Annotated in this window: 40 protein-coding genes and 2 tRNA genes; 30 read left to right on the top strand and 12 right to left on the bottom strand. The window is 69.9% G+C overall.

Annotation, left to right across the window (positions count from 1 at the left end):
- Window positions 1-248: 248 nt before the first annotated feature.
- The 15 genes from ABT130_RS32110 to ABT130_RS32040 all read left to right on the top strand — a co-directional run bounded on the left by ABT130_RS32110 (window position 249) and on the right by ABT130_RS32040 (window position 19,096).
- Complete coding sequence (locus ABT130_RS32110) at window positions 249-1,280, top strand: rod shape-determining protein (protein WP_350961715.1); 1,032 nt, start codon at window positions 249-251, stop codon at window positions 1,278-1,280.
- A complete protein-coding gene (mreC, locus tag ABT130_RS32105) occupies window positions 1,280-2,188 on the top strand; it encodes a rod shape-determining protein MreC (protein WP_350928832.1) in 909 nt (302 codons plus the stop codon). Before ABT130_RS32110 ends, mreC begins: the two co-directional genes overlap by 1 nt.
- Window positions 2,189-2,192: 4 nt before the next feature.
- A complete protein-coding gene (mreD, locus tag ABT130_RS32100) occupies window positions 2,193-2,720 on the top strand; it encodes a rod shape-determining protein MreD (RefSeq protein ID WP_350961712.1) in 528 nt (175 codons plus the stop codon).
- A gap of 48 nt (window positions 2,721-2,768) precedes the next feature.
- A complete protein-coding gene (gene mrdA / locus ABT130_RS32095) occupies window positions 2,769-4,832 on the top strand; it encodes a penicillin-binding protein 2 (RefSeq protein ID WP_350961709.1) in 2,064 nt (687 codons plus the stop codon).
- Window positions 4,833-4,911: 79 nt separating this feature from the next.
- Complete coding sequence (gene rodA / locus ABT130_RS32090) at window positions 4,912-6,075, top strand: rod shape-determining protein RodA (RefSeq protein ID WP_350928838.1); 1,164 nt, start codon at window positions 4,912-4,914, stop codon at window positions 6,073-6,075.
- Between the two features lie 55 nt (window positions 6,076-6,130).
- Window positions 6,131-8,041 (top strand): TIGR03960 family B12-binding radical SAM protein, encoded by a 1,911-nt coding sequence (locus tag ABT130_RS32085; RefSeq protein ID WP_350961706.1) that lies wholly within the window; start codon window positions 6,131-6,133, stop codon window positions 8,039-8,041.
- A gap of 104 nt (window positions 8,042-8,145) precedes the next feature.
- The gene (locus ABT130_RS32080) at window positions 8,146-8,925 is read left to right on the top strand and encodes a TIGR03936 family radical SAM-associated protein (RefSeq protein WP_350961703.1); all 780 of its coding nucleotides are present in this window, start codon (window positions 8,146-8,148) and stop codon (window positions 8,923-8,925) included.
- Window positions 8,926-9,022: 97 nt separating this feature from the next.
- Entirely contained in the window at window positions 9,023-11,791 is a 2,769-nt protein-coding gene (locus tag ABT130_RS32075) for an Rne/Rng family ribonuclease (RefSeq protein ID WP_350961701.1), read from the top strand.
- 333 nt (window positions 11,792-12,124) lie between these two features.
- Window positions 12,125-12,427, top strand: coding sequence for a 50S ribosomal protein L21 (rplU, locus tag ABT130_RS32070; protein ID WP_030924785.1), 303 nt, complete (start codon window positions 12,125-12,127; stop codon window positions 12,425-12,427).
- 19 nt (window positions 12,428-12,446) lie between these two features.
- Complete coding sequence (gene rpmA, locus ABT130_RS32065; protein ID WP_030924780.1) at window positions 12,447-12,704, top strand: 50S ribosomal protein L27; 258 nt, start codon at window positions 12,447-12,449, stop codon at window positions 12,702-12,704.
- Window positions 12,705-12,809: 105 nt separating this feature from the next.
- On the top strand, window positions 12,810-14,162 hold the full coding sequence (gene obgE, locus ABT130_RS32060; RefSeq protein WP_350928847.1) for a GTPase ObgE: 1,353 nt from the start codon (window positions 12,810-12,812) through the stop codon (window positions 14,160-14,162).
- Between the two features lie 48 nt (window positions 14,163-14,210).
- A complete protein-coding gene (proB, locus tag ABT130_RS32055) occupies window positions 14,211-15,335 on the top strand; it encodes a glutamate 5-kinase (protein ID WP_350928850.1) in 1,125 nt (374 codons plus the stop codon).
- Between the two features lie 18 nt (window positions 15,336-15,353).
- Window positions 15,354-16,643 (top strand): glutamate-5-semialdehyde dehydrogenase, encoded by a 1,290-nt coding sequence (locus ABT130_RS32050; RefSeq protein WP_350961697.1) that lies wholly within the window; start codon window positions 15,354-15,356, stop codon window positions 16,641-16,643.
- Between the two features lie 246 nt (window positions 16,644-16,889).
- Window positions 16,890-17,081, top strand: coding sequence for a hypothetical protein (locus ABT130_RS32045; RefSeq protein ID WP_350928854.1), 192 nt, complete (start codon window positions 16,890-16,892; stop codon window positions 17,079-17,081).
- A 221-nt stretch (window positions 17,082-17,302) separates the two neighbouring features.
- Window positions 17,303-19,096, top strand: coding sequence for a serine/threonine-protein kinase (locus ABT130_RS32040; protein WP_350961695.1), 1,794 nt, complete (start codon window positions 17,303-17,305; stop codon window positions 19,094-19,096).
- A 267-nt stretch (window positions 19,097-19,363) separates the two neighbouring features.
- Here the strand turns inward: ABT130_RS32040 and ABT130_RS32035 are convergent, their stop codons facing one another.
- The gene (locus tag ABT130_RS32035; RefSeq protein WP_350928858.1) at window positions 19,364-20,389 is read right to left on the bottom strand and encodes a M48 family metallopeptidase; all 1,026 of its coding nucleotides are present in this window, start codon (window positions 20,387-20,389) and stop codon (window positions 19,364-19,366) included.
- A gap of 74 nt (window positions 20,390-20,463) precedes the next feature.
- On the opposite strand from ABT130_RS32035, the gene nadD reads away from it, so the two are divergent.
- From nadD to ABT130_RS32015, 4 genes are all read left to right on the top strand, one after another.
- Window positions 20,464-21,135 carry a nicotinate-nucleotide adenylyltransferase gene (gene nadD, locus ABT130_RS32030; RefSeq protein ID WP_350928860.1) on the top strand — a complete coding sequence of 224 codons (672 nt, stop codon included), beginning with the start codon at window positions 20,464-20,466 and terminating at the stop codon, window positions 21,133-21,135.
- A gap of 312 nt (window positions 21,136-21,447) precedes the next feature.
- On the top strand, window positions 21,448-21,855 hold the full coding sequence (gene rsfS, locus ABT130_RS32025; protein ID WP_030924760.1) for a ribosome silencing factor: 408 nt from the start codon (window positions 21,448-21,450) through the stop codon (window positions 21,853-21,855).
- Entirely contained in the window at window positions 21,852-22,484 is a 633-nt protein-coding gene (locus ABT130_RS32020; protein ID WP_350961693.1) for a histidine phosphatase family protein, read from the top strand. The genes rsfS and ABT130_RS32020 overlap by 4 nt, the downstream gene beginning before the upstream one ends.
- A 124-nt stretch (window positions 22,485-22,608) precedes the next feature.
- A tRNA-Ala gene (locus tag ABT130_RS32015) sits at window positions 22,609-22,681 on the top strand.
- Between the two features lie 435 nt (window positions 22,682-23,116).
- Here ABT130_RS32015 and ABT130_RS32010 read toward each other — a convergent pair.
- On the bottom strand, window positions 23,117-24,457 hold the full coding sequence (locus tag ABT130_RS32010) for an ATP-binding protein (RefSeq protein WP_350928865.1): 1,341 nt from the start codon (window positions 24,455-24,457) through the stop codon (window positions 23,117-23,119).
- On the bottom strand, window positions 24,454-25,131 hold the full coding sequence (locus ABT130_RS32005) for a response regulator transcription factor (RefSeq protein ID WP_350928867.1): 678 nt from the start codon (window positions 25,129-25,131) through the stop codon (window positions 24,454-24,456). Before ABT130_RS32005 ends, ABT130_RS32010 begins: the two co-directional genes overlap by 4 nt.
- A 50-nt stretch (window positions 25,132-25,181) precedes the next feature.
- Between ABT130_RS32005 and ABT130_RS32000 the strand changes: the two genes are divergently transcribed.
- Window positions 25,182-25,832, top strand: coding sequence for a hypothetical protein (locus tag ABT130_RS32000; RefSeq protein ID WP_350961692.1), 651 nt, complete (start codon window positions 25,182-25,184; stop codon window positions 25,830-25,832).
- Here ABT130_RS32000 and ABT130_RS31995 read toward each other — a convergent pair.
- Window positions 25,829-26,326, bottom strand: a complete 498-nt coding sequence (locus ABT130_RS31995; RefSeq protein ID WP_350961690.1) for a 2-thiouracil desulfurase family protein — start codon at window positions 26,324-26,326, stop codon at window positions 25,829-25,831. The genes ABT130_RS32000 and ABT130_RS31995 overlap by 4 nt on opposite strands.
- Before the next feature lie 86 nt (window positions 26,327-26,412).
- On the opposite strand from ABT130_RS31995, the gene ABT130_RS31990 reads away from it, so the two are divergent.
- From ABT130_RS31990 to ABT130_RS31975, 4 genes are all read left to right on the top strand, one after another.
- Window positions 26,413-26,775 (top strand): hypothetical protein, encoded by a 363-nt coding sequence (locus tag ABT130_RS31990; RefSeq protein WP_350961688.1) that lies wholly within the window; start codon window positions 26,413-26,415, stop codon window positions 26,773-26,775.
- On the top strand, window positions 26,772-27,152 hold the full coding sequence (locus ABT130_RS31985; protein ID WP_350928875.1) for a hypothetical protein: 381 nt from the start codon (window positions 26,772-26,774) through the stop codon (window positions 27,150-27,152). The genes ABT130_RS31990 and ABT130_RS31985 overlap by 4 nt, the downstream gene beginning before the upstream one ends.
- A gap of 66 nt (window positions 27,153-27,218) precedes the next feature.
- Window positions 27,219-27,866 carry an SRPBCC family protein gene (locus tag ABT130_RS31980; RefSeq protein WP_350961686.1) on the top strand — a complete coding sequence of 216 codons (648 nt, stop codon included), beginning with the start codon at window positions 27,219-27,221 and terminating at the stop codon, window positions 27,864-27,866.
- A gap of 311 nt (window positions 27,867-28,177) precedes the next feature.
- Window positions 28,178-29,407 carry a CynX/NimT family MFS transporter gene (locus ABT130_RS31975; protein WP_350961684.1) on the top strand — a complete coding sequence of 410 codons (1,230 nt, stop codon included), beginning with the start codon at window positions 28,178-28,180 and terminating at the stop codon, window positions 29,405-29,407.
- Between the two features lie 62 nt (window positions 29,408-29,469).
- Here ABT130_RS31975 and ABT130_RS31970 read toward each other — a convergent pair whose 3' ends face one another.
- Both ABT130_RS31970 and sigJ read right to left on the bottom strand, forming a co-directional pair.
- A complete protein-coding gene (locus tag ABT130_RS31970; protein ID WP_350961682.1) occupies window positions 29,470-30,663 on the bottom strand; it encodes a phytoene desaturase family protein in 1,194 nt (397 codons plus the stop codon).
- Between the two features lie 36 nt (window positions 30,664-30,699).
- Window positions 30,700-31,596: an RNA polymerase sigma factor SigJ gene (gene sigJ, locus ABT130_RS31965; protein WP_350961680.1), complete on the bottom strand. Its 897-nt coding sequence runs from the start codon at window positions 31,594-31,596 to the stop codon at window positions 30,700-30,702.
- 109 nt (window positions 31,597-31,705) lie between these two features.
- On the opposite strand from sigJ, the gene ABT130_RS31960 reads away from it, so the two are divergent.
- A complete protein-coding gene (locus tag ABT130_RS31960) occupies window positions 31,706-33,136 on the top strand; it encodes an MFS transporter (RefSeq protein WP_350961678.1) in 1,431 nt (476 codons plus the stop codon).
- Window positions 33,137-33,155: 19 nt separating this feature from the next.
- Window positions 33,156-33,228: transfer RNA gene (locus ABT130_RS31955), tRNA-Ala, on the top strand.
- A gap of 237 nt (window positions 33,229-33,465) precedes the next feature.
- Here the strand turns inward: ABT130_RS31955 and ABT130_RS31950 are convergent.
- The gene (locus ABT130_RS31950) at window positions 33,466-33,963 is read right to left on the bottom strand and encodes a hypothetical protein (RefSeq protein WP_350961677.1); all 498 of its coding nucleotides are present in this window, start codon (window positions 33,961-33,963) and stop codon (window positions 33,466-33,468) included.
- A gap of 166 nt (window positions 33,964-34,129) precedes the next feature.
- Between ABT130_RS31950 and ABT130_RS31945 the strand changes: the two genes are divergently transcribed.
- Together ABT130_RS31945 and ABT130_RS31940 are read left to right on the top strand one after the other, a co-directional pair.
- Window positions 34,130-35,047 (top strand): diacylglycerol/lipid kinase family protein, encoded by a 918-nt coding sequence (locus tag ABT130_RS31945; RefSeq protein ID WP_350961675.1) that lies wholly within the window; start codon window positions 34,130-34,132, stop codon window positions 35,045-35,047.
- A gap of 242 nt (window positions 35,048-35,289) precedes the next feature.
- Window positions 35,290-35,727, top strand: a complete 438-nt coding sequence (locus tag ABT130_RS31940) for an SRPBCC family protein (RefSeq protein ID WP_350928921.1) — start codon at window positions 35,290-35,292, stop codon at window positions 35,725-35,727.
- Here ABT130_RS31940 and ABT130_RS31935 read toward each other — a convergent pair.
- Entirely contained in the window at window positions 35,711-36,532 is an 822-nt protein-coding gene (locus tag ABT130_RS31935) for a MerR family transcriptional regulator (RefSeq protein WP_350961673.1), read from the bottom strand. The genes ABT130_RS31940 and ABT130_RS31935 overlap by 17 nt on opposite strands.
- A 107-nt stretch (window positions 36,533-36,639) precedes the next feature.
- On the opposite strand from ABT130_RS31935, the gene ABT130_RS31930 reads away from it, so the two are divergent.
- Both ABT130_RS31930 and ABT130_RS31925 read left to right on the top strand, forming a co-directional pair.
- Complete coding sequence (locus ABT130_RS31930; RefSeq protein WP_350961671.1) at window positions 36,640-37,380, top strand: SAM-dependent methyltransferase; 741 nt, start codon at window positions 36,640-36,642, stop codon at window positions 37,378-37,380.
- 61 nt (window positions 37,381-37,441) lie between these two features.
- Window positions 37,442-38,233, top strand: a complete 792-nt coding sequence (locus ABT130_RS31925) for an SDR family oxidoreductase (protein ID WP_350961669.1) — start codon at window positions 37,442-37,444, stop codon at window positions 38,231-38,233.
- A 33-nt stretch (window positions 38,234-38,266) separates the two neighbouring features.
- On the opposite strand, the gene ABT130_RS31920 is transcribed toward ABT130_RS31925, so the two are convergent.
- The 4 genes from ABT130_RS31920 to ABT130_RS31905 all read right to left on the bottom strand — a co-directional run.
- Window positions 38,267-39,526, bottom strand: coding sequence for a serpin family protein (locus ABT130_RS31920; protein WP_350961666.1), 1,260 nt, complete (start codon window positions 39,524-39,526; stop codon window positions 38,267-38,269).
- A gap of 40 nt (window positions 39,527-39,566) precedes the next feature.
- Entirely contained in the window at window positions 39,567-40,193 is a 627-nt protein-coding gene (locus ABT130_RS31915) for a hypothetical protein (RefSeq protein ID WP_350961664.1), read from the bottom strand.
- 11 nt (window positions 40,194-40,204) lie between these two features.
- On the bottom strand, window positions 40,205-41,629 hold the full coding sequence (locus tag ABT130_RS31910) for a selenium-binding protein SBP56-related protein (protein WP_350961661.1): 1,425 nt from the start codon (window positions 41,627-41,629) through the stop codon (window positions 40,205-40,207).
- Window positions 41,630-42,247: 618 nt separating this feature from the next.
- Window positions 42,248-42,512: hypothetical protein (locus ABT130_RS31905; RefSeq protein WP_350961658.1), on the bottom strand; the 265-nt coding region annotated here is incomplete at its 5' end.

The raw sequence follows: 42,512 nt of genomic DNA, 5'->3' as shown, positions 1-42,512 counted from the left end.
CCCTCTCCCTATCCCGCCGCATGGGATAAAAATATCTTCTCCCCGTTTCGATTCTCGGCGCCCGCTTTTTTGGTTTTTGGCGGCCCCCGCCGTCCTCGGGCCGGGCGGGGCCCGACCTATTTGGCTAACCCAAGATTTTGCTGCGGTAGGCCGGCTCATTGCGCTCAAGGGTGGGTGCGTCACGTTACGATTCGAGTGCGTTCCGTAGTTTTCGCCGACGACCTGACGGAAGGAGGCCAGCCTTCCTCATGGGCAGCAATCTTGCTTTTTTGGGCCGTGACATGGCAGTCGACCTCGGCACCGCGAACACCCTCGTGTATGTCAGAGGGCGCGGAATCGTGCTCAACGAGCCGTCCGTCGTAGCGATCAACAGCATCACTGGGAAGATCGTGGCCGTTGGCATCGAGGCCAAGCGGATGATAGGCCGCACTCCGAGCAACATCATCGCCATCCGTCCGCTCAAGGACGGTGTCATCGCCGACTTCGACGTCACCGAGCGCATGCTGCGCTACTTCATCCAGCGGGTGCACAAGCGCCGCCATTTCGCCAAGCCGCGCATCATCATCGCCGTGCCGAGCGGGATCACCGGGGTCGAGCAGCGGGCGGTCAAGGAGGCCGGATACCAGGCGGGCGCCCGCAGGGTCTACATCGTTGAGGAGCCCATGGCCGCCGCGATCGGCGCCGGGCTCCCCGTGCACGAGCCCACCGGCAACATGGTGGTCGACATAGGCGGCGGCACCACCGAGGTGGCGATCATCTCGATGGGCGGTGTGGTCACCAGCCAGTCGATCAGGGTGGGCGGTGACGAGCTCGATCAGGCGATCATCGCCTTCGCGAAGAAGGAGTACTCGCTGATGCTCGGCGAGCGCACCTCCGAGGAGATCAAGATGGCCATCGGCTCCGCCTGTGTGCTCCCGGAGGAGAGCCATGCCGAGATCAGGGGACGTGACCTGGTCAGCGGCCTGCCGAAGACGATCGTGGTGTCGGCGGCCGAGATCCGCAAGGCCATCGAGGAACCGCTCAACGTGATCGTCGACGCGGTCAAGACCACACTTGACAAGTGCCCGCCGGAGCTCTCCGGAGACCTCATGGACCGGGGGATCGCCCTCACCGGAGGCGGGGCGCTCCTCAAGGGCATGGACGAGCGGCTGAAGGCCGAGACCGGCATGCCGATCCACCTCGTCGACAACGCCCTCGATTCCGTGGCGCTGGGTACGGGCAAGTGCGTCGAGGACTTCGACGCACTGCAGCAGGTCCTGGTTCCCGAGCCGCGGCACTGATGAAGGACACCCGCCGGGCACGGGTCAACCTGGGGCTGCTGCTGGCCGCCGCGCTCGTGCTCGTGACCATCGACCACCGTTCGGCCGCGCAGTCCCCGTTCGGGCCGCTCCGCATGGTCGGCACGACGTTGTTCGGCACCGCGGAGAGTGTGGGGTCGGGGATCGTGCGGCCGGTCGGCGAGTTCTTCGAGACGATGACCGAGGCTCCTTCCGCGCGTGGACGGATCGAGGAGTTGCTCGCGGAGAACCAGCGGCTCAAGCGGGACCTGGTGGCGCAGAGCCTCGACCGGGGGCGTTCGGAGGAACTGCGCAAGCTGCTCGGGGTCTCGGGCACCGGCGGATACAAGATCCTGCCCACCCAGGTGATCGCTCGGCGCGGGGCTCCCGGGTTCGAGGAGGCCGTCGAGCTCGACGTGGGACGCGCCGACGGGGTGCGCACCGAGATGACGGTGCTGAACGCCGACGGCCTGGTCGGCAGGGTGATCCACGTGGGCGCGTCCACCTCGACCGTGGTCCTGCTCAGCGACCCCGCCTCGGCGGCCGGAGCCCGGCTGGAGGGAAGTAACGAGATCGGGGTGGTGCACGGGGTGGGGGAGAACGGCCGCCTGGTCCGCTTCCGGCTGCTCGACTCGACCGCGCCGATCATCCCCGGCCACCGCATCGTGAGTTTCGGTTCCCAGCGCGGCACGCCGTACGTGGCGGGGGTGCCGATCGGGGTGGTGGAGCGGGTGGAGGCCACGCCGGGTGAGCTGACCCGTATCGCGTACGCGCGGCCGTACGCCGACCTCACCGCGCTGGACGTGGTCGGCGTGGTGGTGCAGGCGCCGCGCCGGGACCCGCGTGACGCGGTGCTCCCCTCCGGCCCGCGAAAGGCGGCGCCTCCCCGCTTCCAGCGAGAGGGGGTCTGACGGGATGGGGCGCAACGCGATCTTCGTGGCGCTGCTCCTGGGAATCATGATTTTCCAGGTGACCGTCGTCAACAGGCTGCCGCTGCCGGGGCAGGCCGCGCCGGATCTGGTGCTGCTCGCCGTGGTGGGGTACGCGCTGGCCCGCGGTGCGGCGGCGGGGGCGGCCATGGGTTTCGCCGCCGGGCTTCTCAGCGATGTGCTGCCGCCGGCCGCGCACCTGTTCGGGCACCACGCGCTGGTGCTCTGCCTCGTCGGCTTCATCGCGGGGCGCGCGGTGGAGAGCCATCCGGGGGCGGGGCCGCTCGCGGCGCTGGCCTGCGCGGTCGCCGGTCCGGTGATCGCGGTGGCGACCGGCGCCCTGCTGGGAGACCCACGGACCGGCGTGCCCATGCTCACGACCACGCTGCCGCAGGCGGTGCTCTACAACCTGCTTGCCGCGTCGCCGGTGGTGTGGGTGGTGCGAAGGCTCGTCTGCGGGCCGGAGCCGCGCCCCGTCCAGGTGCTCGGATACGTCATGCGGAGCCGCTTGTGAGGCACCTCGTGCTGGGGGGCACGTGAGCGGCGGTGAGGAGGAGCGAGCATGGGCCTGATGCGGGGGCGGCTGGTCGTGGTGCAGTTGCTGGTGGTGTCGATGCTGGCGTTGCTCGCTGTCCGGCTCTGGCAGGTGCAGGTGGTGCGCGGTCCGGAGTACGTGGTGGCCGCCACCGAGACGCGCACGCGCGATGTCGTCGTTCCCGCGGTACGCGGGCAGATCCTTGACTCGACGGGCCGTCCGCTGGTCCGAAACCGGACCACGCTGGTGGTCTCGGTCGACCGCACCCGCCTGAACCGGATGGAGGGCAACGGCAAGGAGGTGCTCGAGAAGCTGGCCGCCGTGCTCGGCCGTCGCCCCGCCGAGCTACGGGAGCGCATCAGGGCATGCGGGCCGGGGGTCGCCCGTCCCTGCTGGCCGGGCTCTCCGTACCAGCCGATCCCCATCGACGCGGATGTCACCACGCGCGAGGCCCTGCAGATCCTGGAACGGCAGGAGGAGTTCCCCGGGGTCACGGCCGAGGTGCAGGCGGTACGGGAGTATCCGAGCCGGAGCGCGGGAGCGCAGGCGCTCGGCTACCTGCAGCCGATCACGCAGGAGGAGCTGAACAGGCGCGACGGGCTCAGAGCGGCGTTCTCCGGGGTCGACCTGGTGGGCAGGGACGGCCTGGAGTCGGTCTACGACGCGTCGCTGCGTGGGACGCCGGGGATGCGGCGGGTGCAGGTCGACCGGCTTGGCAAGGTCATCGGGGTGGAGCAGCACGTGTCTCCGGTGCCGGGCGACACGCTCATCACCAGCATCGACTCCAGGGTGCAGGCCACAGCGGAGAAGGCATTGGCCGAGGCGATGAAGGGCGCGCCCACGGCGGACGGCGCGGCGGCGGTGGTGCTGGATGTGAAGACGAGCAGGGTCGTCGCTCTGGCCAGCGCGCCGACGTACGATCCGGCGATCTGGACCGGGGGAATCTCCGAGGCGCAGTACCAGCGCCTGCTGTCCGGCAAGGCGGGCAAGCCGTTGGTCTCCCGGGCCATCAAGGGCGAGTTCGCGCCTGGTTCGACGTTCAAGGTGTCGTCGGTGGCGGCGATGCTCAAGGACGGCTACCCGCTGCACGGCCAGTACGACTGCCCGGGGTCCTTCATGGTGGGCGACCGGCCGTTCAACAACTTCCGGGGTATCGGGCTGGGAACGCTCACCCTGCACACGGCGCTGGTGAAGTCCTGCGACACGATCTTCTACCGGGCGGCCTACGAGCAGTGGCTGCGCGACGGCGGGCTCAATCCCAAGGGGAGGACCAAGGAACCGATGGCGGCCATGGCGCGCGCCTACGGTTTCGGCCGACCCACCGGCATCGACCTGCCGGGTGAGTCGGCGGGCCGGATTCCTGACCGGGCGTGGAAGAAGGCGCTCTGGTCGGTGACCAAGGACACCAACTGCAAGCGGGCCAGGACCGGCTACCCGGAGGTGGCCAGGAGCAGCCCCAGCAGGGCCGCCTTCCTCAAGCGGTTGGCGTACGAGAACTGCCTGGAGGGGTACCAGTGGCGGCCCGGTGACGCCGCCAACTTCTCCATCGGGCAGGGCGACGTGCTGGTGACGCCGCTGCAGCTGGCGGCGGCCTACGCGGCGCTGGTCGGGGACGGCAGGCTGCGCAGCCCCCGGCTGGGCTGGGCGCTGGTGCGTCCCGACGGCACCAAGGTCAAGGAGATCGAGGTGCCGGTGGTGGGCAGGCTGCCGCTCTCACCACGGGAGCGGGCCTACATCAAGGGGGCGCTGAGCGAGGTCGCCTCCGACGGCACCGCGGCCGGGGCCTTTGTCGGGTTTCCCATGAACAAGGTCAAGGTCGGCGGAAAGACCGGCACCGCCGAGGTCTACGGCAAGGCCGACACGTCGTGGTTCGCCTCGTTCGCCCCGACGGACAAGCCGCAGTTCGTGATCGTCGCCATGGTGTCCCAGGGCGGGATGGGCGCCCAGACCGCGGCTCCGGCGGTGCGGAAGATCTACGAGGGCATCTTCGGGTTCAAGCCCGACGGCAAGCAGGCCTCCCCGATTCTGCCGGGCGGGCGCCCGGTAAGAGCGCTTCCGGTGATCGCGAAAGACGGGACGGTGGCGCGATGAGGTCCGCTGTGGCATCGGTGACACCGTCCGCGGTGGTGTCCGTGACGGCGTCGGCGGTGACGTCCGCCAGGAGAGCGGCGTGAACCGGGCGGCGGCCGCACCGCCGAGGGCGTCCCTGGCCGGCAGGACGGTGGCGGCGGCCACCGCGGTGGGCCGGATGGACGGGGTGATGCTGGTCGCCGTAACCGCCCTGGGAGTGATCGGCACGATGCTGGTCTGGTCTTCGACCAGGACATGGGCGGCCGGCTCCACGGGACTGGTCAAGAAGCACATCCTCAACCTCGTCATCGGAGCCGTGCTGGCCGGTACGGCCGCGATGCTGGACCACCGGACGCTGAGAACCTTCGCGCCGCTGGTGTACGGCGTGACGCTGATCGGGCTGCTTCTGGTGATCACACCCCTCGGCAGCACCGTGAACGGCGCACACTCGTGGATCATGCTGGGTGGTGGTTTCGCGTTCCAGCCCTCGGAGTTCGCCAAGCTCGGCCTGGTGTTGATGCTCGCCATGCTGCTGGCCCAGCCCGCCCGCGGCACCGACCGGCCGAGGAGCTTCGACGTCGTGATCGCGCTGGTGGTGGCCACCTTCACCATGGGGTTGGTGATGCTCCAGCCCGACCTGGGAACCACGATGGTCATCGGGGTGATCACGGCGGGTGCGATCGTCGTGGCCGGCGCCCGCAAGCGCTGGATCGGCGGGCTCACCCTCGGGGTGCTCGGCGCGGGGGCGGCCGTGTGGTTCCTCGACATCCTGGAGCCGTACCAGATCGCTCGGTTCACCGCGTTCCTCAACCCGGCCAGCGATCCGCGCGGGGTCGGCTACAACAGCACCCAGTCGTTGATCGCGATCGGGTCGGGAGAGGTGTTCGGCAAGGGGCTGTTCGGGGGCGGCCAGACCACCGGCCGCTTCGTACCCGAGCAGCACACCGACTTCATCTTCACGGTGGCGGGGGAGGAGTTCGGCTTCCTCGGTTCGGTCACCGTGGTGGCGCTGCTCGGGGTGATCCTGCTGCGGGGGGTGCGGATCGCGCGGGAGTGCGAGGACCGGTTCGGCACGCTGGTGGCCGGGTCGATCGTGTGCTGGCTGGCCTTCCAGTCGTTCGTCAACATCGGGATGACGGTCGGGATCATGCCGATCACCGGTCTTCCCCTGCCGTTCGTCTCCTACGGCGGTACCGCCACCTTCGCCAACATGATTGCTTTTGGGATGCTTCAGGCGATTCACATGCGCCGGCAGTCTTTCTAGCGCCCGCATGGGTGACTGCCTATGGCACTCTCTCCAGGCGGATATTCTTGATGGCATGTCTGTCGAGTCGCTGTTTCCCCGCCTGGAAGCGCTCCTGCCCAGAGTGCAGAAGCCGATCCAGTACGTCGGAGGTGAGCTCAACTCGACCGTCAAGGATTGGGACGAGACCACGGTTCGCTGGGCGTTGATGTATCCGGACGCCTACGAGGTCGGTCTGCCCAACCAGGGCGTCCAGATTCTCTATGAGATCCTCAACGAGCTGCCGGAGACACTGGCCGAGCGGACCTACGCGGTCTGGCCCGACCTGGAGGCGCTCATGCGTGTCGAGGGCGTACCTCAGTTCACGGTCGACGGGCACCGTCCGGTACGGGCGTTCGACGTGTTCGGTCTCTCCTTCTCGACCGAACTCGGCTACACCAACATGCTGACCGCGCTGGATCTGGCGGGCATCCCGCTGGAGGCGTCGGAGCGGGGCGACGATGATCCGATCGTCCTGGCCGGCGGTCACGCGGCGTTCAATCCCGAGCCGATCGCCGACTTCCTCGACGCCGCCGTGCTGGGCGACGGGGAGCAGATCGCCATCGCGATCACCGAGGTCATCCGCGAGTGGAAGGCCGAGGGCTCGCCCGGCGGGCGCGACGGGCTGCTGATGCGGCTGGCCGAGTCCGGCGGGGTCTACGTGCCGAAGTTCTACGACGTCGACTACCACCCCGACGGCCGTATCCAGCGCGTCGCACCCAACAGGTCGGGTGTGCCGTGGCGGATCCACAAGCACACGGTCATGGATCTGGACGAGTGGCCGTACCCGAAGAAGCCGCTGGTCCCGCTGGCCGAGACCGTGCACGAGCGGTTCAGCGTGGAGATCTTCCGCGGCTGCACCCGAGGTTGCCGGTTCTGCCAGGCCGGCATGATCACCCGTCCGGTGCGTGAGCGCTCGATCACCACGATCGGCGACATGGTCGAGGCGGGCGTGAAGGCGTCAGGTTTCAACGAGGTCGGCCTGCTGTCGCTCTCCTCGGCCGACCACTCCGAGATCGGTGAGGTCGCCAAGGGACTGGCGGATCGTTACGAGGGCACCAACACCTCGCTCTCGCTGCCCTCGACCCGGGTCGACGCGTTCAACATCGACCTGGCGAACGAGTTCTCCCGCAACGGCCGACGCTCCGGTCTGACGTTCGCCCCCGAGGGCGGCTCCGAGCGGATGCGCAAGGTGATCAACAAGATGGTCACCGAGGAAGACCTGATCAGGACCGTCACCACCGCGTACACCCAGGGCTGGCGGCAGGTGAAGCTCTACTTCATGTGCGGCCTGCCCACCGAGGAGGACGTCGACGTCGAGGGCATCGCCGACCTGGCCAAGAAGGTCATCAAGGCCGGTCGAGAGGCCACCGGGTCGCGCGACATCCGCTGCACGGTCTCCATCGGTGGCTTCGTTCCCAAGCCGCACACCCCGTTCCAGTGGGCCGGCCAGGCCGACCACGAGACGGTCGACCGCAGGCTCAGGGCGTTGAAGGAGGCCCTGCGCGGTGACAGGGAGTACGGCCGGGCCATCGGCCTGCGCTACCACGACGGCAAGCCCTCGATCGTGGAGGGTCTGCTGTCTCGGGGCGACCGCCGGGTCGGGGAGGTCATCCGCGCGGTGTGGGCGGACGGCGGCCGGTTCGACGGCTGGAGCGAGCACTTCTCCTATCAGCGTTGGATGGACGCCGCGGCCAAGGTCGGCGTCGACGTCGACTGGTACACCACGCGCGAGCGCGAGGAGAACGAGGTCCTGCCCTGGGACCATCTCGATGCCGGTCTCGACCGCGAATGGCTCTGGCAGGACTGGCAGGACGCGGTCAACGACGTCGAGGTCGAAGACTGCCGATGGACCCCGTGCTACGACTGCGGCGTCTGCCCCACGATGGGGACGGAGATCCAGATCGGGCCCACCGGGAAGAAGCTGCTGCCACTGACGGTTGTCTGAGGTAGGCGGTGCGTGAGCGCCGCCCACCCAAGAGACGACGACCACGACTTTGGAAGGACGACACCACCCTGAAACCCGCTCCCGACGGGCCGCCGCCCGCGCCAGTGGTGCAGCGCCTCCGTGTGCGCTACGCCAAGCGCGGCCGCCTGCGCTTCACCAGCCACCGCGACATCTCCCGGGCGCTTGAACGCGCGGTCCGGCGAGCCGACGTCCCGGTGGCGTTCAGCGCGGGCTTCTCGCCCCACCCGAAGATCTCCTACGTGGGAGGGGCCGCACCCACCGGGGTCGCCAGCGAGGCCGAGTACCTCGAGATCAGCGTGACGCGCGAGTGTGACCCGGAGCGGCTGCGAGCCGCTCTGGACGCCTCGTTGCCTCCCGGTCTCGACGTGCTTGACGTCGTGGAGGCCGGCCCCGCGAGTCTGTCCGACCAGATGGAGTGCTCGGCGTGGGAACTGCGGCTGCCCGGAGCCGATCTCGCCCTCGCCGGTGTCGCGGTTGAGAGATTCGTCGCCACCGATCACGTCGAGGTCGAACGCCTTACCAAGAAGGGGATGCGACGTTTCGACGCGCGGGAGGCGGTGCTGAGCCTCGCGGCATTTGAGGGCAAAGGGACAACAGCAGGTCAGGCGTCCAGTCGGCCATGTGTCATACTTCGCATGGTTGTACGGCACGCAACTCCTGCCGTTCGACCCGACGACGTTCTCACTGGACTGCGTCTTGTGGCTGACTTCGCGCCGCCGGTGCCCCCCGAGGTGACCAGGCTGGCGCAGGGCCCGCTGGACGTTCGCACCGGTGAGCCCGCTGATCCGTTCGGCCTGGACCGCGACATTACGCGCGGCGGCGAAGCGGAACCGGTGGGCAGGCACGTCGGCGGCGACATATAGGACTTGGCGCCGGGCTATGAGCCTGGCGGACAGTGAGAGACGAGAGCTCCCGCGCGGCGCGGAGACGTGCCCGGGAGCTGAACGGGAGAGCGCCCGCATGCTCGACAACGAGCCCAACGCCGGGGTCAACAGCCTCGGTGGGGACACGACAACAGAAGAGACGCGGCCACCGGCGCCCCGGCGCAGGGTCGCGAGCCGACCCGCAGGACCTCCGCCGGAGGAGCCGGATTCGGCTCCCGAGGTCGTGACGGCACCCGCACCCCGGGCGGCGTCCGGCATCTCGCCGGAACCGTCGGCGGCCGATGCGTCCGGGCCCGCGGCGGAGCCCGCGAAGGCTGTGGAGCCCGCCGAGGTGGCAGAGGTGAAGGAGGCCGCGCCCAAGCGCGCCACCAGGCGCAAGACCACCGCGACGGACGGCACCGCCACCACCACGCGGCGTAGTCGTGCGAAGAAGGTGGCCGAACCGGTCGCCGAGCCTGTCGAGACGGCGGCCGCCGCCGTTCAGGAGCCCGCCGCCGAGCCCGCGCCGCAGGAGGAGCCCGCAGCCCCTGCCAAGCGCACCCGTACGCGCAAGAAGGCGGTCGTGCGGGAGGAGCCGGCCGTGGCCGAGGAGGTCACCGGCGAGGTGCCCACGGCCGGGGCGGAGGAGGCCGAGGCGGAACTGCTGCTCGAGCTGCCCGTCGACGAACCGCTCGATGACGAGCCCGCGGGTGAGGACCTCATCGAGGAGGCCGTCGAGGAACGGCGGCCGGGGCTGTTCGCCGACCCCTTCGGGCTGGTCGCCCAAGAACGTTCCGAGGTGCCCTCGGTGACCTTCCAGGCACCCGCGGCGGTGTTCCAGCCGCTGTTCCAGGCCCCCGACCCGCAGCGGGCCACGCAGCCCGCCGCCCGGCCCGCGCCGGTCCAGCCTCCCGCGCCGCAGCCGGAGCCCGAGCCCGTCGAGGCGAAGGCCGAGATCGCCGAGGAGCCCGAGGACGAGGACACGGACGGAGACGAGGACGCCGGTGGCCGCCGGCGTCGGCGCCGCAGGGGTGGCCGGGGCCGTGGCAAGACGCGGGACCTCGACGAGAGCGAGGAGACCGAGGCCGAGCAGGACGAAGAGGACAGGCCCGAGGCCGAGCAGGACGAAGACTCGGAGAGCGGCAGCTCGCGCCGGCGTCGCCGCAGGCGGCGCAGGGGCACCGACGAGGCGGGAGAGGTCCACGACGACCCGCCGAACACCGTGGTGCGCATCCGCGCGCCCCGCGCCGGGCGCAGCACCTCGGTGGACGAGGTGCAGAGCGTGCGAGGCTCGACCCGCCTGGAGGCCAAGAAGCAGCGCCGCCGCGAGGGGCGCGAGCTTGGCCGCAGGCGTCCGCCGATCATCACCGAGTCGGAGTTCCTGGCCCGCAGGGAGTCCGTCGAGCGCATGATGGTGGTCCGCCGTACCGGTGGGCGCACCCAGATCGCGGTGCTGGAGGACGGGGTCCTCGTCGAGCACTACGTCAACCGCGAGGCGAGCCAGTCGTACGTGGGCAACGTCTATCTCGGCAAGGTGCAGAACGTCCTGCCGAGCATGGAGGCCGCGTTCGTCGACATCGGCAAGGGCCGTAACGCGGTGCTGTACGCCGGAGAGGTGAACTTCGACACCGCCGGGCTGGAGGGACAGCCCAAGCGGATCGAGGTGGCGCTGAAGTCGGGCCAGTCGGTGCTGGTACAGGTCACCAAGGACCCGATGGGGCACAAGGGCGCCCGCCTGACGAGCCAGATCAGCCTGCCCGGGCGCTACCTGGTCTACGTGCCCGACGGCTCGATGACCGGGATCAGCCGCAAGCTCCCCGACAAGGAGCGCACCCGCCTCAAGAGCATCCTCAAGAAGGTCATGCCGGAGAACGCCGGGGTCATCGTCCGCACGGCCGCCGAAGGCGCGTCGGAGGACGAGCTGAGCCGCGACGTGGCCAGGCTGTCGGCGCAGTGGGAGAACATCCAGCGCAAGGCCAAGTCGGCCAGCGCGCCGGAGCTGCTCTCCTCCGAGCCGGACCTGACGGTCCGGGTGGTCAGGGACGTGTTCAACGAGGACTTCTCCTCGCTGGTCGTCGCGGGAGACGAGGTGTGGGAGACGGTCGACGAGTACGTCCGTTATGTCGCCCCGCACCTGGCCGACCGCCTCAGCAGGTGGGAGGAGGACGGTGACGTCTTCGCCGCCTACCGGATCGACGAGCAGATCGCCAAGGCGATGGAGCGCAAGGTCTGGCTGCCCAGCGGTGGCTCGCTGGTGATCGACCGGACCGAGGCCATGACCGTGGTCGACGTCAACACCGGCAAGTTCACCGGCCAGGGCGGCAACCTTGAGGAGACCGTCACCCGCAACAACCTGGAGGCGGCCGAGGAGATCGTCCGCCAGCTCAGGCTGCGCGACATCGGCGGCATCATCGTCATCGACTTCATCGACATGGTGCTGGAGAACAACCGGGACCTGGTGCTGAGGCGGCTGCTGGAGTGCCTGGCCCGCGACCGTACCAAGCACCAGGTCGCCGAGGTCACCTCCCTGGGTCTGGTCCAGATGACGCGTAAGCGGGTCGGTCAGGGGCTCCTGGAGGCGTTCTCCACGGTCTGTGAGTGCTGCAACGGCCGCGGCCTGCACGTCTCGACCGAGCCGGTCGAGGGCAAGCCGGAGCCGCGTGGTACGCAGGGCAAGATGGCGGTCGAGAAGGCCGTCGCGGAGAAGCTCGGCAAGGACGGTAGCCACGCTGTGGCGGCCGGTGACCAGTCGGGTCGTGATACGGTGACCGATGCGCTTGATGGAGTCCAGAATGAGGACGGTCAGGCAGCACAGGCTTCTGGCCGGGGGCGGAGACGCTCCCGCAAGGCCAGGTCGGCCGAGTAGGTCCTGTCCCGCAGATTTTGCCGTGGCGTGGGTCTGCCGGACGGTGTCTCGTAGGGCGGAAGAGGAGCTCATAGCGTGCTATGGGTGACGGAACCGTCGCGAGGCCCCGTCCGGGTGACCAAGGCAGGCAGAAGATCCAAGGAGCAGGACCTGAGGTCGGCACCTCCGACGTTCCGCCCGGTTCGACCAGGACACCGTCAATCCGGTATTCTGGTGAACCGGTGCGCTCATGGCGCGCCCTGTTCGCGCGCCTACCCGGTACGTCATCAATGACCACAGCCGGATGCGGGGCGCAGCATCCAGCGAGCAAGCAGTCAGAAGAAGGGTTCCGCGGTGTACGCGATCGTTCGTTGCGGCGGCAGGCAGCAGAAGGTCTCCGTCGGTGACGTCCTTGAAGTGGACAAGGTCGCCGGCGAGGTCGGTTCCACGGTTTCGCTGCCGACGGTCCTCGTCGTCAACGACGGCGACGTGACCACCGAGGCGGGCAAGTTCACGGTTGCCGCCGAGATTCTCGGTGAGACCAAGGGTCCGAAGATCCGGATTCTGAAGTACAAGAACAAGTCGGGGTACAAGAAGCGCCAGGGTCACCGCCAGCGGTACACCCAGGTGAAGATCACCGGCATCGACCAGGCCTGAGTTTCGGGAGTTTTGCGAGATGGCACACAAGAAGGGCGCGTCGTCCACTCGGAACGGCCGCGACTCCAACGCCCAGCGGCTCGGTGTGAAGCGCTTCGGCGGTCAGCTGGTCAACGCCGGCGAGATCATCGTTCGTCAGCGTGGCACCCACTTCCACCCCGGCGACAACGTCGGCCGTGGCAGTGACGACACGCTGTTCGCGCTGGCCGCAGGCCACGTTCTGTTCGGTGTCAAGCGCGGGCGCCGCGCGGTGAGCATCGTTCCGGTCGCGGAGTAGATTCGCACCGACAGACGTTGAGGGCAGGGGTGGATCGCATTCGGCGGTCCACCCCTGTTCGCGTTTTCCGCAGAAGTTCCCGTAGATAGAGGTAGGAAAGTAGAGATGCCGGACTTTGTGGACCAGGTGGTCCTGCACATCAAGGCCGGTGACGGGGGAAACGGCTGCGCCTCTGTCCATCGGGAGAAGTTCAAGCCGCTGGGGGGCCCGGACGGGGGCAACGGTGGCCGCGGCGGCGACGTGATCCTGGAGGTGGACGCCAACACGGCGACGCTCCTGGAGTACCACCGCCGCCCGCACCGCAAGGCCGACAACGGCAAGCAGGGACAGGGCTCCAACCGCGACGGTGCCAACGGTCCCGACATCGTCATCCCGGTGCCGGACGGCACCGTGGTCAAGGACGCCGACACCGGTGAGGTCCTCATCGACCTGGTCGGCGCGGGCACCCGCTATGTGATCGCCGAGGGCGGGCACGGCGGGCTCGGCAACGCCGCACTGGCCAGCGCCAAGCGCAAGGCCCCCGGGTTCGCGCTGCTCGGCGAGCCCGGCGACGAGCTCGACGTGATGCTGGAGATGAAGAGCGTCGCCGACGTGGCGCTGGTCGGCTTCCCCAGCGCGGGCAAGTCCTCCCTCATCGCGGCCCTATCCGCGGCCCGGCCGAAGATCGCCGACTACCCGTTCACCACGCTGGTCCCCAACCTCGGGGTGGTCACCGCGGGCGCGACCGTCTTCACGGTCGCGGACGTCCCCGGCCTGATCCCCGGCGCCTCACAGGGCAAGGGCCTGGGGCACGAGTTCCTGCGCCACGTCGAGCGCTGCAACACGCTGGTGCACGTGATCGACTGCGCCACGATGGAGCCGGGCCGCGACCCCATCAGCGACTACGAGGCGATCGAGGCCGAGCTCGCGGCGTACGGCAAGCTGGAGGATCGGCCGCGCCTGGCGGTGCTCAACAAGTCCGACGTGCCCGACGCCCGCGACCTGGCCGACATCGTCGGGCCGATGCTCGAGGAGCGGGGGCTGCGGGTCTTCTCGATCTCCGCGGCCACCCACGAGGGGCTCAAGGAACTGACCTACGCCATGGGGGAGATGGTCGCCGCGGCCAGGGCCGCCGCCCCCGTCCCCGAGCCGACCCGACTGGTCATCAGGCCCAAGCAGCACGGTGACACCGGATTCGCCGTCCGCCGGATCGACGAGGACACCTTCCAGGTCACCGGGGCCAAGCCGGAGCGGTGGATCCGCCAGACCGACTTCACCAACGACGAGGCCGTGGGCTATCTGGCCGACCGGCTGGAGCGGCTCGGTGTCGAGGAGGAGCTCACCAAGGCCGGGGCGAAGGCCGGGGCCGAAGTGATCATCGGTTCCATGGAGAACGGCTACATCTTCGACTGGCAGCCGACGCTCAACGCCGAGGCCGTGCACCAGGGGCCGCGCGGGTCGGACAACCGGCTCGGTTAGTACGCTTCCCGCTGTTCTTCCAGTGATCATTTTTGAAAGGTGCGTGTCGTGGACTCTGCGCGCGAACGGATCCGTAAGGCCTCACGCCTCGTCGTGAAGGTGGGTTCGTCCTCGCTCACCACTCCGCAGGGAATGATCGACGTCGACCGGGTGGACGCCCTGGTCGACGTGCTCGGCGCCCGGCGGAAGTCCGGCACCCAGATCGTGCTGGTCTCCTCGGGCGCGATCGCGGCGGGCCTCGGCCCGCTGGGCCTGGCGGCCAGGCCGCGCGACCTCGCCACCCAGCAGGCCGCGGCCTCGGTCGGCCAGGGCGTGCTGGTGGCCCGCTACACCTCCTCCTTCGCCAGGTACGGCCTGCGGGTCGGCCAGGTGCTGCTGACCGCCGACGACATGATGCGCCGCTCGCACCACGTCAACGCCGAGCGCACGCTGGCACGCCTGCTGGAGCTGGGCATCGTCCCGGTGGTCAACGAGAACGACACCGTGGCCACCGACGAGATCCGATTCGGCGACAACGACCGCCTCGCCGCCCTGGTCGCACACCTGACCAGGGCCGACGCGCTGGTGCTGCTGTCGGATGTGGACGCCCTCTACGACGGCGACCCCCGCCGCCCCGGCGCCCGCCGGCTCACCGAGGTTCGCGGGCCCTCCGACCTCGTCGGGGTCGAGCTCGGCAAGGGCGGCGCGGTCGGCACCGGTGGCATGGTCACCAAGGTTCAGGCCGCCAAGATCGCCACAGGGGCGGGCGTTCCCGTGGTGCTGACCGCCGCCGCGCACGCGGCCCAGGCCCTCGCGGGAGCCGATGTCGGCACCTACTTCCACCCGGAGGGCCGCCACCCGGGCACCCGCCTGCTCTGGCTGGCCCACGCCACCACCGGCCGAGGCCGGCTCCATCTGGACTCCGGCGCCGTCGAGGCTGTGGTGAGCCGCCGCAAGTCACTGCTTCCCGCGGGGGTCACGGCGGTCGAGGGCGACTTCGCGGCGGGCGACCCGGTGGATCTGTGCGAGCCGCTCGGCCAGGTGATCGCGCGCGGCCTGGTCAACTTCGACGCGGGGGAGATCCCCGGGCTGCTCGGCCGTTCCACCAGGGAACTGGCGGCCACCCTGGGGCCCGAGTACGAACGAGAGCTCATCCACCGTGACGACATCGTCATACTGGAATCCCACCACTAGTTCTTTTTGGAGCGCGAGATGTCCGAGGACTTCCTGAAGGTAGCCCTGGCGGCTAAAGAGGCCGCCGCCGAGCTGGCCCCGCTGCCGAGGGCGCCGAAGGACGCCGCGCTCCGGGTGGTCGCGGACGCGCTCGTGGCCGGGTCCGCCGAGATCGTCGCGGCCAACGCGCTCGACGTCGAGAAGGCCAGGGAGAGCGGGACCTCCGAATACATGATCGACCGTCTCAGCCTCGACGAGGCCAGGATCGAGGCGATCGCCGAGGCGGTCCGTCAGGTCGCCGACCTTCCCGACCCGGTGGGTGAGGTGATCCGGGGCAACACGCTGCCCAACGGACTGGAGTTGCGCCAGCTCCGGGTCCCGCTCGGGGTGATCGGCATCATCTACGAGGGCCGGCCCAACGTGACCGTGGACGCCGCGGCGCTCTGCCTCAAGAGCGGCAACGCCACCCTGCTGCGCGGCTCCTCCAGCGCGTACGAGTCCAACACGGTTCTCGTCAGGATCATGCAGGAGGCGCTGGCGGGCACCGAGGTGCCCGCGGGGGCCGTCCAGCTGGTTCCCGGGCTGACCCGCGACTCGGTCAAGCAGCTCATGCGGGCCCGCGGCCTGGTCGACGTGCTGATCCCGCGCGGCGGGGCCTCGCTGATCAATTCGGTGGTGGAGGAGTCCACGGTCCCGGTGATCGAGACCGGCGTGGGCAACTGCCACGTCTATGTCGACGCCGACGCCGACCTCGACCTGGCGATCCAGATCCTGATCAATGCCAAGGTCCAGCGCCCCTCGGTCTGCAACTCCGCGGAGACGCTCCTGGTGCACGCGGCCGTGGCGGACACCTTCGTGCCGCGCGCACTGGCCGCGCTGGCGGCGGAGGGCGTCACGGTGCACGGTGACGCCCGCGTCGCGGCGTACGGTGACGTGGTGCCCGCCGACGAGGAGGACTTCCGGATGGAGTACCTCTCGCTGGACATCGCGGCCGCCGTGGTCGACTCGCTGGAGGACGCGGTCGCGCACATCAGGAAGTACGGCTCAGCCCACACCGACGCGATCGTCACGCGCTCGGTCAGCGCCTCCCGCAGGTTCGTCGCCCTGGTCGACTCCGCGGCCGTGGCGGTCAACGCCTCGACCCGGTTCACCGACGGCGCGGAGTTCGGCTTCGGCGCGGAGATCGGCATCTCCACCCAGAAGCTGCACGCGCGCGGCCCCATGGGCCTGCCGGAGCTGACCTCGACCAAGTGGGTCTACACCGGCGAGGGCCACCTGCGCACCAGCGAGGGTACGGTCCTCGCCTCGGCCGAAGCCCGCCTGAGGTAGGGGCGCGGGCCGCGGAGCGTTCCCGGCGCCGAGGACCAACGGCGTCGGGAATGCTCCGCGAGCCGCACGGTACGGGTGATCCATCGGGGTTCCGGGATCATCGCGCTGCCGGGCGCTCCGGGGTCTACGGTGTAGTCGGCACTCCGGAGGTTCATCGGGGATCTCGTTCGGTGACTTTGATCGTCACTGAGCGTTATGGTGTGTCGCTCCGTGTGATCACGGTCGCTTATGGTTTGACTGGACTTCATGGAAATCGTCGTTGCATTCCTCTTCATAGCTTTTGTCGTTTTTGGTGCGGACCGGCTACTGCTGCTCATGGAGAGCCGCGGGCACGTCAACTGGCGCCGCACCCGGCGCCGCGACCTGTCGGCGGAACCCACCGCGAAGCTCGACAGCCTGCTGGAAGACCCGGTCCGCAAGCCCACGCGCCGGCCCTGAGAGGCCCCGCCCGTGGCCTGACCCGAGCCTGACGAGGCGCACGAGGAGGCGCGCGTCCCGCCATGCCGATCTTTTCGGGAGTCCGGCGTGCCATCGGGAAAACGTCACACTCGCCCGCTATGGTGTGGTCTCCTACGGCTGGACAGCAGGGAAGCGAGCGGGAGCGAGCGACCCGATAGGCGCAGCGGTCCCTGACCCATGTGGCCGACGCAGGAGGTCACATGGGTCGTCTCGGGCGGGTCGGTCCTTACACGTTGCTGGAGCGTCTCGGCCGGGGAGGCATGGGCGAGGTCTACCTCGCCGTCGGCCGCCGTGGTGACAACGTCGCGCTCAAGGTCCTCCACGACATGGTCGACACCGACTCCGAGGCCCGGATGCGTCTGGAGCGGGAGGTCCGTGCCCTTCGCAGGGTCGAGAGCCCCTACGTGGCCCGCGTCGTCGACGCCGACCTCAACGGTGATCGGCCCTACCTGGTCATGGAGCACATCGAGGGAGAGACCCTCCTGGAGCGGGTACGGCGCGGCGGCCCCCTGGACGGCGGTCTGCTCACCCTCGCACAGGGGCTGGCCACCGCCTTGTCGATCATCCACGCGGCCGGGGTCGTCCACCGTGACCTCAAACCCGCCAACGTGCTGGTCAACGAGGACGACGAGCCCGTCCTCATCGACTTCGGCATCGCCCACGTCCTGGACGCCACCAGACTCACCCTGACCGGCACCTTCCTCGGCACCCCCGGTTACACCGCCCCCGAGCTGTTCGCCGACGAGCCCGTGGGCGAGCCCGCGGACGTGCACGCCTGGGCGGCCACCGTGGCCTTCGCCGCGACCGGCAGGCCCACCTTCGGCAGGGGCACGGTCGAGGCGCAGATGTACGCGATCCTCAACGGTCAGGCCGATCTTGAGGGTGTCCCGGCAGCCCTGCTGCCCCTGATCCGCGCGGCCCTGCACCGTGAGCCGGCCAAGCGCCCCACCGCGGCCCTTCTCGCCGGCCGCCTCGGCCGGCTCGCCCGGGTGGCCTCGCCCGAGGCGGGAGTCTCCCAGAAGGCGGCAGGCTCCGCGGGGGAGAAGCCCGGCGGAGCCAGGAAGCAGGAGAGCCGTCCCAAGCCCCGCGCCAAGGGCGACGAGCCCGCGAGGAGCGGCCGATCGGCCAGGGGAAGGTCGCCCGCCCCGGCGGCGGAAGGCTCGGCGGGACCCGCGCGGGCGGTACGCCCCCCTGCCGCCGCGGAGGGCACGTCACGTGGCGGACGGGCGGCGCTCGCCTCCGGTGAGGCGCCCCGCGCGGGGCGAGCGATCCCCGCGGCGGGGGAGACGTCGCGGGGCGGGCGTCAGGCCTCCCCGGCCGCTGAGGCGTCCAGCGGTGGGCGTGCGGCTCTCGCGGCAGGTGAGGCGTCGCGGGGCGGGCGTTCCTCCGCCGCGGATGGCCGGGCGACCCGGCGCCGGGCGGGCAGACGGTCCGGCGGCGCGGCAGGGGAGGCTCAGGCCCCTGGCCGGGCAGGACCGCTGCCCACGGGCAACGCGGCGCTGCTCCTGCTGGCGGTGCTGGCCGTGCCGTGCGTCGTGGCCACGGTCATCTGGCCGCCGGCCACCTTCGCCGTCACCGGCCTGTTCGCCGCACTGGCCCGCGCGCTCTGGGGCGGGCACTGGCTGGTCAGGAAGCGCAAGTCGGCCAGGGTCCGGGTGGCCCTGCGGGTGCTGGGCTTTCCGGTGATCTTCGCCGCCTCGCTGCTGACCGTCCTGGCCTGGCCGGGGCTGCCGGCGGCCGCTCTGGCGGGTCTCGCACTCTGGCTGACCCTCGGTGGCTCGCTGCCACCGGAGTGGTGGCTGCACTCGGCCCCGATCGCCGTCTCCGGCGTCGTGTTCGGCGTCGTCTGTGGCGGTCTCATCGGCCGGGAGATCGAGCGGATCGGCGCCGAGCTCGTCGAGCTCCGCAAGGAGGGGCTGCGCGCGCTCGCCGTGCTGGGCGGCTTCGTCGCCCTGTGCTCGGCGGCCGTACGCGCGATCGCCCTTCTCGTGTAGGGGGCGTCCTTTCGTCGAAAAGGCCCCCGGCGCCAGGTCCCGGCCGGTGGTGGGGGTCGCGCCGGCTCAGGCGACCTTGGGCGGTGTGGCGGCCCAGGTGTCGTGGGAGGCCGGGGCGCCGGTGATGTGCCCCACGTTCAGGCGCCGCGGTCGGTCCCCTTGCCCGCGGGATCGCCGTTGACCTTCAGGGGGCGCGGCAACGCGTTCCGGGGCCATACCTATCGAATAAAAAAGGGCCCGTCCGGGCCCTTTTGGTGGAACTCTCGGCTAATTTCCATCGCGGCGGGAGAAGCGATTGAAGATGCGCTCCCCGGCGTTGACAGCACCTTCCGCCACGTCGCGCAGAACACCGATGAACGGGTCCTGGGACTGCGACCAGGACTCGCGGTAGGAGCGGGCGGCAGCCCGGACCTCCTCGGAGATCTTCGCGTTGGAGTCGTCGGCGCGGCGGGGGTAGTCGCCGGCGATGATCGTGTCGTACTCGCCGCCGCGGCGCCACTTGTCGAGCTCGGCGACGCGGGAGACGGCGAACGGATGGGTGGTGCCCAGCAGGTTGAGGACCTTGAGCAGGCCGTCGCGGACGTCGCCCGCGGTGTCGTACTCCCGTGCCTGGTCGAGGAAGGCCTCGATGTTCATCTCGTGCAGGCGCGAGCCGCCGGCGAGCTTCATCAGGGCGCGCAGCGCCGCATCGGGGTCCTGGCCGCAGAGCAGGCCGCCGCGGTCGGCGGAGAGCTCGGACTTGCGGTGCCACTCCTCCAGGCCGGCCACGATCGCGCGCAGGCCGATGTAGCCGAGCGGGATCCAGGCCACGCGCGTGGCCAGACGGGTCAGGATGTCGAGCATGGTGCGGTAGACGGCGTGGCCCGACAGGATGTGGGCGGTCTCGTGGCCGATGACGAAGCGCTGCTCCTCCAAATCCATCAGGTCCAGCAGGCCGGTCGTGACGACGATGAACGGGTCGTCGAAACCGATCGCCTTCGCCTGCACCAGCGGGCTCTGCTGCACGTAGACCTCGGGAATGCGGTGGAGGTCGAGCGTGTAGGCCGCGTCGCGGCCCATGTCGTGCAGTGCTCGGAACTGCGTGTCACCGGTGCGTACGGCCGAGGCGAGGTAGATCAGGCGCAGGCGGCGCTCACTGACCAGGCCGGACATCTGCTTGAGCACCGTGTCGAATCCGCTGAGCGATCGGAGGGCGACCAGCGCGGACCGGTCAGCGGGATGTTCGTAGGCGCGTGAGCTGATGCCGGGAAGCTGCACGCGGTTGCGATCCGGGGTGGTGGTCATGTCCGGCATGCTACGTCGGGTCTGCCTGCCACGCGCGGGGGGTGATTAAAAGCTCTGTACGGCTTGCGCGTATGGTCCGTTTCATGATGAACGCGCCTACCGGTCGGGGGAAGCGGCGCCTGGGCGTCATGGGCGGGACCTTTGATCCGATCCACCATGGTCACCTGGTCGCGGCCAGTGAGGTCGCCCACCACTTCGACCTCGACGAGGTGGTCTTCGTGCCGACGGGACAGCCCTGGCAGAAAGCCGACAGGACCGTCTCCGCCGCGGAGGACCGGTATCTCATGACGGTCATCGCGACCGCGTCCAATCCTCGCTTCTCGGTGAGCCGCGTCGACATCGACCGCCCGGGGCCGACCTTCACCATCGACACGCTCCGGGAGATCTCCTCTGCCTGGGGGCCCGACGTCGATCTCTACTTCATCACCGGCGCCGATGCCCTGGCCCAGATCCTGAGCTGGCGCGACGTCGACGAGCTGTTCACCATCGCGCACTTCGTGGGTGCCACCAGGCCCGGCCACGTCCTGCACGACCCCGGCCTTCCCGAGGGGAAGGTCAGCCTGGTGGAGATCCCGGCGCTGGCCATCTCGTCGTCGGAGTGCCGCGAGCGGGTGGCCGCCGGGGAGCCCATCTGGTACCTCGTGCCCGACGGCATCGTCCAGTACATCAACAAGCGTGGCCTCTACGGCAAGGCGTCATCTGAGGGGGATCGTCCCCGGCGGTTGGGGCAGGGCAGGCCGGAAGAGAATCTGTGAATCGCGATGATCTGCGGAAATGGCGCAAGTTAGAACGTGTTTCGCTATGATTTGAGAAGTTTGCGTGGGACGGGTGTCCACAGCTCAACCGGCTTGATCGCCGAATGACCTGGGCACCTGCCCGTCCCACCCGAGATCGGCAGGCGCGGCCCCGACCGCGCGGTACGCCCCCGATCAGACCGCCAATCCGTTTGCGGTACGGAATCGGGCGGCCCACGATAGGCGTTGTTCGAACGGTGGCTCTTCAACGAGCGCCGAATCGGGCACCCTGATAGGTGACAGCGCCGACTAGCAGGAGGACTGACCCACACCGTGACAGCAACCGACAGATCCATCCAGCTCGTCAGGCTCGCCGCCGAGGCGGCGGCGGACAAGCTGGCCGATGACATCCTCGCCTATGACGTAAGCGACCAGCTCGTCATCACCGACGCGTTCGTGCTCTGCTCCGCCACCAACGACCGCCAGGTCCGCGCCATCGTCGACGAGATCGAGGATCGGCTGCGGATCGAGGCCGACGCCAAGCCCGTCCGCCGCGAGGGCGAGCGCGAGGGCCGCTGGGTCCTGCTGGACTACATCGACATCGTCGTGCACGTCCAGCACGAGGAAGACCGCACCTTCTACGCGCTCGAGCGCCTGTGGAAGGACTGCCCCTCCATCGCGCTGCCGGACAGCGTGACCCAGGTCGCCGCCCAGCGCGCCCGCGGGGCGGTAGCTGAGTGAGCCGTCGCGTCGTCTGTCTCAGACATGGTCAGACGCTGTGGAACGTCGAACACCGCTTCCAGGGCCACAGCGACATCCCGCTTGACGAGACCGGGATCGCGCAGGCGACCCGTGCGGCCTCGCTGCTCGCCGCGCTCCGCCCGAGCATGATCGTCTCCTCCGACCTCCAACGGGCCTTCGACACGGCCTCGGCACTGGCCCGCGTCACCGGCCTGAACGTCATGGTCGACAAGGATCTGCGAGAGCGGGGCGGCGGGCAGTGGGAAGGGCTCACCCGGGAGGAGATCTCCGCGGGTTGGCCCAGGGAGTTTGCGGCCTGGGAGGCGCCGGGCGGCGAGGAGGTCGGCGACGTCGCCGACAGGGTGGCCTCGGCGGTGCGCCGCTGGGCCGCGCAGGTCGACTCCGACGGCCTGCTCGTCGTCGCCTCCCACGGGGCGGCGATCCGGCTCGGCATCGCGAAGCTCATGAACCTGCCGCAGGAGCTCTGGCCCGCCCTGGGCGGCCTGGGAAACTGTTCCTGGTCGGTGCTGGAGGAGTCGCGCAAGGGCTGGCGCCTGCTGGAGCACAACGCCGGAACCCTCCCCGAGCCGGTCAGCAGCGACGACAACCCCGAGGCCACCCAGGAGTGACCTCGCCGGTGCGGCTTGCGCCCCGGTGGCGGGCGCGGGCCGTGTGGCCGTCGATTAGGTGAACATGTCGGTGTCCTTATATGCTTCCCAAGCGCCGCGACGAGAGCACTCGAAGCGGTGACCAGGGGCTATGGCGCAGCTGGTAGCGCGCCTCCATGGCATGGAGGAGGTCTGGGGTTCGAATCCCCATAGCTCCACAGTTGAACCGCCTCTGACCTGCGCTTTTGTGCAGGGCAGAGGCGGTTTCCGTTTCTGGCCGCGGATCTCGGCGCGTCTTGCCGGGCCGGCCGCGCGCCCTCCGTCTGAACGTGAGGCCGGCCCGGTGAGACGCGCCGGGGATCACGGACGCGGGTGGCGTACGCGATCCCTTCCGCGCTCCTTCATGATCGTGCAGCCGGATTGGCGAAACAGCGTGCTTTAGCTGCTCTTAAGGCGTGCTTACGTGCGATCTAACCAATGTCGACTTCTCCGTGCCCCGGGGGAAGCGGCTTCTCGCCTCCCTCGAACGAGGCGGGCGACGGCCAAGCCCCGCCCGTTTCCGGAACGGGACCCACAAAAGAGAAGAAACGCGCCTGTCGCGCAAACCTCGATGGTCTCCCCGCCAAGCATGACGGTGACCTTCAGCGGGCTGTTCAACGCGGTGCGTTCCCGCGGGACCAGCGGCCGCGGACCAGGCGCCGGGTGATGCGCGGAGGCCGATCGTGCCGGTCGGTGCGGAACCAGAGCTGGACCCTGGCGCCGCCGAGGGAGGAGGCGTCGATCCGCAGCGTGCCGCCGGTGGACTCGGCGAGCCGGCGGGCGATGTCCAGGCCCAGCCCGGTGGATCCCGCGCCGCTGCTCCCGCGCCGCAGCGCCGCCTCCGGGTCGGGGATCCCGGGGCCGGCGTCGGCGATCAGCATGCCGACGGTGCCCGAGCCCTGGTGCAGGGTCACCGTGAACGCCGTGCCCTCGGGGGTGTGCCGGAAGATGTTGCCGAGCAGGGCGTCCAGCACGGCGCTGAGCTCTCCTGCCGCGACCGGAACCCGCGTGGAGGTCGAGGCGCCGATCAACTCCCAGGCGCGCTGCTGGTCCTCGGCCAGGGCGGACCAGAAGGTCAGCCGCTCGCGCAGCACCTCGGCGGCGTCACAGTGGACGAGCTCCGGCGCCAGGGAGGGTTGCCTGGCCGCCGCGATGATCTGGTCCACCTCCGCTTCCAGGCGGCCCAGCGCGCTCCTGCTCTGTTCGGCCTCGGGCCCCAGGTGGTCCAGGCTGAGCCGGAGCGCGGTGAGGGGTGTGCGCAGGCGGTGCGACAGGTCGGCGGCCATCTCCCGCTCGGCGGCCAGGAGCTGGACCACGCGGTCGGCCATGCTGTTGAACGCCTCACCGACCGCGACCAGCTCGGGTGGGCCCTCCGGCTCGATGCGGACGCTGAGATCTCCGGCGCCCAGCGCGCTCGCCGCCCTGCCCAGGCGCCGGGCCGAACGCACCACCCGGACGCCCAGCCGGTCGCCGACCAGCAGGGAGCCGGCGACGAGCACCGTCGCCACCCCGCTCAGCACGGCCCACGACGCGGCGACGCCCCGGGTGAGGTCGTCCGAGGGGATGAAGATCTCAATGACCACGGTCCGCCCGCCCTCCAGGGCGACCGGGCGCAGCAGGAGGTAGCCGGTGTCCATCTCCGCGGTGATGGCCCTGGTCAGCCGGGAGGCGGCGGCCACGGTCTCGGCGGGGGCCCTGACGGTGCCGGCTGAGCCGCCGCCGGGCAGGTGGACCGCGATCCGGTCCTGCGCGCCCGTGCTGAGCAGCGCGTGGGTGAGCCGGGTCTCCTCGACGGTGATGGCCAGCACCGGGACCAGAGCCGACGCCTGCCGTTCAGCCTCGGCCATGGCCCGGCCGTAGGCGATCTCCCTGACGATGAGCCCGAGCGGGATCAGGAAGGCCAGGGCGACCATCGAGGTCCCGGCGACGGTGAGCAGGGCCAGGGTCCGTCTCACGACGGTGTGATCAACATGACCCCCACGCCGCGTACGGTGTGCAGGTAGCGGGGGGAGGACGCGCTCTCGCCGAGTTTGCGCCGCAGCCACGACAGGTGGACGTCGATCGTCTGGTCGTCGCCGTAGGACTGCTGCCACACCTCGGTGAGCAACTCCTTGCGGGAGACCACCCGGTCGGCGCGGGCGGCGAGGTAGGCGAGGAGGTCGAACTCGCGTCTGGTGAGGGTGAGAGGGACGCCGTCCAGGTGGGCCTCGCGCCGGTTCAGGTCCACCGACAGCGCGCCGACGCACAGTAGCGGCGGTGGGGTCGCGCTCCGCGCCCGGCGCAACACGGCGTCCAGACGGGCGTTCAGGTGGTCGCCGGAGAACGGCTTCACCAGATAGTCGTCGGCCCCCGCCTGGAGCAGACGGACGATCTCCGCTTCGTTGTCCCTGGCCGTGGCGATGATGACGGGGACACTGGATACGCTGCGGACCATCTTGAGAGCCTCCGCCCCGTCCAGGTCGGGTAGCCCGAGGTCGAGGACCACCGCGTCCGGGGGGTTCTGGGTGATCTCCCTCAGGGCGTCGAGGGCACGTCCCGCGCTGCGCACGACGTGCTGGCGCCTGCTGAGTTCCTGAATGATCGCGGATCGTACGTACTCGTCATCTTCGACCACCAGAACTGTCGCCATGTCGTGTAACGGTAGTGAATGGTGGGACATGTAACGTAATAATCCGTGACATGCGGCAAACGCTGGGGTTCATAGCGGTGTGGTGCGGAGCCACCGTCCTGGCGATCTCGGTCGCCTGGTTCGGCGTCCGCGACGTGCTCCGCAGCGAGGTCTTCGAGGACGCGAGCATCGAGCCCCTCAACGCCGCCATCGGCCGCACCGGAGACTCGCGGCTCCCACTGGGGGCGCCGACGGGACCGCAGGTCATCGGCGTGCCGACGGCCTCCTCGGAACCCGTCCGTACCCCGGCGCCCCGTCTCATCCCGCCCACGCGGGATACCACCGGATCGCAGCCGGCCCGTTCCCCGTCGAGGACGGCCGCGCCGGTGCGCACGCGGGACGCCGGGCTCTCCCGGTCGGCGCCGTCCCCTTCGCGGTCCGGATCCGGCGCGCCGTCGCCCACCGCGCCCAAGCCGGCGGCCACCAGGACCAGGTCGATCTCGACCGAGAACCTGCGCGTGGTGAACGTCAAGGGTGGTTCGGTCTCGTTCGCCATCGAGAACGGTGTGTGCCGCCTGATCGCCGCGGCCCCCAACGCGGGCTACGAGGCCAAGGTCGCCTCGGCCACCGGGTGGATCCGGGTCGACCTGGTCAAGGGAGAGCACGGCTCCGCGGTCTTCTGCATCGGCGGGGAGAGCCGTACAGACCTGTGGGAATACTAGGGTTCGCCGATCTCGCGCAGTCGTGCGGCGGCCTCGGTGATGCGATCCTCGCCGAAGACCGCGATGCCGTGCAGTTCGAGCAGGGCCGAGGTGACTCCGTGACCGGGGACGCGCCGGCCGGCGAAGGTGCCGTCGTAGACGGTCAGGCTGCCGCAGGAGGGGCTGCCCTCCTTCAGGATCGCCACCTTCACGTCGAAGGACCTGGCGACGGCGAGCGCCGCCTGAGCACCGGCGAGGAAGGCGGCCGTGACGTCGGCATTCCCGGCGGTCAGCACCCGGGCCGTCCCGGAGAGCACCGCCGCGCCTCCGGCGCCGCCCTCGATCTCCGCGGCGGGGCGCGGGACGGGCAGGCCGCCCTCGACCTCCGGGCAGAACGGAACGAGTCTCCCCTGGCGCCGCCACGCGGCCAGCAGCGCGTCGCCGCTCGTCTTGGCGGCCCCGTCGTAACGGACCTTCCGCCCCATCAGGCAGGCGCTGACCAGGATCCTTTCCACGGTCTCAGAATAGACGCCGTGCAGGAGGGGGCGAGGGGAGCGGGCAGTACCCTACTGCTCATGCTTTTCGATCCCCTGCGGTCTCGATGATCGGCCCGCTCGCGACCGGCCTGATCCTGTTCTCCCTGGCGGTCGGCCTGGTCAGCCTCCTGACCACCATGCGGAACAGAGCGATGGGCACCGTGCTCCTCGTCGCGCTCGGGGTGCTGGAGGTCGGACTGCTGGTCCAGGCCGGGTTCGTGATCGCCGCGATGGTGCGGGGCGAGGGGCCGGCGAGCCCGGCCACGCTCATCGGCTACCTGGCGGGCAGCGTGGTGATCCCGCCGGTGGCGGCCTTCTGGGGGATCGGCGAGCGCTCACGCTGGGGGCCCGCGGTGGTCGCGGTGGCGGGCTTCGCGATTCCCGGCATGGTCGGGCGGCTGCTCCAGGTCTGGCAGGGGATGCCGTGAGCGAGCCGGCGATCGGCAGTGGGCCCGGCCGCGCGCTGGTGGCGGTCTACGGGGTGTTCGCCCTGGCCGCGGGGGCCCGCGCCGCGGTGCAGATCGCGACGCGCCTGCAGGAGGCCCCGCTGGCCTACTGGCTGTCGGCGTTCGCCGCCGCCGTCTACATCGTGCTCACCGTCGCGCTGGCCAGGGGGAACCGGCCCCTGGCGCTGGTCGCCTGCGGGATCGAGCTGGCCGGGGTGCTCATCGTCGGCACGCTCAGCATGGTCTACCCAGAGGCGTTCCCGCGTGCCACAGTCTGGTCGGGTTATGGAAGCGGATATCTCTTCATCCCGTTTGTGCTGCCAGTCCTGGGGCTTTACTGGCTTCTGCGGCGCCGCTAGTTAGGTCCGGACCGCACCGGGCAGGTCTGCCTCCCGAACCGACCGAACCACAAGGGAGGCACGGTCATGAGCTCGATCGAACAGTCAGTCGACGTCAACGTCCCGATCCGGACCGCGTACAACCAGTGGACCCAGTTCGAGAGCTTTCCCGAATTCATGGAAGGCGTGGAGTCGATCAAGCAACTCAGCGACACGCGTACCGCGTGGGTCGTCGAGATCGCGGGGGTCCGCCGGGAGTTCCAGGCGGAGATAACCGAGCAGCACCCCGATGAGCGGGTGGCCTGGAGATCGGTCGAGCGGCCGCACCAGGCCGGTGTGGTGACCTTCCACCACCTCGGTCCGGACACCACCCGGGTCACGCTCCAGATGGAGTACGACCCCGAGGGGTTCGTCGAGACCGTCGGCGACCGGCTGCAGATCGTCCGCCTGCGGGTCCGCGGTGACCTGGAGCGTTTCAAGACCTTCATCGAGTCGCGCGGTGGCGAGACCGGCGCCTGGCGCGGGGATGTGCCGGGACCGCACGAGCACGGTGCCCGGGTCGGCGGCACCGGCACGACAGGTGGTCACGGCTCTGACGAGCCCGCACCTCCGCGCACCGTGGGCCAGGGCTACCCGCCGGAGTCCGCGCTTCCGCCTCCCGGCGGCGAGCCGCTGCCGCCGGCCGGCCGCCGGCTCGGCGAGGAGCCGCCGCTCACCCCGGGGCCACGCGTCTGACGCTCGCGGGTCCGGGATGACCGCCTGATGTCCGCCCGGATCGCAGGCTCGCCCGGTGCGGCCCCAGATGTCCGGTGCCCTGACCGTCCGGGTTCTTCGGCATCGGAGCCGGGGACACGCCGGTGCGCGAGAGAGCCGGGTCACGCCCTGTAAAGGGATGCGTGGCCCGGCTTTCATATTGTCAGCAGTTTTCGATCACCTCCACCCCGACGCGTCGGTCAGGAACAAACAGAGGTTTCAGTCCTGTTAAAGTTACAGTCAGCCAATCATCCTACGATTGGATGAAACCACTGAGGAGGACTGAAACCAGCATGAGCGTGCTAACCCATCAGACCAGGGGCCGCACCGGTGGAACGACAGGATCTCTCGCCTGGTTGCTCGTGCTGGGAATCGTTCTCGCGTCGCTGAACCTGCGCACCGCCGTCACGAGCGTCGGGCCGGTTCTCGACCAGATAGCCTCCGGCCTCGGCATGACCGCCCTCGGAGTCGGGCTGCTCACCACGCTCCCCGTGCTCATCTTCGCCTCGGTCGGCGCGCTGACCCCGGCGCTGGCCAGGAAGGTCGGCGAGCACCGCCTCCTGCTCTTCTCCCTCATCGTCCTGGGCGCCGGCCTGCTCATCCGCTCGATGGTGGACTCGGCCGAGGTGTTCCTCTACAGCAGTGCCCTGGCACTGTCGGGCGGAGCGGTGGGCAACGTGCTCATCCCCAGCCTGATCAAGCGCCACTTCCCCGGCAGGGCCGGGATCATGACCACCGTCTACACCACGGCCCTCGCGGTGGGCACGATGCTCGCGGCCGCCGCGACCGTGCCCATCCAGCAGGCCACCGACGGCAACTGGCACGTTGCCCTCGGGGTGTGGGGGGCGCTCGCCGCCGTCGCCGCCATTCCGTGGCTTGCGCTCGCGCGCAGTGAGCCGGAGCGGCGCGGCGCGGGCGAGGGAACGAGTGCCCGTGCCCTGCTCCGCAGCAGGCTGGCCTGGGCGGTCGCCGCCTACTTCGGCACCCAGAGCATGGTCGCCTACATCATGTTCGGCTTCCTGCCGAAGATCCTCATCGATGGTGGCTACAGCAGCGGGCAGGCGGGTCTGGTGCTGGGCGCCTTCACCGCGATCGGTATCCCGGTCTCGCTCCTCGTGCCCTGGATGGCGTCGAAGTTCACCGACCAGCGGCCCGTGGTCGCCGCCTTCGTGGTCTTCTACGTCGCCGGCTTCCTCGGCCTCTGGCTCGCGCCCGTCGGCCTGGCGTGGCTCTTCGCGAGCCTGGTCGGCATCGGGATGGGGTCCTTCCCGCTCGCGCTCACCATGCTCGCCATGCGCACCCGCACCCCCGAGGCGACAGCCGCGCTGTCGGCCTTCGGGCAGAGCACCGGATATCTCATCGCGGGCGCCGGACCCCTGGTCATCGGCTTCACGCACGAGTCGACCGGCGGCTGGACGCTGCCGTTCCTGCTGCTGCTCGGGGTGGTCGCGGTGCAGTTCGTGGCCGGCTGGTACGCCGGGCGGCCGGGTTACCTGGAGGACGAGCGGGCTCTGGCGCGCTGACCCTCCCTCGCCGCGCGGCCTGTGCCCTCTCGGGGGCGGCACAGGCCGCGCCGGCGCAGCCGTCAGGCGATCGACGAGTGCGGCTCCCGATGGCCCGCTCGCCGGATGGCCCGCAGGGCGGATTCCGCCGCGATCAGAGCGCTGTGCGAGGAGACCTCACTGAGCAGGCCGGGGGCCGCCACCGAGTCACCGGCCAGCCAGACGCCGTCCCCCCGGTCGATCGCGGGCCGGTCCCGCCAGGTGGTCCCCGGCAGGTCCAGCGCTCCGGTGCGGCCGTTGCAGGTGGCCTCCCGCCGCCAGGTCGTCCGCTCCCGCCAGCCGGGAAGCCCGAGATCTGCCACCCGCTCCGCCCTGGACACCGCCTCGACCTTCGTCTCACCCGCTCTGACCGGCATCTGTAGCTGGCAGAGGGTCTGCCCGTTGGTGGCGAGCGAGGGGTCCGCCAGGCCGTACTGCTCCATGAAGCCGCCCTCGTCCAGGTCGGAGACGAGGAAGAGGTCGTCGCCGCTCACCCGGAGGCCGAGGTCGAGCAGGACGGCCTTCCCGCTCTCCCAGCGCAGCGACCCGTCGCCGAGCAGCGTCCTGGCGGCGTCCAGTGAGGTCGCCACGATCACGGGGGTGTCCTCGGGCAGGCGGTCCACCCGCGAGCCGGTCTCGATCCGCACGCCCAGACCGCGCGCGTGTACGGCCATCCGCTCGATCACCCGCCCCCAGCCGCCGACGATGTAGCGCGGTGCCGGATACCTCGGCGCGGTCGCCCGCAGCACTCGCTCCCAGACGAACGCCGCCGACAGCCGTCCGGCGTCGGCGTCGTAGGTGATCACACCGACCAGTCCGGCGAGAGCCCGCATGGCCTCCTCACCGAAGTGCCGGGTGGCCCAGGTCCTGAACTCCTCGTCCACCGGGGCCCGCAGTCGCCGCTTGGTGCACGCCCTCAGCAGTGACCAGGGTGGCATGGCGGACAGCCGGTCGCCGTGCCGGAACCTGCCCTTCGCGAGCTTGCCGGGCGTGGGCTTGGTGTACGGCCCGACCAGACCTCTTCTCGCCAGCCAGCGCCATGGCTCGCCGTCGGAGTAGAAAACGTGGGGGCCGTCGTTGGCGATGTACGGGGCCGCGGTGCTGCGGGCCCGGCCGCCCGGCTCCCGGTGGGCCTCGTGGAGGGTGACCCGCGCGCCGCCTTCGGCGCACGCGATGGCCGCGGTGAGCCCGGCGAGCCCGCCACCGACGATGCTGATGTCTCGCGTGTTTGGTGTCATGCCCTCACGACGGAGCGCGAGGCGCCGTTCGTGACATCACCGCGATCCCCTCAGCCGGGAGAGCTTCTCCGGGTTCGCCACCAGGAAGACGGTCCTGATCAGTCCGTCCTCGACGACCAGCGAGAACACTGTGATCGGCTGCCCGCTCACGCTCACCACCGCGGCGGGCCCGCCGTTCACCTCCGCGATCTCCACCTCGAAGCCGGGGAACGACTCGGCGCCCAGGCTCTCCATGAATCTCCGCGCGCCCGTCTCGGATCCGATCGAGGACAGGAACCGCGCCACCCTGCCCGCGCCCCTGATGACCCGCAGCGGGGCCTTGACCTTGCCGCCGCCATCGCTGACCAGCGACGCGTCCTCGGCGAGCAGCGTGGTCAGCGCCTCCAGGTCTCCGGTCACGGCCGCCGCGGCGAACCGCTCGGTGAGCCTGCGCCGCAGCCCCCGGTCCACCTCGAACCTCGGTCTGCCCTCCTGGACGTGCTCCCGGCCGCGCCGGGCCAGTTGCCGGGTCGTCGCCTCGCTGCGCCCGATCACCTCGCCGATCTCCGCGTACGGCATGTCGAACGCCTCCCGCAGCACGAACACCGCACGTTCCAGCGGGGACAGGGTCTCCAGCACCACGAGCAGCGCCAACTCGACCGAGTCGGCCAGTTCGGCGTGCTCGGCCACATCCGGGGTGACGACCAGTTCCGGCAACCACGGCCCGACGTAGGACTCCCGCTGGGCCCGCACCCGCCGGAGCCGGTCGATGGAGAGCCGTGTCACCACCCTGACCAGGTAGGCGCGGTCGTCCCGCACCTGGGAGGCGTCCACCCCCGACCAGCGCAGCCACGCCTCCTGGACCACGTCTTCGGCGTCGGTCACGCTGCCCAGGATCCGGTAGGCGACCCCGGTCAGCAGGTCGCGGTGTCCTTCGAAACGCTCAACGGCCATAGGGGAATAGACGTATCACGGCCCTCCGGTGTGACATAGCCCGGTAAACGGCTGTTTACTGCCGCGCCTTACCATGCGAGAGCAGAAGTCGGCAGCGAAGGAGTGTGCAGTGACGGGAACGATCGTCGCCGAACCGGGCGCCGCGCAGCAGGGCAGACATCTCTGGTTGACCCTGGTGGCACTCTCCGCGGCAGGGATGGTCGTCTCCGTCCAGCAGACCGTGGTCATCCCGCTGCTGCCCCGGCTGATGGCCACCTTCGGCGTGTCGGTGGCCGAGGTCACCTGGGTCTTCACCGCCTCACTGCTCGCCGCCGCGGTGGCCACGCCGCTGCTGTCGCGCCTCGGCGACATGTACGGCAAGAAGCGGATGATCCTGTTCACGGTCGGTCTGCTCGTCCTGGGCTCGTTGGTCTGCGCCCTGTCCGGTTCCTTTTCCGCACTGATCGCCGGACGGGCCCTGCAGGGCGCGTCGGCGGCGCTGGTGCCGCTGGCCATCGGCATGATCAAGGACACCTTCCCGCCCGACAGGGTCATGACGGCCATCGGGGTGGTCAGCGCCACCATGGGCGTCGGCGGCAGCCTCGGCATGATCGTCACCGGCCTGATCGCCGACCGCACCCCCAGCCACCACCCGGTCTTCTGGATCACCGCGGGGCTCGGCGTGATCGCGATCGTTCTCATCGTGCTGAGCGCCCCCGGCGGCGGAACCGGTGCCGGAGGCCGCCCCGACCTCATCGGCGCGGCACTGCTGTCCGCCTGGCTCGTCTGCCTGCTGCTGGCGATCTCCAAGGGCAACGACTGGGGCTGGGGTTCGGGAGCCGTCCTACGGCTGTTCGCGGGCGCGGGCGGATTCGGTGCCGTCTGGGTCTTCAGCCAGCTGCGGCTCCGGGCGCCGATGGTACGGCTCCACCTGCTCGTCGGCCGCCGTTCCCTCCCGGCCAACCTGGCCTCGCTGCTCCTGGGCTTCGCCATGTTCGGCTCCTTCGCCCTGATCTCCAGCTTCATCCAGACACCCCCGTCCGCTGGGTACGGTTTCGGGGGATCTGTTCTCGACGTCGGTCTCTACGCCCTGCCCAGCACCGTGACCATGCTGCTCTCCTCCTTCATGGCCGGCCGTCTCTCGGCCTGGTTCGGCCCCGCCTACTCCCTCGCTCTCGGCGCTGGCCTGTGCGCGATCGGATTCGGCTGGTTCACCCTCTTCAACGACTCGGTGCTCCAGCTGGTCGGCGCCAACGCGGTGCAGGGACTGGGCTTCGGCGTCGCCTACGCGGCGCTGGGCGCGCTCGCCGTGCAGCACGTGCCCAGGGACCAGAGCGGCATCGCCAGCGGCATCAACTCCCTGGTCCGCTCCATCGGCGGCAGCCTCTCCGGCGCCGCGACCGCCGCGCTCCTCACCTCCATCACCGTCGCCGGCACCGCCATCCCGTCCCGGGACGCCTACGTGATCTCCTTCGGGATCATCACCGTGAGCGCCCTGGGGTCGGCGGCCATCGCGCTCGTGTCCGGAATGATGGCGCGAGGGGTGTCTGAAGTCGGTTAAGATTTCATCTGCATCGCAAGGGGCTATGGCGCAGCTGGTAGCGCGCCTCCATGGCATGGAGGAGGTCTGGGGTTCGAATCCCCATAGCTCCACTTCGATGGCTGGGGTTCGCTGTTCGCAGACGAAAGTCTGCTTCCGGCGAGCCCCTTCGTCGTTCACACGGGGGACGCGCCCCCGGACCCTTCGCCTCACTCAGGGGCGGGCCGCACGCTGTCCGGTCTCCGTATCGGCCGTAGGCCATGGCCGGTACGGCATCGGCCCAGGTGCTCGGCCGTGTGTTCGCCGTCCGTCGCGGGCCGGAGAGCCGAACGTGTGCCGGGGGAGCGGGGTCAGTCGTCGGAGGCGACGATGACGGCCAGGGAGCCCTCGTTCCGGTCGATCAGGACCAGCTCGTGGAACTCGCCGAGGATCCATCCCAGGTCGTCGTCGCGGGCCGCCTCGTCGAGGTCGCGGAGGCGATAGCGGGAGGTGGCCGCGCGGATCAGCCGGTAGACCTCGGTCTCCAGGTCGTGGGCGACGGTCTCGGGGAGATCGGTGTACCTGCCGGCCCAGGTGCGGATCGTGGCGGAGGCGGTTTCCGCGTCGACGTCCTCGAAGGAGGCGGCCGAGAGCGCGTCGAGGCGGTAGGGGCCGTGCACCGACCCGTCGCCCTTCCAGGAGCCGGAGCCCAGATAGTCGTCCCGGTACAGCTGGTGCGAGAGCAGCGCGGTGAGCAGCGGTTCGTCGTCCTGTCCGGGGGTGATACGGAAGTGCTTCACGTCCACCCAGCGGTAGGTCCTGTCCTTGAAGTTGACCAGGGTGGTCGAGGTGAACGCCAGTTGCTCCATGGGTGTGACGATAGTGACTTCCAGGACCTGTTGATCACCGATTGACCGAACCGGACGAGCAGCCGGGAGGCGCGGAAACCAGATACGAGCTGGGCGCACGCGACGTTTGCCGCTCCGGGGCGAGGGCAGCCGTCACCGTATCCGGCACGGTGCTACAGGAGGTCAGATGCTGCCCCGGAAGCAGAGGATCGGCACGGTCGCGGTGATCGCTCACCGGCGGAAGTCATTCGGCGGAGGGCTGGACGAGCTGCGCAGGCTCCTCGCCGACGAGGGAGTCGGTGAGCTGCTCTGGTACGAGGTGCCCAAGAGCAAGAAGGCGCCGAAGAAGGCGCGGAAGGCGCTGAAGGAGGGGGCCGACCTGATCCTGGTGTGGGGCGGTGACGGCATGGTGCAGCGCTGCGTGGACGCGATCGCGGGCTCGGGCGTCACGGTCGGCATCCTCCCCGCGGGAACGGCCAACCTCTTCGCGCAGAACCTGGGCATCCCCGAGGACCTGCCCAAGGCCGTGCACGTCGCGTTCCACGGTGAGAGCCGGAAGCTGGACCTGGGGAAGGTCAACGGGGAGCACTTCGCCGTCATGGCCGGGGTCGGCTTCGACGCGGCGATGATGGAGGAGGCCGACCGGGGGTTGAAGGACCGCCTGGGGCGTGTGGCGTACGTCTGGACGGGACTGCGCCACGTCCGCGGGGAACTCGTGCCGATGGAGGTCAGGATCGACGGGGTGACGTGGTTCGAGGGCGAGGCCAGCTGCCTGCTGCTGGGCAACGTCGGCACCATCACCGGCGGTATCGAGGCGTTCGACGACGCGCGTCCCGACGACGGATGGCTGGAGATCGGCGTGACCACCGCGAAGGGGCCGATCCAGTGGGCCCGCGTGCTCGGCCGGATGAGCACGGGGCGGTCCGAGGAGTCGCCGTTCGTCCGGATGACCCGGGCACGCAAGATCACCGCCAGATTCGGCTCTCCCATGACCTACGAGCTGGACGGCGGCGCCAAGGGGGCCGTCACCAAGCTCAAGGCCAGGGTGGTACCCGGCGGCATCACCATCCGCGTCCCCGAGTCCACCGGCTCCGAGCAGCTGTGATCCCCGGCCACCGTGGACCGGGGACAGCCCTGTCAGGTTGCCGCAGATTCTCCCTTTTAGTCAACATTCATAACAAATGCAGATTCGGTATGGTTTGTCGACTAAATTGCTTTATGGAAAAGAGCGGCAATGACCAGTAGTCATTGGACGGAGGTCGACGGCCCCGGCCGCCCCAGGCGGGTCCGTTCCGGTGCTCGCTCGCGGGCGAGGTCAGAGCGCCCGACAGGGATCGTGTACGGACTGTGATCGAGCTGAACGTGTCGATCGAGATAGCGCGTCCGGCGGCCGAGATATGGCGGATCATCGCCGACTTCGGCCAGGATCCCCGATGGCGGGCGGGTGTGACCACCATGGCGCCGGACCCGCCGGGCCTCGTCGTCCCGGGTACCACCACGGACGAATCCATCACTTTCGGGGGCCGTGTCCATCACACCGGCAGCGTGGTGACCTCGGTGGTTCCCGGGACGGAGTTCGCCTGGCGGATGATCTCGGGGATCGACGCCGAGGGCGGCAGGTCGGTCGTGCCGCTGGACGGCGACCGGTGCCTGGTGACCGTTCACCTCAGGATCAGGCTCCGCGGCCTGCAGCGCCTGCGTGTCCCCTTTGTCAGACGCGTGCTCAGGAACAAGCTCCAGCAGGACCTCCGCCGCCTCGGCGACCTGGTCATCGCGCGCGCGTGACCGTCATCTGAAACTCGGTCACCCAGCTGTCATGGTCGTCGGGTGGGCAGTCGATGGAGACCTCCCGCGCGAGTCCGACACCTCGGTAGCCGTGCTCGTCGATCCAGTGGGCCAGCGTCTGGAGCGTCGGGCCCGTCTGCTCCATCGAGCCGCGGTGAATGATGGTGGCGGCCGACTCGATCTCCGGCAGGTCCACGATCGCGAAGTCGTAGTCGCCGCCTGTCTCCGCGGCGACCTCCAACCCGGCGTGCACGGTCACCCGGCCGTCGGCCTCCGGCTCGTAGCGGGCGATGCCATAACCGGTGATCCTCACTCCGGCGGTCTCGATCCTCCGGCACAGGTCGTCGAAGAGCGGCTGGATGACGGGGCCGATGTCCTCGGCGTCGTAGCTCGCCGCGACGGCGGTGAGCTCCGCCACGCGGGTCGCGGGGATCGGCTTGAGCAGAACCTCTTCGGGATGCATGTGACCTTCCTTGGCGATTGTCGTGAGCCTTACTTCCACCCGGATCAGCCGCGCCGCGTCCGCCGCGATCCGCTCCTCCAGTTCCGCGCGGCGCAACCGCAGCATCCCGTGAAGCTCTGCGGCGTCGACCCGCTCGTCCAGGATCGAACCGACCTGGTGCAGGGTGAAGCCGAGGTCCTTCAGGGCGATGACGCGGTTGAGCCGTGACAGCTGGTCGGCCCGGTAGAAGCGGTGACCGGCCGGGTCGACATGGGCGGGCTGAAGTAGGCCGATCGCGTCGTAGTGGCGCAACATGCGCACCGACACGCGGCCGAGCTGGGCGAACTCTCCTATGCTGAACATGGTGCCTTCAGGTATAGGGGCTGACACCGTGTCAGCCGCAACCTCAGATCCGCCCCCTGCGGATAACCGGTTGTCCGGCCGTTCCCCACCCGGGAAGCATGGTGGTCATGTCACTGCGTTTTCACGAGATCGCCGAGGGCGGTCACCGCATCCTCAACCCGTTCACGAACGACAAGCTGGCGTTGCTCGGCGAGGTCGCCAGGCTCCGGCGGGGAGCCCGCCTGCTCGACCTGTGCTGCGGCAAGGCGGAGATGCTCTGCCAGTGGTCTCTCGTCCACGGGATCGAGGGGGTCGGGGTCGACATCAGCGACGTCTTCCTCGACGCGGCGCGTGCCAGGGCCGGGGAACTCGGGGTCGCCGATCGCGTACGCCTGGAGAAGGGGGACGCCGGAGCCTACCCGGCGGAGCCGGGGACGTTCGACGTCGTGTCCTGCCTGGGGGCGACCTGGATCGGCAACGGGCTGGAGGGGACGGTCAAGCTGATGCTCCCCCCGCTGAAGGAGGACGGGATCCTGCTCGTCGGCGAGCCGTACTGGAACTCCGAGCCGCCCGCGGCGGCATACGAGTCGTTCGGGTTCGGACCGGACGACTTCACCTCGCTGGCGGGGACCTTCGACAGGTTCGAGGCGGCAGGGGTCGAGGTGCTGGAGATGGTCCTCGCCGACCAGGACAGCTGGGACCGTTACGTGGCGAGCCAGTGGTGGACGCTGAGTGACTGGCTGCGTGACAATCCCGACGATCCCGACGTCGAGGGAGTGCGCGGCTTTTTGGAGCGCTGTCGCCGCTCGCATGTCGAGTACGGCAGGCGACACCTCGGCTGGGGTGTCTTCGTGCTGCGCCGTCGTTGACGGCTACTGGCGGGTAGGAATAGGTTCCCAGAGACCGGCTGGTCGGTTCGAGGGAGCTTGCATGCGGGTGCGGGACAAGGTCGTGGTGGTGACCGGGGCCTCGAGCGGGATCGGCCGGGCGATGGTCCGCAGGTTCGCCGCCGAAGGGGCGGCCGGCGTGGTCGTGGCCGACATCGACGCGGCGGGTGCGACCGCGGTGGCCAGGGAGATCGGTGACCGGGCGGTCGCGGTACGGGCTGATGTGTCGGTCGAGGAGGACGTACGAGGCCTGGTCACCACCGCCGAGAGTGCCTTCGGCCCGGTCGGCCTGTTCTGTTCCAACGCCGGTGTCACCACCGGCCGCGGGCTCGACGCCACGAACCCGGACTGGACCCGGACGATCGCGGTGAACGTCCTCGCCCACGTCTACGCGGCACGCGCGGTCGTGCCCGGGATGGTCGAGCGCGGTGAGGGCTACCTGCTCAACACCTGTTCGGCGGCCGGGCTGGTGAGCTGCCCCGGAGACGCCCCCTACGCCGTGACCAAATCGGCGGCGATCTCCTTCGCCGAGTGGGTGTCCATCCACTACGCGACCAGGGGCGTCAGGGTCAGCGTGCTCTGCCCGCAGAGCGTGCGCACCGCCATGTTCGAGCGCGGCGTCGCCGCGGACCATCTCAGCGCGAGGGCGGCGGGCGCGTCGGGACCCGTCCTCGACCCTGAGGCCGTGGCCGACGCGGTGGTCGAGGGTCTCGCCGCCGAGCGGTTCCATATCTTTCCGCACCCCGAGGTCGCCGGCTTCGTCCGGCGCAAGGCCGAGGACCCCGACCGCTGGCTGACCGGAATGGCGCATTTCGTTGACTCGTTGCGGGCGTGATCGCCGGGGTCCGGCCTGACCGTCCGTGCCGGCTCAGCCCCTGGCGGCCGGATCGCCGACCTGGCCGATGAACAACGGGGTCAGCGTCGGCCGGTGAACGATTGCGAAGGCGAACGGGTGGTCGGCGCGGACCTCGGCCTCGGGCGTGGCCGGGGCCGATACGGTGAAGGCGAGGCCGGTGACGGCGGCGGCCTCGGTCCCCCACTCGTTCACCGTGATGTTGGCGCGGTGGACGGCCTGCTCAAGAGAGGCGCCGTCGGTGATGCCCGAATAGTCGGTCTCCCGCAGTCCCAGCTTCCCGAGCGGCTCCGCCAGGTCCAGGCTCGTGGAGAAGTCCCAGCGTGGCATGGCGAGCCTCACCGGCCGTTCCCTGAGCCCGGCGGCCACCCGTGCCATCACGGCGGGGGAGAGCAGGTCGCCGGGAGAACCGCCCGCCTGCGGTACGAGAACCCACATGGCCAGGTCACCGCCGGCGTACCGCAACTCCACGGCCTGCCAGCCGGGCCCCGCCGCGTACGGGAGGCCGCCGTCGCGGCGCATCAGGGCCGTACGCACGGTCGTGCCGTCCGCGCGGGTGAAGGAGGCGCCTTCCTCGGGCGGTTCGATGAACGGCGTCGTCCACTCGGCCCTGAGGTATACGGCGTTGGCGATGACCAGCCTGGTCCGTGGGCTCAGGTTGTCGAACACCTTCCTGATCCGCCCGGCTGTCCGCTCCTCGGCCCAGGCGTCGATGACCTTGGCGCCATCCCCGGTGAAGTCCACCTGGTGCACACCCGTGCCGTACTGTGCCGCGAGGGTGCGCAGGAACTCCGCCCTGACGCTCAGCCCTTTCTGGGTGAACAGCCCGTTGGCCATGCCCACGATCGCAGGGGCGGGGGTGTCCCGGGCATCCCGCTCCGTACCCGGGGCAGGAGGGGGCGGCGGGTCCTCGGTCGTGATGATCTGCCTGGTGAGCGCGTTGAGCGAGGTATGCGGTCCTGCTGAGGGGAAACCGAAGACCTCGTCGAGCTCGGTCGCGGTATCCGCGACCGCCCCCGCCCTCGCCAGGCCGAAGGCGTAACCGATGCTCAGGGGCGACAGGACGGCGTTGGCCCCGGGGCTCGCGGTCGCGGCGAACAGGGCATGCCCGAAGGACGTCAGACCACGTACGGTCTCCGCGACCGGAGGGTTCTCCGGGACCTCCCGCCGCACCCCCTCAGCGGTGATCACGTTGGGCTCGGCCATGGCGCACGATGCCAGGACGGCGACGGCCAGCAGGGCGGGAAACAGTCGGCGCATGCTTCTAACACGCATGCCGCCGCACGGTGGTTCACCCTCGGTGCGGCGGGTGACGTCAGGTGAGTGCGGCGAAGGCGCCCGCCCCGATGAGGGCGACGGCCCAGGCGAGGTCGAGGTTGAACCACGCCTTGCGGAGCACCGCCACCCCCAGCCGTTCGTAGACGACCAGGGCCAGGACAGTGGCCGTCACCAACATGGCCAGCGTGTGCACCCCGGTCGCCAGCAGGCTCTGTGAGGCCAGTGTGGTGGCGTCATGGCCCCCATGCCCTCCGTGTCCCTCATGCCCGCCGCGCAGGGTGACCGGGAGCACCATCAGGCCCGCTCCGTGCGCGGTGGCCATCAGGAACGACCATCCGGCCAGCTGCCACCTCGTCACCCTCATGCCGACCCAGCGGGGGTGGCGCCGTCTGAGCAGCCGCCAGAGGCCGAAGGCGCACACCAGGGCCGCCACACCGTACGAGATCGCTTTCGGCGGGGCGGCGAGCCGTGCCGCGGACACCAGCCCGAGCGTGATCAGCACTGAGCCCGCGTGGCCGAACACGATGGGCGGCAGCGCCCGGAGGACTCCGTCGCGCGAGCGCTCCTGCAGGCCGAGCGCGACCGCGAAGAGCCAGCCCATGGCCGGGTTCAGGCCGTGGAAGGCACCGAGCCCGGCCAGGACGAGCAGGGACGTCAGATCCATCGGGCGGGCCTTTAGGGGAAGCAGTAGGAGTCGGAGGAGGAGTCGCCGCCCTGCAGGCGGATCTGGTGCGCACGGCGGCCGTCGGCGGCGAAGTCGACGAAGAAGCCGGGGTCGAGGGCGATCGAACCGTCGTCGGCGATGTCCACCTTCGCCATCCAGCCGGAGATGCCGTCGGGGTAGAAGACGTCGTCCCAGGACCGGTAGAGCGAGTTGGTGAAGTAGACCCGCCGCCCGTCCCTGCTGGTCTCGACCATCTGCGGCCCCCCGTTCAGCGTCCGGTCAGGGGCGGCAGGGTGGGCGTCGCGCCGGACGATCCCGCCGATTCGGACAGAGCCGGTCTCGCGCGGGGCGAACGGGTCGGAGACGTCGTACGCCTTGAGCTCGCCGGTGCCCCAGGCCGAGACGAGCAGGATCCGGTCGTCGAGGGTCAGGGAGATATCGCTGACCAGCGGCGGTACCGCGCCGAACTGCTTGAGCGGTTCGGGCAGCAGGTCGGGGTCGGCGGGCTCGGCTGGAATTGTGATCGTCTTGCGGGCCTTCCAGAGGCCGTCCTCCAGGTACCACGTGAAGATGCCGGCCGACAGGTCCTCGACGTTGATCACCGTGTTGACGAAGCCGTGGGTCTTGGTCGGGTCGTGGGCGGGCCGGAGCTCCAGGGCCATCTGATGCTGGTCACCCAGGTCGATCTCCTGGAGATGCCTGCGCTTGGCCAGGTCCCAGACGTGCAACTTGTGGCCGTACTGCCGGCCGACCAGCAGCTCCAGTGAGGGGCCCGGCTCGATCTGGTTGGGCGTCCCCCACTCGCTGGTGATCATCGTGTCGTGTCCGAGGTGCCACCAGAAGTCGTAGTGCAGCCGCTGTGACCCCCGGTCGGACTCCCAGCGGCCCTTTGGCTCGAAGGTGTCGTGGTCGAGAGTGAACACCCCGCCGGGCGCGTCGCCGTCCACGTTGCCGAGCGCGCTGACATAGATGGCGTCCGTGCCGCAGTGGACGGTGTGCGGGCGGCTGTAGCCGGTCTTCTTGAAGACCGTCTCCGGTTCGATCGTCTTGACGAGCTTGGGATGCCGGGGGTCGTCCTTGACGTCGAAGATGTAGATCCGGCTGGACCTCAGGCCGGGGAGGACCAGGTAGCGCCTTTCCACGTGCGGGTGCGGCGCGTACGGGCACAGGGCCGCGCTGCACACGTTCCAGCCGAAGTGATGGAGCTCGTCGCCGGGGACGGACATGTCGTGCACATCGATGATCGATCCGTCCGAGAGGTCGATCGTGGCGAGCCCATCGGGCCGGCCGTCGCCGGCCGCGTCGAGGAGGGCGACGTAGGCGAGCCCCTCCGGAGGGGCCAGCATGGCCTCGCGGGCGGACGGGTAGAAGGTGGGGTCAGGCTGGATGAGCGGCACAGCGAACTCCTGGAACTCGTAGCCGGAACCGATATCCAACTAATCTTGTAGGAAAACTTCCCGCTGTCCAGGGGCATATCGCGTAGTCGGGGTGGAGGACTGCGACGCCCGGCGGTGTCGATTCGCGGGCCTGCGGAAGAGGAGACGACTTCGCGGGTGTGAGAACTTCCGGCAGGGGGCGGACAGACAGCGAGGTACGGGGCGATGATGCCTCGTACCTCGCTGTCTGTCAGTTCTGTCGGTCAGTCGACGGCCACCTGCCCGGCACAGCCGTTCCCGAATGCCACTTTCCTGGTCCTAGGGACCTACGGAGTGAACCGCTGGGCCGGGAGGTGTCAATCGACCTGTTCCCTGAGCTCTCCGGAAAACCTCAGCAGATTCTCACGGGAGAGCAGGCATGCATGGGAGTCCAGATGACCGGGGCGGTGATGATCGGCATCCTGATAACCGGTGGCTTGGTCGTCGGGGTGCTCAAAGTTCCCGATCCGGGCGGTCCGGGCGGTCCTTGCGGCCCTTCGGGACCTTGAGGACCTTCCGGACCTTCCGGTCCTTGTGGTCCTGCGGGTCCCTCGGGTCCGGGTGCGCCGTCAGCGCCTGCGGGTCCTGCGGGTCCTTCCGGTCCTGCGGGTCCCTCGGGTCCGGGTGCGCCGTCAGCGCCTACCGGTCCGGGTGCGCCATCGGCGCCTGCGGGTCCTGCGGGTCCTTCCGGTCCGGGTGCGCCGTCAGCGCCTGCGGGTCCTTGTGGTCCTGCGGGTCCTTCGGGTCCGGGTGCGCCGTCAGCGCCTGCCGGTCCTGCCGGTCCTTCCGGTCCTTCCGGTCCTTGTGGTCCTGCGGGTCCTGCGGGTCCTTCCGGTCCGGGTGCGCCGTCAGCGCCTGCCGGTCCTTCCGGTCCTTGTGGTCCTGCGGGTCCTGCGGGTCCTTC

Origin of the sequence: Streptosporangium sp. NPDC001681, from assembly GCF_040298085.1 — a bacterium.
Taxonomy (GTDB): Bacteria; Actinomycetota; Actinomycetes; order Streptosporangiales; family Streptosporangiaceae; genus Streptosporangium.
This window is presented reverse-complemented; position numbering and strand designations above follow the sequence as displayed.

What these genes read in the sequence shown, in the direction of transcription:
- ABT130_RS32110 (WP_350961715.1), top strand. Translation starts at nt 249, where the DNA reads ATGGGCAGCAATCTTGCTTTTTTGGGCCGTGACATGGCAGTCGACCTC.
- mreC (WP_350928832.1), top strand. Translation starts at nt 1,280, where the DNA reads ATGAAGGACACCCGCCGGGCACGGGTCAACCTGGGGCTGCTGCTGGCC.
- mreD (WP_350961712.1), top strand. Translation starts at nt 2,193, where the DNA reads ATGGGGCGCAACGCGATCTTCGTGGCGCTGCTCCTGGGAATCATGATT.
- mrdA (WP_350961709.1), top strand. Translation starts at nt 2,769, where the DNA reads ATGGGCCTGATGCGGGGGCGGCTGGTCGTGGTGCAGTTGCTGGTGGTG.
- ABT130_RS32085 (WP_350961706.1), top strand. Translation starts at nt 6,131, where the DNA reads ATGTCTGTCGAGTCGCTGTTTCCCCGCCTGGAAGCGCTCCTGCCCAGA.
- ABT130_RS32075 (WP_350961701.1), top strand. Translation starts at nt 9,023, where the DNA reads ATGCTCGACAACGAGCCCAACGCCGGGGTCAACAGCCTCGGTGGGGAC.
- rpmA (WP_030924780.1), top strand. Translation starts at nt 12,447, where the DNA reads ATGGCACACAAGAAGGGCGCGTCGTCCACTCGGAACGGCCGCGACTCC.
- obgE (WP_350928847.1), top strand. Translation starts at nt 12,810, where the DNA reads ATGCCGGACTTTGTGGACCAGGTGGTCCTGCACATCAAGGCCGGTGAC.
- ABT130_RS32050 (WP_350961697.1), top strand. Translation starts at nt 15,354, where the DNA reads ATGTCCGAGGACTTCCTGAAGGTAGCCCTGGCGGCTAAAGAGGCCGCC.
- ABT130_RS32045 (WP_350928854.1), top strand. Translation starts at nt 16,890, where the DNA reads ATGGAAATCGTCGTTGCATTCCTCTTCATAGCTTTTGTCGTTTTTGGT.
- ABT130_RS32040 (WP_350961695.1), top strand. Translation starts at nt 17,303, where the DNA reads ATGGGTCGTCTCGGGCGGGTCGGTCCTTACACGTTGCTGGAGCGTCTC.
- ABT130_RS32035 (WP_350928858.1), bottom strand. Translation starts at nt 20,389, where the DNA reads ATGCCGGACATGACCACCACCCCGGATCGCAACCGCGTGCAGCTTCCC.
- nadD (WP_350928860.1), top strand. Translation starts at nt 20,464, where the DNA reads ATGATGAACGCGCCTACCGGTCGGGGGAAGCGGCGCCTGGGCGTCATG.
- ABT130_RS32005 (WP_350928867.1), bottom strand. Translation starts at nt 25,131, where the DNA reads ATGGCGACAGTTCTGGTGGTCGAAGATGACGAGTACGTACGATCCGCG.
- ABT130_RS32000 (WP_350961692.1), top strand. Translation starts at nt 25,182, where the DNA reads ATGCGGCAAACGCTGGGGTTCATAGCGGTGTGGTGCGGAGCCACCGTC.
- ABT130_RS31990 (WP_350961688.1), top strand. Translation starts at nt 26,413, where the DNA reads ATGATCGGCCCGCTCGCGACCGGCCTGATCCTGTTCTCCCTGGCGGTC.
- ABT130_RS31980 (WP_350961686.1), top strand. Translation starts at nt 27,219, where the DNA reads ATGAGCTCGATCGAACAGTCAGTCGACGTCAACGTCCCGATCCGGACC.
- ABT130_RS31975 (WP_350961684.1), top strand. Translation starts at nt 28,178, where the DNA reads ATGAGCGTGCTAACCCATCAGACCAGGGGCCGCACCGGTGGAACGACA.
- ABT130_RS31970 (WP_350961682.1), bottom strand. Translation starts at nt 30,663, where the DNA reads ATGACACCAAACACGCGAGACATCAGCATCGTCGGTGGCGGGCTCGCC.
- sigJ (WP_350961680.1), bottom strand. Translation starts at nt 31,596, where the DNA reads ATGGCCGTTGAGCGTTTCGAAGGACACCGCGACCTGCTGACCGGGGTC.
- ABT130_RS31950 (WP_350961677.1), bottom strand. Translation starts at nt 33,963, where the DNA reads ATGGAGCAACTGGCGTTCACCTCGACCACCCTGGTCAACTTCAAGGAC.
- ABT130_RS31945 (WP_350961675.1), top strand. Translation starts at nt 34,130, where the DNA reads ATGCTGCCCCGGAAGCAGAGGATCGGCACGGTCGCGGTGATCGCTCAC.
- ABT130_RS31935 (WP_350961673.1), bottom strand. Translation starts at nt 36,532, where the DNA reads ATGTTCAGCATAGGAGAGTTCGCCCAGCTCGGCCGCGTGTCGGTGCGC.
- ABT130_RS31930 (WP_350961671.1), top strand. Translation starts at nt 36,640, where the DNA reads ATGTCACTGCGTTTTCACGAGATCGCCGAGGGCGGTCACCGCATCCTC.
- ABT130_RS31925 (WP_350961669.1), top strand. Translation starts at nt 37,442, where the DNA reads ATGCGGGTGCGGGACAAGGTCGTGGTGGTGACCGGGGCCTCGAGCGGG.
- ABT130_RS31920 (WP_350961666.1), bottom strand. Translation starts at nt 39,526, where the DNA reads ATGCGTGTTAGAAGCATGCGCCGACTGTTTCCCGCCCTGCTGGCCGTC.
- ABT130_RS31915 (WP_350961664.1), bottom strand. Translation starts at nt 40,193, where the DNA reads ATGGATCTGACGTCCCTGCTCGTCCTGGCCGGGCTCGGTGCCTTCCAC.